This window comes from Xanthomonas arboricola pv. guizotiae, from assembly GCF_002940205.1.
GTDB lineage: Bacteria > Pseudomonadota > Gammaproteobacteria > Xanthomonadales > Xanthomonadaceae > Xanthomonas > Xanthomonas arboricola_C.
In genome coordinates this window covers 1-56,994 of record NZ_MDSK01000020.1, presented here as the reverse complement: position 1 = coordinate 56,994, position 56,994 = coordinate 1, and the positions used below count along the sequence as shown (strand labels likewise).

Genomic DNA, 56,994 nt, shown 5'->3' with positions numbered 1-56,994 from the left:
GCCTTCGTGGTGGACGACAGCTGCGGCTTCATCGGCTCGTTCAATCTGGATCCGCGCTCGATGAACCTCAACACCGAAATGGGCCTGCTGTTCAACGATCGCGCAGTGGCCGCGCAACTGGAGCAGGTCTACAACCGCAAGGTCAGTGCGCCGGTGAGTTACCGCGTGACCCTGGAACAGGGCGCGCTGCGTTGGCACGACGATGCCGCAAAGCCGCCCGAGGTGTGGTCGCAGGAGCCGGCAGCCAGCGTGTGGCGGCGTGGTGCGGCGACGGTGATGGGCTGGTTGCCGCTGGAGTCGCAGCTGTAGCTGTCTGGCAAGCGTGCCCTCATCCGCCCTGCGGGCCCCTTCTCCCGCAGGCGGGAGAAGGGAATGTGGCGGCTCTTCATGGATGGGAGAAATGCGTGCGTCGGTCCTCCGCAGATGCAGTGGTTCTGTCGGGGCAGACACAGTGGGCCTGTCGAGCAGGAGGCGCGGTGGGCCTGTGAGATACGTTCGCGCGTGGCGCGGACGTCCCTGGTGTCATTGCAGCTGTGTCACGATCTCGCGTGCCATCGCGCCCAGCGGCAGGATGCGGTCGGCGCCGCCGCGTTTGATCGCTTCCTTGGGCATGCCGAACACGATGCTGGTGTGCTCGTCCTGCGCCACCGTGCGCGCGCCGGCCTGGCGCATTTCCAGCAGCCCGGCGGCGCCGTCGTCGCCCATGCCGGTCATGATGATGCCCAGCGCATTGCTGCCGGCCGCACGCGCGGCCGAGCGGAACAGCACATCCACCGACGGACGATGCCGGTTGACCGGCGGGCCTTCCATCACTTCGACGAAATACTGCGCGCCACTGCGGCGCAGCAGCAGATGCTTGCCGCCGGGCGCGATCAATGCGCGGCCCGGCATCACCCGGTCGTTGTTGGCCGCTTCCTTCACCGCGATCTGGCACAGGCCGTTGAGGCGCGCGGCGAAGGCAGCGGTGAATTTCTCCGGCATGTGCTGCACGATCACGATGCCGGGGCAGACGCGCGGCAAGGCGGTCAGCACTTCTTCCAGCGCCTGGGTGCCGCCGGTGGAGGTGCCGATGGCGACGATGCGCTCGGTGGTCTGCGCCAGCGCGCGCCCGCTTTGCGCCGGCAGGATCACGTCGGCGGTGTGCTTGACCTCCGCTTCCAGCGGCGCTGCGGCAACCCGCGCGGCCAGCCGTTTGACATTGGCGCGTGCGGCGCTGCGCACGGTATTGACCAGTTCGTCGGCCGAATCGGTGAGGAACTGCTTGAGCCCCAGCCGCGGCTTGGTCACCACTGCCACCGCACCGGCGGCCAGGGCATCCATGGTGACGCGTGCGCCCTTTTCGGTGAGCGTGGAACAGATCACCACCGGGGTGGGGCGCTCGCTCATGATCTTGCGCAGGAAGGTGATGCCGTCCATGCGCGGCATTTCCACATCCAGCACGATCACGTCCGGCCATTGCTTGCGCATCTTCTCGATCGCCAGCAACGGGTCGGCCGCGGTGGCGATGACCTCGATATCGTCCGCGTCGTTGAGCACGCCCACCAGCACCTGGCGCACCACCGCCGAGTCGTCGACGACCATGGCCTTGATGGGATTGGGGCTGGCGGCAGGGCGGTTGAGGGCTGTCGACACGGGGGATCCTTGGCTCAGGCCTTGCGGAAGATCGAGGGTGCCACCTGGACCAGATCGATGTCGAGTTCGCTCAGGCTTTCCGAATGACCGATGCAGAAATAGCCGCCCGACTTGAGGTTGGACAGCACGCGCAGGATGACCTCGCGCTTGGTCTGGCCATTGAAATAGATCATCACATTGCGCAAGAAGATCGCATCGAAGCTGCCCAGCATCGGCAGGGCCGTGTTGAGGTTGGCATGCACGAACTTGACCCGGTCGCGCAGGCGGCGCTCCACCAGCAAGGTGCCGTCGTACTCGCCCTGACCACGCAGGCAATAGCGCTTGAGATACACCTGCGGAATGCCGTCGATGCGTTGCAGGGCGTAGTGCCCGGTGCGCGCCTTGGCCAGCACGCGGGTGCTGATGTCGCTGCCGACCACTTCGAACGGCCGTCCCTGCAAGGCGTCGTCCAGCACCATCGCCATGCTGTAGGCCTCTTCGCCGCTGGAACTGGCCGCGCTCCAGCAGCGGAACGGCAGGCCGCCGCGATGTTCGCCGGCCAGCTTGCGCAGCAGCTCGAAGTGCTTGGGCTCGCGGAAGAAGTAGGTCTCGTTGGTGGTCAGCAGATCGATCGCGGTCTGGATCTCGGCGCGGTCCTGGCGGCTTTCCAGCAATTGCAGGTATTGCGTGTAGTTGCTGAACCGGTGTTCGCGCAGGCGCTTGCCCAGACGGCCGCACAACATGGCTTTCTTGCCGGAGGAAATGCTGATGCCGGCCGCTTCGAAGATGAAGCGCTGGAAGCGGCCGAATTCCTGTTCGGTGATGGCGGTGGCCGTGCTCATGTCAGGCGACATCCGCATCGCTGGGCAGTGCGTTGCCGCACAGGCGTGCGATGCGCACGGCGTGCTCGCGCCACCATTCCGACAGCATCGGCCCGGGCATCGGCGAGCCCATCAGGTAGCCTTGGGCCAGGTCGCAGCCGAGTTCGCGCAATAGCCGCCAATCCTCGGGTGTTTCCACGCCTTCGGCCACGGCGGTGAGGTCGAGCCGGTGCGCCAGTTCCAGCGTGGATTCGAGCACCGTGCGCTGGCTGCGGCTGCGATGGGCGGCATGCACGAAGCTGCGATCCAGCTTGAGTTCGGTGAAGGGAATGCTGGCCAGGCGCTGCAGCGAGGAAAACCCCGTGCCGTAGTCGTCGATCGACAGGCCGAAGCCATGCAGGCGCAGGCGCGCCAGCATGCTCAAGGCGTTGGCCGGCTCGACGATGGCGCTTTCGGTGAGTTCCAGCACCAGATCGGCCGGGCTCAGGCCGTTGTCGCCCAGCTTGCCGCACAGTTGTTCGAGAAAGCCCTGCTCGCCGAGCAGGTTGGGCGACAGGTTCAAGGCCAGGCTCAGCTCGAAGCCTTCTGCGCGCCAGTCCACCAGTTGCGCGACCGCCAGGTCGATCACCTGCTGGGTCAAGGCATGGATCAGGCCTTCGCGTTCGGCCAGCGGAATGAAGCGCTCCGGCCCGATCATGTCGCCTTGCGGGCGGCGCCAGCGCGCGAGGGCTTCCACGCCGCGCAGGCGGCCATCCCTGAGATCGAGCTTGGGCTGGTAGGCCACGCGGATTTCGCCGCGGCGCATGGCCCGGTCCAGCCGCGATGCCGCCGCGCCACCGCTGGACATCAGCGGCGAGATCGCCGGCTGTGCAAACGCAGGCGCGTTCGTGGCCAGCCCCGGTTCGCACTGCAGCACATTGGCCAGGTCCTGCAGATGCATCGGCTTTTCGATGCCGCCGAGCACGCGCACCCCGGCACTACGGCTGAGCTGCATCACTGCATCGATCAGGGCGCCGCCGCGCTGCGAGACCACCACCACCGGCACGCTGTACTTGCCGCGCGCCAGCGCATCGAGCAACTGCACGCCGTCCATGCCCGGCATTTCCAGATCGATCAGCAGCAGCGATGGCGCAATCGCACTGCCCAGCCAGGCCAGCGCGGCGTGGCCGTCCACCGCGCCGTCGACCGCGACGGCGCCGAGCTGGCGGCACAGCGCCATCGCATGTTCGCGCTGGACCACGCTGTCGTCGACGACCAGTACTGGGCCGTCCAGCGCGCAGCTGCAGGAGAGAAGGGTGGGGCGCATGGGAGTCCTTGCGGGCATGCTGGACATGTCAGGCTGCCAGCTCGGCGACAGGCCGCTGGGCGGGTGCGGCGTTGCCCAGCAGCGCGTCGGCGTCGAGCAGGATCACGAAGCGTTCGCCGATCCTGGCCATCGCATGGATGCATTCGCGTGCGATGCCGGCGCCAAAACTGGGCGCGCCGGCGATCGCGTCGGTCGCGATCTCCAGCACTTCGCTCACCGCGTCCACGAGCAGGCCGAGCACCTGATGCACCTGGGCATTGGCGATCTCCACGATCACGATGCAACTGCGCTTGGTGATCGCGCTGGCGTCGCGGCCGAAGCGTTGCTGCAGATCCACCACCGGCACCACCGCGCCGCGCAGGTTGATCACGCCGCGCAGGGCCGGCGGCATCATCGGCACATCGGTGGGCGCGCGGTATTCGATGATTTCCTTGATGCCGAGGATGCCCAGGCCGAACATCTCCGTGCCCAGCAGAAAGGTCAGGTATTGCTGCGGTGCCGTCGATGACGGCGCAACGGTGCGTGTGGCGGTGATGGCTGCGCTGTGCGGTTGCATCGTCGTTTCCTCAGAAGCTGGCGAACTGCGATTCGTCGATCGCATCGGCGGTGGCCGCCACCGCGCCGATCTGGCGCACGTTGCTGCGACGCGGAGGCGTGCTGACCGCGGCGCTGCTGGCATGCGGTGCGATCCGGCGCGGGCCAGGCTTGTTGCTGGTCGATGCCACCGCGCGCGAGCCATTGCCGAGCCGGAAGAAGCCCATCAACTGCTGCAGCTGTTCGGCCTGCGCGCTCATTTCCTCCGAGGTGGCGGCCAGCTCTTCGGCATTGGCCGCGGCCGACTGCGTGGTCTGGTTCAACTGGCCGACGGCGGTGTTGATCTGGCTGACGCCGGCGGTCTGTTCTTCGGAGGCGGCGGCGATTTCCTGCACCAGGTCGGAGGTGCGGCGGATCGAGGGCACCATCTCGCCGAGCACGCGGCCGGCGCTTTCGGCCAGGTCCACGCTGGAGCCGGCCACCTCGCCGATCTCCTGCGCGGCGACCTGGCTGCGCTCGGCCAGCTTGCGCACTTCCGCCGCCACCACCGCAAAGCCCTTGCCGTGTTCGCCGGCGCGCGCGGCCTCGATGGCGGCATTGAGCGCCAGCAGATTGGTCTGGTAGGCGATGTCGTCGATGATGCCGATCTTCTTGGCGATGTCCTTCATCGCCACCACGGTGGCGCGCACGGTGTCGCCGCCGTCGGCCGCTTCGCTGGCGGCCTTGGCGGCCATGCTGTCGGTGACGCGCGCGTTCTCGGTGTTCTGCGCGATGGAGGCGGTCATCTGTTCCAGCGAGGCGCTGGTCTCTTCCACGCCGGCGGCCTGTTCGCTGGCGGCCTGGGCCAGCGCCTGGGCGGTGGCGCTGACCTGTTCGGAGGCGCTGGCCAGGTTCTCGGCGTTGCGGTTGACCTCATCGACGATCTCGGTCAGCCGGCTCATGGTGGTGTTGACGTAGCGCTGCATGTCGGCGAAGGCGCCTTCGTAGCGGCCTTCCACGGTGTGGGTGAGGTCGCCGTCGGCCATCGCGCCCATCACCTGGATCACCTCGGAAATGCTGCGCAGGTTGCCGCGCGCACGCTCCACGGTGTCGTTGATGAAGGCCTTCTTGCCCGGCAGCTGCGCCAGCGGCGCTTCGAAGTTGCCGCGGCCGAACTCGGCCACCACGCCCATCGCCAGTTTCTTGACTGCGATATGCGCGCCCACCATCTGGTTGATGCCGGTGGCCAGGCTGCGGAAATCGCCGTCGAAGCCGCTGCTGTCGATCACCACGTCGATATCGCCGGCCTCGTGCTCGGCCGACATGTGGTTGATCTCGCGGATCAGGCCGGTGAGGTTGCCGCGCACCTGTTCCAGGGTTTCGTTGATGAAGCGCTTCTTACCCGGTAGCAACGGCAGCTGCGCGGTGAAGTTGCCGCGGCCGAATTCGGCCACGCAGGCGATGGCCTGCTTCTTGACCGCGATATGGCTGGCCACCATCGCGTTGATGCCTTCGGCCATGCGGCGGAAATCGCCGGTGAAACGCTGGGTGTCGATGACCACGTCGATATCGCCGGCGTCATGCTCGGCCGACATGCGGTTGACCTCGGCGACCATGCCGGTGAGGTTGCCGCGGATCTGGTCCACCACCTCGTTGATGAAGGCCTTCTTGCCCGGCAGGCGCTCCAGTTCGGCGGAAAAATTGCCGCGACCGAACTCGGCCACGCACGCCATGGCCTGCTTCTTGACCGCGATGTGGCTGGCGACCATGCGGTTGATGCCTTCGCCCATGGTGCGGAAGTCGCCGTCGAAACGCGCCACGTCGATGCGTGCATCGATCTCGCCGGCATCGTGCTCGCGCGAGACGCGGTTGATTTCTTCATTGACGTGACGGATGCCGTTCTGCACCTTGCGCAGCCCGCGCAGGACGTCGCCGGCCTGCTCGTCGCGCACTTGCGGCAGGGTGACATCGAAGTTGCCGCGCGAGAACGCGTCGAGCGTGGTGGTGGCCAACTCCAGCGACGCGCTGGCGACGCGGATCGCCCAGACCAGCAGGGCGCCGCTGATCAATGCGGCCACGAGGCTGATGCCCAGCAAGGCCGCGTGCGACAGCGTCAGCGCAACGCCGGCGACGACCACGACGACGGGCAGGGCGACGGCAAGCGCGGCGGTGAACCACAACTGCGTGGCGATCGGGAGACGGTGTGACATGGCGGTAGCTTCCTGGGGTCAGGGAACGACAAACGACGCGATTTTTGCGGGAGCGATGCTGCGAGCGCTCAGGCCGCCAACGCGTCCTGATTGGGGTGCAACTGCTGAATCAGGCTGGGCACATCCAGAATCAGCGCGACATCGCCGCTGCCCAGGATGCTCGAGCCACTGATGCCTTTGACCTGCGCGAAGACCTTGGACAGCGGCTTGATCACGGTCTGCCATTCGCCCAGCAAGGTGTCCACGACCAGACCGAAGCGCTGGGCGCCCTGGTGGATCACCACGATGCTTTCGCGCGCCGGCGTCCTGCCGCCGAGCGCGAACAGTTCGCGCAGGCGCACATACGGCAGCACGCTGCCACGCAGGTCGATGTAGTCGCTGCTGTAGTCCGGGGTGAATTCCACGCATTCCTCCACCACGTCCAGCGGCACCACGAACACGGATTTGCCCACGCCCACCTGGAAGCCGTTGATGATGGCCAGCGTCAGCGGCAGCCGCACCGAGATGGTGGTGCCCACGCCGGCGCTGCTGTCGATCTCCACGGTGCCGCGCAGCGCGGTGATGTTGCGCTTGACCACATCCATGCCGACGCCGCGCCCGGACAGGTTGGTGACCTTTTCGGCGGTGGAGAATCCCGGCTCGAAGATCATCGCGAACACCTCGCGGTCGCTGAGCTGGCGGCCCGGCTCGATCAGGCCGCGCTCCAGCGCCTTGGCCAGGATGCGGTCGCGGTTCAGGCCGCCGCCGTCGTCGGTGATCTGGATGACGATGCTGCCGGAGTCGTGATACGCATTGAGGCCGACGGTGCCGCGTGCGGGCTTGCCACGCGCCACGCGCACGTCCGCCGGCTCGATGCCGTGGTCCATGGCATTGCGCACCAGATGGGTGAGGGGGTCGCCGATCTTTTCCACCACCGACTTGTCCAGCTCGGTGTCCTCGCCGGCCACCACCAGCGCGATGTCCTTGCCGAGTTCGCGCGCCACATCGTGCACCACGCGCTGGAAGCGGCTGAAGGTGCCGCCGATCTTGACCATGCGCAGTTGCAGGGCGCTTTCGCGTACCTCTTCCACCAGGCCGGCCAGGATCGAGGCCGATTCCAGCAACTGCGCGTCGCCGGTGCGTTGTGCGTTGGCATTGGTGCCGGCCACCGCGATGATGAGTTCGCCGACCAGATCGATCATGCGATCGAGCTTGTCGGCGTCGACGCGGATCGAGCGCGCGTCGGCGTTGCGCGCGCCGGCGTCCTGCGGCGCGCGTGCCGGGGCAGCGGCCGGGACGGCGGCCAGCGCGCCGACGACCGGCGCGCTGGCTGCCACGACCGGCTCGCTCGCCAGCGCGGCGGTGGCGTCCATCGGTGCCGGCACCGAGAGGATCTCCAGGTCGCAGTCCTCGCGCACGAACTCGAACACGTCCTCGATCGCGGCCCGGTCGGCATCGCTGCGCAGCAGGATCTGGAAGCCCAGATAATTGGCTTCCGGATCAAGCGCTTCGAAGCTCGGCAGCTGGCTGACGTCGGTGCTGATCGACTCGACCGAGCCCAGCCCGCGCAGGTTGCGGATCAGCTTGAGCGGCGAGTTGCCGTAGCGCAGCGCGTCGGCGAACAGTTTGAGCGTGATGCGCCAGTAACCGCTCTGTTTTTCCGGAGTGCCGTGCTGGATGGCGGAGGCGGCGACACCGCATGCGCTGGCCTGCAGGTAGGTCTGCAGTTGTGCCAGCAGGGGGGCGGCTTCTGCCGCCAGTGCGTCGGCATCGGCGTGGGCGGGGTCGGCGGCGGTTTCCACCAGGGCATGGATGTGGTCGCAGCACACCAGCAGCAGCGCGATCAGTTCCGAGCTCAGCGTCAGCGCGTCGTCGCGCACCAGGTCCAGCACGCTTTCCACGACATGGGTGAAGCCGACCAGCTGCGGCAGATCGAACAGGCCGCCCGAGCCCTTGATGGTGTGCGCCGCACGGAAGATCGCATTGACCGCATCCGGCGAGGAGGCGCCACGCTCGGCTTCGAGCAGGTGACGTTCCATGTCTTCGAGCAGGTCCCGGCTCTCGGCCAGGAAGGTCTGCATCAGCTGGTTCATATCCATACGCGTGGCCGGTCCGTTAGTGAATGCGTTCGCCGATACCCGCAACCGCGTGCGGGTACAGCGCTTCGAGCAGGCCGAGCAGTTCGATCACATCGACCACCGCGCGGCTGGAATCGGTCAGCGAAAACGGCCGGCCGTCGGCCTGAATCGCCTGCTTGGTCGCCAGCAGCAACTGCAGGCCGGTGGTGTCGATCTCGCTGACCGCGCCCAGGTCCAGGTGCAATCCGCCCGGGTGCAGCAAGGCCGGCTGCAGCAGCGGCTTGAGTTCGGCAGCGCGACGGATGGTCATCTCGCCTTCCAGGGCGAGCGTCAGCGGCGCGGGTAGATCGGACAGTGGCGTGTTCATGGATGCCTCAAGCGATGCGACGGCGCACGGGTGCGTGCCATGACGCGGAAGAAGGTCGCTCCGGCGTGGCTTGCGTGGGCAGCTCTGCACACGCGGACATGCCGGTCCATGCAGGTATCGGCGCGCGACAGGAATATTTAGGCCAAATTCAGTGCAGTGACGGATTTGAGAAATCCATCACTGCCTGGGCATTAATTGCTCAGCTTTGTCGCAAGCAGGCTCAGGGAACCAATGTCCTGGACAGTCCTGCAGGACAGATAGCCGCCTTTCAGCCGACTTCTTCAATGCGTGCGGGATGGATCTGTGCACGGCCACTGCCGCGAAAACGCATGAAACAGGCGGCATGTATCACGCCCGGCATCGCCTGTAGCGGAGAGCGTTAGTGAAAATGCCGCATTGGACCGGATTGACTTCGCGCCGCGATCGCAACGCGCCCGACGCGTGCTTGCGTCCTGCACGGTCGAGAGCGCTGCACAAAGCAGGCGCAACCGACCGCGCAGCTCGCTTATCTCGGTGCCAGCATCGTCAACAAGCCACGCGCGGCATTGAAGCGGTCCGCGCCTTCCGGCAGCGGCAGCTTGACGCGCAATTTGTCCGGGCCGTCCATGCTGTAGATCTTGGGCTGCTTCTGGATCATCTGGATCACCGCGACCGGGTCGATCGACGGTTTGGCTTCGAACACCAGGCGGCCGCCGTTTTCGCCCAGATCCAGTTTGCGGATGCCGAGGGTATTGGCCTGCAGCTTGAGCTCGGCAATCGCGAACAGGTGTTTGACCGGGTCCGGCAGCAGGCCGAAGCGGTCGATCATCTCCACCTGCAATTCGCGCAGCGCATCGGCATCGCGTGCGCTGGAGATGCGCTTGTACAGCGTCAGGCGGGTATGCACGTCGGGCAGGTAATCCTCGGGAATCAGCGCGGCCACATGCAGCTCGACCTCGGCACCGCGGACCTCCTCGCCGGCATCCAGGTCCGGCAGCTTGCCCTGGCGGATGCTGCGCACCGCGCGCTCCAGCAGCTCGGTGTACAGGCTGAAGCCGACCTCGGCCATCTGCCCGCTCTGGTCTTCGCCCAGCAACTCGCCGGCACCGCGGATCTCCAGATCGTGGGTGGCCAGGGTGAAGCCGGCGCCGAGCTCGTCCATGGAGGCGATCGCTTCCAGACGCTTCTCTGCATCGGAGGTCATCGAACGACGATCCGGCACCACCAGATACGCGTAGGCGCGGTGATGCGAGCGACCAACGCGGCCGCGCAACTGATGCAACTGCGCCAGCCCAAACCGGTCGGCACGATTGATGATGATGGTATTGGCGTTGGGGATGTCGATGCCCGATTCGATGATCGTGGTCGACAGCAACACATTGAAGCGCTGCTTCTGGAAATCCAGCATCACCCGTTCCAGCTCGCGCTCGGGCATCTGCCCATGCGCAATGCCGATGCGCGCCTCCGGCACCAGCTCGGACAGGTCGCGCTGCATGCGCACGATGCTTTCCACATCGTTATGCAGGAAATACAGCTGCCCACCACGGCTGAGTTCGCGCTGGAAGGCTTCGCGCAGCAGCGCGTTGTCCCACGCGGTGATGAAGGTCTGCACCGCCAGGCGGTTCGGCGGCGGCGTAGCGATGATCGACAGATCGCGCAGGCCGGCCATGGCCATATTGAGCGTGCGCGGGATCGGTGTGGCAGTGAGCGTGAGCAGATGCACGTTGGCGCGCATCGCCTTGAGCGCCTCTTTCTGCCGCACGCCGAAGCGCTGTTCTTCGTCGACGACGACCAAGCCGAGATCCTTGAACTTCACGTCCGGCTGCAACAGCCGATGCGTGCCGATGATCACGTCGATGTCGCCGCTGGCGACCTTCTCCAGTTCGGCCTTGATTTCCTTGCTGCTCTTGAAGCGCGAGAGCACTTCCACCTTCATCGGGTAATCGGCGAAACGGTCGCGGAAATTGCGGTAATGCTGCTCGGCCAGCAGCGTGGTGGGCACCAGCACGGCGACCTGCTTGCCGGCGCTGGCCGCGGCGAACGCGGCGCGTACCGCGACCTCGGTCTTGCCGAAGCCGACGTCGCCGCAGACCACGCGGTCCATCGGTTGGCTGCTGCCCAGGTCACGTAGCGTGGCATCGATTGCAGCAAGCTGGTCGCCGGTTTCTTCGAACGGAAAGCCAGCCGCAAACGGTTCGTACATCGCACGGTCCACCTGCAGCGCCAGACCTGCACGTGCGCGTCGGCGCGCCTGGATTTCCAGCAGTTCGGCGGCCACATCGCGGACCTTTTCGGCCGCCTTGCGCTTGGCCTTGGTCCATTGCTCGCCACCCAGCGAGTGCAGTGGGGCGGTCTCGGCCGAGGCGCCGGAGTAGCGGCTGATCAGGTGCAGCTGCGCCACCGGCACATACAGCCGGTCGCCCTTGGCGTATTCGATTTCCAGGAACTCGCCGGGCATGCCGCCGGCATCGAGCACGATCAGCCCGCGGTAGCGGCCCACACCGTGGTCCTCGTGCACGATCGGCGCGCCTTCGGACAGTTCGCCCAGGTCGCGGATGATCGCTTCCGGCTCGCGTCCGACCCGACGCGTGCGGCGCGGTTGATTGGCCCGCTCCGGGAACAGCTGGCGCTCGGTGAGCAGCGCAATCTGCGGTTGATCCAGCGCAAAGCCGTCTTCCAGCGGCGCCACCGTGATGCCAAAGCGCAGCGTGCTCGCCAGGAACGCCGGCACATCGGCGACCACCTCGGGCTTCAACTGCGCGGCGCCCAGCACTTCCATCAAGGCTTCACGGCGGCCGGCCGAGTCGGCGGCCACCAACACACGGCCCGGGTAATGGCTCAGGAACGCCGCCAGCGCCTGGCCGGCCGGGGCGTCCTTTGCAGCCACCGGCAGCGGCGGCAACGGTTGGTCGCCGAGCGGGGCAGCTTCCTCGATACGCGCATGATCACTGGCCCACACCTCAATGCGCGCCAGCTTGTTGAGGCGCTCGCGCAGCGCATCGGGCGATTGATACAACTCGTCCGGCGGCAGCAGCGGGCGCTCGACATCGTGGCGGCGCTGTTCGTAGCGGTTCTGCGCTTGCGCCCAGAAGGTATCGGCGGCGTTGGACACGCCAGTGGCGATCACCGGCAGTACGCGCTTGTCCAGATAATCGAACAGCGTTGCGGTCTTGGCGAAGAACATCGGCAGGTAATACTCGATGCCCGACGGTGCCAGCCCGGATTTGAGATCCTGATACAGCGCGCTGCGCCGGGTATCCACGTCGAAACGTTCGCGCAGGCAGGCCAGCACGCGCTCGACGCTGGCATCGTCCATCGGTACTTCGCGGCCAGGCAGCATCTTGACCGCGTCCACCTTGTCCAGGGAGCGCTGCGATTCCGGGTCGAACACGCGGATCGAATCGATATCCTCATCCAGCAACTCGACTCGCAACGGCGTGTCCGCGCCCATCGGGAACACGTCGAGCAGGCCGCCGCGGACGGCAAAATCGCCCGGGTCCATCACCTGCGGGACGTTGCGGTAACCGGCGCTTTCCAGACGGCGCTTTTCCGCCTCCAGATCCAGCCGCTGGCCAACGGTGAGATCGAAGCTGCCGCCGACGATATAGCTCAGTGGCGCCAACTGCTGCAGCAAGGTCTGCACCGGCACGATCACCACGCCGCGGCTCAGGCCGGGCAGGCGATGCAGCGCAGCCAGCCGCTGGCTGATGATCTCCGGGTGCGGGCTGAACTGGTCGTAGGGCAGGGTTTCCCAGTCGGGAAACGGCACCACCGGCAGCGACGAGGATTCACCCAGCAAGGCCTGCAGATCGGACTCGATCTGGTGTGCGCTCTGGTTGTCGCGCGCGATCACCAGCAGCGGCCCGGGATGCGCCTCGGCAGCCCGCGCGATCGACCAGGCCAAAGCAGTGGGAGACGACGGTGCGCGCCAATAGGCGCGGAGCTGGCCAGACTTGGGCAGCGGCGGAGAGGGGTAGGTAAGCGAGGGCATCAGCCCGCGATTTTATCAGAGCCCCCGCAGTGCCCGGTCCATCTGGCGTGAAAGATGGCCTTGGCCCGTCTGTGCGCAAGCGCGCCGCGTAAGCCCTGCCTTACGTGTTGCCAGTGGAAGGCCTTGCCCAAGGAGTGTTTGGAAGCGCCAGCGCGGTTCATAAGCGCTTTGTTGAATGGCCGGCCGCAGGCTTCTTCGAAGCACTGTGCAACGCGGTCCGGCCGAGTAGGACCAGATGCAGGGCATCTCGTCCAGCCGCTCGCCTTCGGCGCGGGCGATGCCGGCGGGCGAAGGCAGTGTCAGCGTGATGGGCAGCGGCAGCTCCACCCGCAGCCCGGCAGGCGCAAGAGACCGCCGATCATGCCTGGGTTCGCACGTGGCCCAATGCTTTCGTGCAGCAGGCGGACACATTCGCATCCCCCGCTATCTTGGGTATCAATCGTCGAATTTACGCCCCGCGGCAGATGTTTTTTAGCAGGAGACAGTCTCATGCAGAAATTGACCGCGCTCTTCCATTCAAGCACGCCCCAGCACGATAGCGCCGATGAAGCGACCACCTCCAGCTCATCGCGTCAAGGAGCGGCGTCCAGCGACAGTGCATCACCTGCCCTGGCTCCCCTGGCTGCCTTGGCAGAAGCAAGTCCGAGACGTCACAGTGGCAAGGCAAGCACTCGCCCCCGGACCAGCCACTTGTCCGCCCACTCGCACCCGCCGCCGCAGCCCTCGGTGTTCAGCAGGATGCGGGGATGGGTGGCGGAAGCGGCGTCGAACAAAATCCTCGAACCCAGCGCCTGGATCGACGCCAACTTCCGGCAGGCACGGGACGCCAGGATAAGCCTGCTCGACACTGCAGCCACAGTGACGCGCTCTTCGGAATTCACCCTGCCCGCACGACAAGGCGGGCACCAGTTCCATATGTACCTTGCAGCCGATGCATCCGGCACAAATACGATAACCCTGGCCCCAGGGCAGGAGCTGATCCCCGAGCTACTGCGGTCCGACAAGATGATCGAGCTTTCGTCGAGCCACCTGGATCAGCTCAACGCACTCGCCACCAAGCATCCAATCGTCAAGACGCAAATGCCGGACACCAAACCATGCTTGCGGGTGATCACACCCGCAGTCGCTGCCAATCTGGCCGCGGCACGCGAGGCCATCGATCTGGTCAAGGCACTTCTTCCCTACGGGGCTGGCAACCAGATCAAGGACATCGCAGCAACCAAGGGGGAGAGTGTGCTCCACTCTTCGTTGGCGTTCACAAATGGAGGACCGGCGTTGTTGGCGGTCACAAATGGAGAACCGGCGTTCCGCGCCTTGGCCGCCCGCGCCTTGGCCGCAATCCGGGCGCAAGGTGGCTACTGCGACTCGCAAGTTCGCCTGACGTACCACCTGCTGTCGCAGAACCCTGCGCTGAGGGACTGCAGGATAGACATGGTGAGCGGAGAAGGCCACTCGTTCGTGGTGATCCGGGGGCAGACGCCGGAACACGATATCGTGGTGGATGCGTGGGCGCCTTTCGCCTCACCCACGCTTGCCCAGGATGCACTTTCCATGCATCGGGCGATCCTGCGCGGAGCAGAGCCTGACTGCACCAAACCTGCCGGCACCGTTCTGCCGGACCTGAACATCGGAGTGGCGCTGAGGCTGCAGGCTATGGACCGCAGTCACTACCCGTCGATACGCCGCAATTTCTACGCTGAAAAATATCTCGATCCCGACAGCGCCATCGCGGAACGACTAGCAACTCCGGTCGATCAATGGGATGTACCCTTCAGTGGCAATCCCAACGTGCGTTATGAGGTGCGTGACGAATCCGGCCGCCAGTTGATCTCCGGCCCGCTCAGGTTCGACATGCAGCGGATCCCATTATCGCCCGGACCCTACCAGACGCAGGAGGCATGACGCCCGCCGACGCACGTGTATGCGCGAGCCCACTCTGTGCGTTGACGCGGGATTTAGTCAAAAGCCCAGTTGGTCGAGGGTGCGGCGTCCTCACCGCTTGCGGGACACGCCGTAAATCCGTTCCTGGAGGCTCGGTGGCGGCATCCATGCCGCCACGCGATCCCGCGAGCGGCGAGGACACCGCACCAGACAGTTGGCTGGTTGTTGCTTAAAAACTTGTCCGTTGATCGCTTGCATTAGGCGGACGCTTCCTTGTCAGAACAGCAGAACGTCAAGCCCGCTCCTACCAGGCACACCGACCATCTCGCCTGGTCCTTGCCCGCCCACCGTCGCGGGACCTTGAGCGGCATGGATGCCGCGCCAGAGCTACACGGACGTACTTGCGGCGTGTCCCGCGATGGTGGGTGGGCAAGGCCCCTGCAACCAAGCAACAGCCCCAAGCCGCTTCACGAATCCCCAATCCCGAATCCCGAATCCCAGCCCCTCAGGCATCCAGCTCCAGCACCATCCGCACCAGCTCCGGCGAATCCGGATGCGGCTGCGGCTTGAAGCCAAGCGACTCGGCCAGCTGCAGCATCGGCACATTGCTTTGCAGCACGTCGCCGAACAGGCAATCCAGGTATTTGCGCCGCGCCCACTTGACCAGCTTGCGCATCAGCTGGCGTCCCAGCCCCTGGCCGGCGACGAAGCTGCTGACCAGGATGGTGTACTCGGCCTGGCGGGTGCCCGGCACCAGTGCCGCGCGTGCCACCGCGCCCACCAGCGCCTCGCCCGGCGGCAGCTGTTCGGCGGCCACCAGTACGATCTCGCTCTTGGGATTGGGATGGGTCAGGCGCTGCACCATCTCCGGCGTAATCTCGGCGGAGGAGCGCACGAAGCGCGCGCGGATTTCCTCCGGTCCCAACAGGCTGAAAGCACCCTGCAGCGGCGGACCGTCCTCGGGACGGATCGGGCGGAGCAGGAGCGTGCGGCCATTGGGCAGGCTGAAGTTTTCATGCCAGGGAGGCATGCGATTGCGAATGGCCATGACCGGTGTTCCTTGAAGATCGGAAGATTCTGGCACCCGCCCAGCGCACAACCGTGAATGAATCCGGTGCGCCGCTTGGGGGTCGTCAGGGGGTGGCAGTGCTTCCCTGATCACTGTACCGAGCGATACCGTGATCCAGTCGTGAGTATGCAGCCGCGTTCGCCAGCGCCAGCAGGCGCCTGATGGCGATGACTCAGGCGTCCTGGCGCAGCCACTCCAGCCGGGTCGAGGCACCTGCTTCGCCCAGGTGTTGCTTCAGCACCGGCAGCGCGGGCGCCAGCACCCGGTCGAACTGCCACGGCGCATTGACGATCAGCAGCCCGCTGCCGGTCAGGCGCAGCGGCGAGTCGTCCGGGCGCACCTGCAGCTCGGCCACCAGCACCGACTTGGCCGGCAGCGTGGCCGCCTTGCGCATGAACGGCTGCAGGCTGCGGCGCAGCTTGATCGGGTACCACACCATGCAGATCGCCTGCGGCCAGCGCGCCAGGGTCTCGCGCACGCTATGGATGACCTGCGGGTACTCGGCCTCCTGCGCCTCGTACGGCGGGTCGATCAGCACCAGCCCGCGGCCGATCCTGGTCTCGCCCGCGCGCGGCGGCACGAAGGCGCGAATCGCCTCGTAGCCATCGCCGGCATGCACGCGCACGCGGCTGTCCCTGGCGAACAGACGCTTGAGCGCCTCGGCCTCTTCCGGCTGCAACTCGCAGAACGCCATGCGGTCCTGTTCGCGCAGCGCCTGCGCTGCCAGCAACGGCGAGCCGGGGTAATGGTTGATCTGGATGCCGGCGGTGGGGCGCGCCGGCTTCTGGCCGGGCGTGGCCGGGCGGGCGACGGTGTGGTTGTCGGCCTGTACCGCGCGCAGATAGCGTTCGACCACCTCGGGCAGGGTCGACTCGGCCATCAGCCGCATCACCCCGGCATCGGCCTCGTTGGTCTTGCGGCTTTCCTCGCCGCCGAGCTGGTAGCGCCCGCGTCCGGCGTGGGTGTCGAGCACGAACAACGGCGTGTCCTTGCGCTTGAGGGTGTCGATCAGCGCCAGCAGGGCGATGTGCTTGAGCACGTCGGCATGGTTGCCGGCATGGAAGGCGTGGCGATAGTTCATCGCGGCAGTGTACGGGCCGCGCCAGCATGCGGCTATGCTGCGCGCCATGTCCGAGTCTCCCGCCCGCGTGCTCGTCGTCGAAGACGAAGCCGCCATTGCCGATACCGTGCTGTACGCGCTGCGCAGCGAAGGCTATGCGCCCGAACACTGCCTGCTGGGCCGCGACGCGCTGGCGCGGCTGCGCGCCGACCCGGCCGATGTGGTGGTGCTGGACGTGGGCCTGCCGGATATCAACGGCTTCGAGGTGTGCCGCACGCTGCGCAGTTTCAGCGAGGTGCCGGTGATCTTCCTGACCGCGCGCAACGACGAGATCGACCGCGTGCTCGGCTTCGAACTGGGCGCCGACGACTACATGGCCAAGCCGTTCTCCCCGCGCGAGCTGGTGGCGCGGGTGCGCGCGCGGCTGCGTCGTCGCACTGTGGCCGCCGTGGCGGAGCCGGGCTGGCAGCCGCACGGCGCGTTTGCGATCGATCGCGAGGGCAGCCGCATCCGCTATGGCGAGACCTTGCTGCCGCTGACCCGTTACGAATACGCGTTGCTGGCGGCATTGTTGCAGCGCCCCGGCGCAATCCTGAGCCGCGCGCAGTTGATGGACCGCGGCTGGGATGCGAGTGCCGACAGTGCCGACCGTACCGTGGACACCCATATCAAGACGCTGCGCGGCAAGCTGCGCCAGGCCGGCGTGCCGGCAGATCCGATCCGCACCCACCGTGGCCTCGGCTACGCGCTGGAGCTATAGCCATGGCCGCATGCAGGCATCGCGTTGTTGTCGGGATGAGGGCCTGAGATGCGGCTCGGTCTCAAGCTGTTCCTGGGCTTCTTCCTGATCGTCGGGCTGGCCGCGTTCTTCGTGATGCGGGTGTTCGTCAACGAGGTCAAGCCGGGCGTGCGCCAGGCGATGGAATCCACGCTGGTGGACGCGGCCAATGTGCTGGCGGAAATGGCCAGCGGCGAGCTGGCTGCCGGCACCATCGCCAGCGGCAGCTTTGCGCGCAACGTGGCGCAGGCGCAGCGGCGCGACCCCAAGGCCTGGGTATGGCGGTTCCGCAAGAACAACGTGGCCTATCGCGTCACCGTGACCGACGCGCGCGGCGTGGTGGTGTTCGACTCGCTGGGCCGCGATGTGGGCCGCGACAACTCGCGCTGGAACGATGTCTATCGCACCTTGCGCGGCGAATACGGCGCGCGGTCCAGCCCCGAGGTCGATGGCGACCCGACCGCCACGGTGATGCATGTGGCCGCACCGATCTACGCACCCAACGACCCGGCCAGGTTGATCGGCGTGCTGACGCTGGCGCAGCCCAATCGCAGCATCGACCCGTTCATCGAGGCCAGCCAGCGCAACATCCTGCAGCGCGGTGCCTGGCTGATCGGCATTTCCGCGCTGATCGGCATCTGGATGACCTGGTGGCTGATGCGCGGCATCGGCCGGCTCAATCGCTATGCACAGGCGGTGAGCGCCGGCATGCCGGTGCCGCCGCCGGAGCCGCGCGGCGATGAAATCGGCGACCTGGGCCAGGCGCTGGAAAGCATGCGGCGCAAGCTGGAAGGCAAGGCCTACGTGGAGCAATACGTACAGTCGCTGACGCACGAAATGAAGAGCCCGCTGGCGGCGATTCGCGGTGCATCGGAGCTGCTGACCGAACCTATGCCCGAAGCCGATCGCCAGCACTTCGTTGCCAGCATCCGCGCGCAGGAACAGCGGCTCACCGAAACCATCGACAAGCTGCTGGCGCTGGCCGAAGTGGAACAGCACGGCTGGCTGCAGACGCGCGAGCGCATCGCGGTGGCTGGCCTGCTGCAGGCGGCCGTGGATGCCGTGCTGCCGCGCGCGGCAGCGGCCGGCGTGCTGCTGGAACGCGATGCCGCATCCGACACCGCGCGCGGGCAGTACGTGCTCGGCGATGGATTCCTGCTGCGCCAGGCGCTGGTCAACCTGCTGGAAAATGCCGTCGCGTTTTCACCGCAGGGCAGCACCATCCAGCTGCGTGCGCAGGTGCTGGAGGAACAGCTGCAGCTGGTGGTCGAGGACTGTGGCAGCGGCGTGCCGGACTACGCGCTGGAACGGGTGTTCGAGCGTTTCTATTCGCTGGCCCGCCCGCAGACCGGACAACGCAGCTCCGGCCTCGGCCTGCCGTTCGTGCGCGAAGTGGCGCGCCTGCATGGTGGCGAGGCCACGCTGGGCAACCGCGAGGGTGGCGGCGCGGTCGCGACCCTGCGCCTTCCCATCGGCTAAGCGCGGCTAACAAACCGTAGTGCGCAGTCGTCAGGTAGGTGAGGACGGCGGGGGGCAACCGGAGTGGACGAGTGGTACGCGCCGATTCCGCGCGCCGTCCGCGCCCGCCTGGCGGCTACGCAGCAGGTGTGTCGGCGGCTCTGAACCGCATTGCGTGCCGTCTGTGCACAGGCCGGCCGCCGACGGCGGCGGCATCGCGGTGGCACGCAAGCGGCGTGTGCCAGGGCACATGCCGCATCCGTGTCAGCCGCGCATCGCTGTGCGCAACCGCTGTGTGTCAGTGCACCACGTCGGCCCCGATGACGTCATTGGCGACCACCGACCAGGACAGCTTGCCAAAGCCCTTGTTGCCCCATTCGGTGCCCCAGCTGTTTTCGACGAGCAGCCCTTCGCTGTCGTAGCCCAGCGCGATCACCGCGTGCCCGCCCAGGATCGGCGTCTTGGTGTCGTAGTCGACCTGGTTTTTTGGCGTGAGGTCTTTGAACCCCTGCCTGACATAGAAGGCGATCGCCACCGGCGTGGACGAGGCCAGCGCAAGTTTGATCTGTTCGATCAGGGCCCGCCCGCCATTGCCGTCGCCCGAATACAGCACGGTGTACTTGCGGTACGGCGTGCGGTTCTTGGCGGCGTTGGCGCGGTCGGCCGCGGTGGGTGGGTTCTTCCAGTTGTAGTTGCCCCACGAATAATGCTGCTCGGTGTCGATGCCTTGGGCCAGCGCGACGTCCAGCGGCGCTTCCAGCGTGGAGCCCTCATCGACGCCACGGTTGACCTGGCTGTAGAGATACATCGGGGCAAAGCGGGTTTGCGCCTGCTTGTTGGCGTTGGCATACCACCCGGTCAGGGTGTGGGCGGTTGCCCATGACGCACACGACTCCACCTGGCCCTGGTCGCCCGGGGTAATTGCCCAGGCAGTCAGGTCGACCGTGGCGGGCAGGGGTTTGGCGGCGCTGGCAATGCCGAACAACGGAGTGACCGGCTGCATCAACGACGAGGGTTTCAGGCCCATCCCGTGCGTTGCCGCCTGTGCGGCGGCGGAGGACAGGCTCAGGGCAGCGAGCAGGCAGAGCGTGAGCGAACGTTGCTTGGTCATGAAGGCAAACTCCAGGCGAGAGAGGAATGCAGTCGTGCGCGTTTGTGGAGCCACGGCCCGCAAGCGGGCATGCGTGTGCAACACCGCCGCTGCGGCGCGCGTGACGTTGAATGCGGATGCCGCGGAACCACGGAACTGGAACGCCGTGATCAACGCAGACTCGAGAAAAGCAATGGCCCCGTGATGCGCAACTGCACTCGCATCGTTGCGCCTGGCGGCGAAGCGCGCGACGGTGATGCGAAACCCTGGCGATGCAACGGAAGCATGTCCTGGGCCCCTGTTGCATTTTTGCAGGGCAAAACCTGCATTTCCTAACGGGATCACAGTGCCGGTCGCCGAGCCTGCCGATCGCCCACTTCACATTCGCTTCAAATTCGCCTCAAACCTGCGACACCGGCGCAACGCACCCTGGCGACCTCCCAGACTGAGGAAGGTCGATGAAATCCCTGAAACTGTTGTTGCGCTTCGCCACCATCGGCGGATTGATCCTGTTGCTGCTGATTCCATTGCTGTTGATCCGCGGCACGGTGCAGGATCGTGCGCGTTACCGCGACGAGGCGGTGGAGCGGGTGGCGCAGAGCAAGGCCGGCGAGCAGCAGTTCATCGCGCCGGTGCGGGTGCTGCCGTTTACCGAGGACGTGCAGGTTACCGAGCCCGATGAGCAGGGCAACCCGCGCAAGGTCTGGCGCAAGCGCGACGGCCAGTTGCTGCAGACCCCGCGCACGCTCGCCCTGAGCGGCGAGCTGACCCCGTCCGAGCGCAAGATCGGCCTGTTCCGCGTGCAGGTGTATTCGTGGAAGGCCAGGCTCAAGGCCGAGTTCGACCCGTTCGACTATCCGGCCGTGGCCGGGCGCCGCTATGGCCGGCCGCATCTGGCGGTGGGCATTTCCGATGTGCGCGGCCTGGTCGGCACGCCGAGCCTGCGGGTGGACGGCCGCAGCTTGCCGCTGGAGAGCGGGGCCGGCGGCCTGGTGGGGCGCTCGGCCGGTATCCATGCCGATCTGCAGCCGCTGGGCGATGCGCTGGCCGGCACGCTGGGCGATGGCAAGCTGGTGAAGATGTCCTTCGTGCTGGACGGCACCCGCAGCCTGGCGATCGCACCGATTGCCGACAACAACGACATCGCGCTGCGCTCGGCCTGGCCGCATCCGCTGTTCGGCGGGCGCTTCCTGCCGAATGCGCCGACGATCGGCGCGCGCGGTTTCGATGCGAGCTGGTCGTTGTCGTCGCTGGCCACCGGCGCACAGACCCAGCTGCAGTCCAGCCAGTCGTCGCTGGATACGCTGGAGGTGCGGCTGGTCGATCCGGTGGACGTGTATACCCAGGCCGACCGCGCCAGCAAGTACGGCATCCTGTTCGTGGTGCTGACCTTCGTGGCGTTCGTGTTGTTCGAGTTGATCAAGCGTCTGCCGATCCATCCCCTGCAGTACCTGCTGGTGGGTCTGGCGCTGGCGATCTTCTTCCTGCTGCTGCTGAGCCTGTCCGAGCACATCGCGTTCTGGCAGGCGTATCTGGTCTCCGCCGCGGCGTGTATCGGCCTGCAGTGCTTCTATCTGTCCGGGGTGTTGCGCAGCTGGGCGCGTGCAGCCGGGTTCTCGGCGATGCTCACGGCGTTGTACGGGGTGCTCTACAGCCTGTTGATCTCCGAAGACAACGCGCTGCTGATGGGATCGCTGCTGCTGTTCGGCATCCTGGCCAGCATCATGTGGGTGACCCGCAAGCTCGATTGGTACGAGCTTGGCAACAGCCTGCGCTGAGGCCGACATGCGCGCGCGCGCACAGCTGCACCGGCGGGCGCAGCGTTTGCTGCCCGCCGGGATCGACACGGTGGCGCTGCTTCCCGCAGCGCCGCCGCAGTATTGCGACGCTTCGCCGTTGTCGGCCTTGCCCTTGCGCCGCGATGGACGCCGCGGGGTGATCGGCCTGCGCCTGCATGCGGGCACCGCGCAGGCGCTGCGCCTGGGCGGCAGCGGCTTCCTGCAGGCGGCGCAGCGGCAGGACGCGGCGGCAGACAACGCGCGTGCGCGGCGCTACGGGCCGTGGCAGCGGTTGAGCAACGGCAGCTACTGGGCGCGCAGCACCGATACACTGCTCGGCGTGCTGCTGGCCAGCGAGGCGGCGGTGTGGTTGCTGTGGCAGCAGCCGGCTGCGGCGGCTCCGGGCAATGGCGGCTGGCTGCGCTGACGTACGGCGGCGCAGTTGCGCCGGGCTGGCTTACCATGGCCGGCATGAGCGGCTCCTCCCTGATCGTTGAAACGGTGCGCGGCACGCAGGTGCTGCCGCATCTGGCTGCGGTGGCGCAACTGCGCATCGCGGTGTTCCGCGCCTGGCCATACCTGTACGAAGGCGACGCCGATTACGAGCGCGGCTATCTGGCCGCCTACGCGGCCTCGCCGGACAGCGTGTTCGTGCTGGCACGCGATGGCGATGCGGTGATCGGCGCCTCCACCGGGCTGCCGCTGCTCGACGACAGCGAAGCCTTCCATGCGCCGTTCCGTGCAGCCGGCATCGCCCCGGCCAGCGTGTTCTATTTCGGCGAATCGGTGCTGCTGCCGGACTATCGCGGGCAGGGAATCGGCCACGCATTTTTCGACCAGCGCGAGGCGCATGCGCGTGCACTGGGCCGCTTCGCGCTCACTGCGTTCTGCTCGGTGGAACGCGCAGAAAACGATCCGCGCAAGCCGGCCGACCATCGCCCCAACGACGTGTTCTGGCGCAAACGTGGCTATGCACCGCAAGCGGACTTGCGCGTGCAATTGGCGTGGGCGGAGTTGCAACACGGCGAGATCGACCACAGTCTGCAGGTATGGACGCGGCCACTGCCGCCGTGACCGAGTCACCTCTTACGCCATCGATCAATCGCAACCAGGCCAGCAGATGAAAATTGCCGTCGCCAAGTATCCGATCGGCAAACCCGCCGATTTCGCCGCCTTTGCCGCACGCCAGTCCGCGCTGGTGGGCGAGGCTGCCGCCGCCGGCGCACGCCTGCTGGTGTTGCCGGAGTATCTGGCGCTGGAGCTGGGCGCAACCTTCGGCACGCAGATTTCCGCCGGGTTGCCAGAGTCGCTGGCGGCGATCCAGGCGTTGCGCGCGCCGTGGCTGGAGCTGTTTGCCGGCCTGGCGCGCCAGCATCGGCTGCATCTGGTGGCCGGCAGCTTTCTGCTGGACCTGGGCCAGGGCCGTTACCGCAACCGCAGCGACTGGTTCACGCCCGATGGCCGGCACGGCTGGCAGGACAAGCTGCAGCTGACCGGCTTCGAAAAGGCCAGCGGGCTGATCGAGCCGGGCGATGCGCTGAAGGTGTTCGACCTGGATGGCGTGCGTGCGGCGATCGCGATCTGCTACGACAGCGAGTTCCCGCTGCCGGTGCGCGCGCAGTACGAGGCCGGTGCGCGGCTGCTGATCGTGCCCAGCTGCACCGACACCGCTGCCGGGGCGATGCGGGTGCGCGTCGGCTGCCTGGCGCGCGCGCTGGAAAACCGCGTGTTCGTCGCGCAATCGGTCACCGCCGGTGAAGCGCCGTGGAGCCCGGCGCTGGACGTCAACACCGGCGAAGCGGCGGTGTTCGCACCGATGGATGTCGGCTTCCCGGCCGATGGTGTGCTGGCGCAGACCCGGGGCACTGCCGTGTGGGCGTATGCGGAGCTGGATTTCGCCGCCTTCGAGGCCAGCCGCGCGCAGGCCCAGGTCGCCAACGATCGCGATTGGGCCGGGCAATTGGGCGCTCACGTTGCGCGTGCCAGGCTGGCCACGTTTGATTGATAAAACGTGGTCCCCAGAGGACGATGCTCATCGTCGGGCGAGCACAGCCGGTGTTCGCGACGGCACCTGCCATGCGTACGCTGCAACGTCCACGCGCGGTGCCTCAATTGGTGACCGCGCGCCACGGTATCTCGGCCACTTTCATCCCTTGCAATAACGCCCACCAGGTTCCCATGGCCAAGAAAACCCTGATTCCGCACAGCGTCCGTCTCGAGTTCGCGCCCGGCGCGCTGGTGCACAGCAATCTGTCCGGCGCGGTCTTCACCGACGACTGGCTGTGGGTGGCCGGCGACGAGGCCTGCGCGGTGGATCGCCTGCGCAGGCTCGACCCCGTGCAGCGCGAGACGCTGCGCTTCGGCCAGGGGCAGAGCTTTGCGCTGGCCGACCTGCTGGACCTGCCCGGCGAAGACGGCGAGGAAGCCGACCTGGAGGGCATGGGGCTGTCGGACGGGTATCTGTGGGTGGTGGGCTCGCATGGGTTGAAGCGCAAGAACGCCAAGCCCGGCCGCGACGATGCCGACAACGCCAAACGCCTGACCAAGCTCAAGCTCGACGCCAACCGCCGCCTGCTGGCCTGCCTGCCGATCGAGCGCGATGCCGACGGCACCCCGCACCTGGTGCGCGAGGCCGCCGACGGCCGTCGCGCGCTACGGCTCAAGGGCGACGCCAGACACAACCAGCTCACCGAGCTGCTGGCCGACGACCCGCACTTCGGCCCGTTCCTGGAGATTCCCGGCAAGGACAACGGCTTCGATATCGAAGGCATCGTGGTGGACGGCGAGCGCCTGCTGCTGGGCCTGCGCGGGCCGGTGCTGCGCGGCTGGTCGGCGCTGCTGGAGATCCGGGTGCAGGTGCATGGCGAGCACCTGCGCCTGGCGCCGCTGGACGAAGACGGCACGCTGCTGCGCAAGCACTTCCTGCAATTGGGCGGGCTGGGCATCCGCGACCTGCATTATTCCGGCGATGACCTGTACCTGCTGGCCGGCCCGACGATGGTGCTGAACGGCGAAATCCGCCTGTTCAAATGGCCGGGCGCGCGTGCGGTGCTGGCCGCCAACCAGGCGCCGGTGCGCTTTCAGCACGCGCTGCTGGAATCGGCAGTGTTGCCGCACGGCACCGACAGCGACCGCGCCGAGGCGATCTGCAACCTGCCGCCGCAGCTGGCCGGCAAAATCCCAACCTGGCTGGTGCTGTACGACGCCCCGGGCACGGCCCGGAGTGGCGGCGATTGCGTGGTGTACGGCGACCTGCTGCGTAACCGCTGAACCGGCAGGCCGGGCAGGGCCACGCTGCGCAAGGTAAAATCGACCGACTCCCGTTTTGCCGAGCGCTCCATGACCTGCCGCACCCGTTTTGCCCCCAGCCCCACCGGTTACCTGCACATCGGCGGCGCCCGCACCGCCCTGTATTGCTGGCTGGAGGCACGCCGCCGCGGCGGGCAGTTCGTGCTGCGCATCGAAGACACCGACCGTGAGCGCAGTACCCAGGAGGCGATCGACGCCATCCTGGAGGCGATGGACTGGCTGGGCCTGGGCTACGACGAAGGCCCGATCTACCAGACCCAGCGCGTCGCCCGCTACCAGGAGGTCGCCGAGCAGCTGCTGGCGCAGGGTAAGGCCTATTACGCCTACGAAACCCGCGAGGAGCTCGACGCCATGCGCGAAGCCGCCATGGCCAGGCAGGAAAAGCCGCGCTACAACGGCGCCGCCCGCGAGCAGAACCTGCCGTACCGCGACGACCCCAACCGGGTCATCCGCTTCAAGAATCCGGTCGGCGGCACGGTGGTGTTCGACGACCTGATCAAGGGCGTCATCGAGATCGCCAACAGCGAGCTCGACGACATGGTGATCTTCCGCCCGGATGGCTTCCCCACCTACAACTTCGCGGTGGTGGTGGACGACTGGGACATGGGCATCACCGAGGTCATCCGCGGCGACGACCACATCAACAACACCCCGCGCCAGATCAACATCTATGAGGCGCTGGGCGCGCCGGTGCCGAAGTTCGCGCACATGCCGATGATCCTGGACGAGCAGGGCGCCAAGCTGTCCAAGCGCACCGGCGCGGCCGACGTGATGCAGTACAAGGACGCCGGCTATCTGCCGCATGCGCTGATCAACTACCTGGCCCGGCTGGGCTGGTCGCATGGCGACCAGGAATTGTTCAGTCGCCAGGAATTGCTCGACCTGTTCGACGTCAAGGACGTCAATTCCAAGGCCGCGCGGCTGGACATGGCCAAGCTGGGCTGGGTCAACCAGCATTACCTGAAGACCGACGATGCGGCCAGCATCGCCCCGCAGCTGGAATACCAGCTCGCCAGGCTGGGCATCGATGTCGCCGCCGGCCCGGCCGCCGCCGATGTGGTGGTGGCGCTGCGCGAGCGCGTGCAGACCTTGAAGGAAATGGCCGAAAAAGCCGTGGTCTGGTACCAGCCGCTGGACACCTACGACGAGGCGGCAGTGATGAAGCACCTCAAGCTGGGCGCAGAAGTGCCGCTGGGCAAGGCGCGCGAACTGCTGGCGGCACAGAGCGAATGGAGCGTGGAGACCGTCTCGGCCGCGCTGCACGCCGCCGCCGCCGCGCTGGAGCTGGGCATGGGCAAGGTGGCCCAGCCGCTGCGCGTGGCCATCACCGGCACCCAGGTCAGCCCGGACATTTCGCAGACGGTGTACCTGGCCGGACGCGAGGGCGCCTTGAAACGCATCGATGCGGCACTCATCAAGATAGGGGCGGGCTGACCGCCGGAGCCTGTGATGAAAACCAACGAACACGCCTGCACTGCACCGCATCACCACGTCGACGACGCCAACGGCTTCGTGCGTGCGGTGGAGCGCGCCTGCAGCGAGCGCGGCCTGCGGCTGACGCCGATCCGCGCCAATGTGCTGCGGCTGATCGCCGACGCCGGCAAGCCGGTCAAGGCCTACGAACTGCTGGACTGGGTGCGCGAAGGCAAGGGCGTTGGCGCCGACGCCCCGCCCACGGTGTACCGCGCGCTGGATTTCCTGATGGCCAACGGCTTCGTGCACAAGCTCGAATCGGTCAACGCCTTCGTCGCCTGCCACCACCCCAACAGCGCCCAGCACTCGGTGCCGTTCCTGATCTGCGACCGCTGCCACAGCGCGGTGGAACTGGAAGACCGCGAGGTGGTGGCGCAACTGGAAGCGCGGGCCAAGGCGCTGGGCTTCCAGCCGCAGGCGCAGACGCTGGAAGTGCACGGCCTGTGCGCCAAGTGCGCGTAGGAGCGCGCTCGCGCGCGACGGGGCGTTATCGATAAGGCCCCATCGCGCGCAGGCACGCTCCTACGCGAGCGTGTCAGCGCCGGATCGCGCCGCAATACATCGACCACCCCCTTCCAACCGCCCGCCAACCGACGCTGCCGTAGGAGCGCGCTCGCGCGCGATGGGGCGTGACCGATAAGGCTTGGTCGCGCGCAGGCACGCTCCTACGCGAGCGTGTCAGCGTGCCGGGCAGATGCCTGTCGCGGCGATGATAGAGCGCTCACGTGCGGGCCGTATCATGGTCGTCTCGCCAGTGCCTGCAGCGCCCAATGCCCGCCAAATACTCGATCCTGCCGACGCCGACCAGCCCCGCCGAGTGGAAGGCGCTTGAAGCCGCCGCCACCGTAGAGCTCGCCCGACGCACCGAGCAGGCACATCGGCAGATTGTCGGATTGTTGAGCACGCACGGCCACCTGCTGAGCGATGCGCAGCGCCGCAGTTTGCACAAGCGGCTGCGACGCGCGGGTCGTTGACGGTTGCGCGTGCAAGGCCAGCGCGTATGCCCGCGATCCTGGACACCGGCGCTGAGCCTGGTCGTAGTTTTAACCCGATGGGCGAGGCGATGTCATCGCCATCGGCTCTGCTCCGGCTGCAGTAGGCTCTCGGCTTGCGCCCTGTCGGTCTGCTGCAGGCCACACAGCGCCAGGCCTGCGTTCGCAGTCGCGGGGGGTGGGTCAAAAGTGCTTGCGCAGGCTGACGAAGACTTGACGCGGCGCGCCGACCTGCAGGGTGGTGTAGCTGCCTGAGGGGTCGCTCGTCACGAAGCCGCTGGTGCCCAGGGAGGCGATATAGCGTTTGTCCAGCAGATTGGTCACGTTGAGATCCACATCGGTGCCGTCCAGCCAAGCCGCGTACCCATGCGCGGCACGGAACCGGTAGCCGCAGCCGGCGTTCACCACCGTGGCGCCAGCGATCGGCTGGTCGTTCAAATAGCTGTAATAACGCTTGCCGGTGAAGTGAGCCGAGATCTGGGTCCAGGCAGCGCCATCGTCGTAGCCGAGCTGGATGTTGGCGAGCACACGTGCCGAGCCCACCACCTGCTTGTCGCGCGTGGCCACCACGGCGCTGCCGGGCAGCACGACATCGTCGTCGTAGTGCGCGTCGTTGTAGGAGCTGCTGCCATAGAGCGACCAGCGTGGCAGGAAATTCCAGGTGGCTGCCGTTTCCAGGCCCTGCGAGGTGACAGCGCCGACGTTCTGCAGCACGTTCTGGTTGCCAACCACCGCCGCACTGATCGACGAGGCCAGCAGGCGATTCTGAAACCTCACGTGATACCCGGTGATCGAGGTCTGCACCGCCGTACCGGTGTGGCGGAAGCCTAGCTCCACGGTATCGGTCTTTTCGGGTTTCAGGCTGTCGCGGATGTAGTCGAACCCTGCCTTGGTGGTGGAGAACGGACCACTGGCTGCGGAGGCGACGAACGTGGACATGTTGCGCGTGTAGTCGATGAACGCCTCGTTGCGTTCGTCGAATCGGTACAGCGCACTGGCGCTGGGCAGGAAATGGTCGGAGGCCTTGATGCGGCCATCGATCGGTTGGCTGCTGGTGATGGTGCTGGCGGTGCTGGTGGCCTGCAGGGATTTCAGGCCCAGATCCACGCGCAGCGCATCACTGACCTCCCAGCTGTCGCCGACATGCAGTTGGTAGACGTCGGTGTCGAACAGGTAGTGCCAGCGGGTGCGGAACGGGTTGTCGTAGAAGCGCTGGAAATTGCGTGGCGCACTCCCGGCCTGCAGCCCGTACAGCCTGGCGATCTGATCGAAGCGGGTCGTCTCGTACCAGAGGCCAGCCCGTAGGGTGTGCCGATCCAGCCGCAGTTCCAGCTGCGACAGAATGCCCTTGCGCTGGATGTCGTAACCGACCGTGGAGACCGAGATCGGAGATCCGCCAAACGCAGCCGGCGTGGGATCGTAGGGGCTGGCAAAGGTGCCGATGCCATGATTGCGATGCCAGTACGCGGTAGTCTGGCCGCTCAGCTGCGCGCTCAGGTCGTAATCGAATTTCTGATAGGCAAACAGGTCCTTGCGTACGCCGCCGCCGTTGTAATACACATCGTCGCCGTTGCGGTACGGCGCCGGCGCCGGGGTGCCGTTCTGCACGGCCAGCGCCAGACGTTCGGCCAGTGCGAAATCGTTGGAGATGTTGTCGACCCGATAGCCGAGGCGGCGGATCAGATCCAGCGAGACGTCGAGGTAATCATCTTCGCGGCGGTCCACACCGTCGATGAAGGTGGTTGCGGTGATGCTGTCGGACAGCGGTTGCACGTATTTGAGGTTGAACTGCTTCTGTTGCTGGCTGCCGCTGCCTTTCCATTTATCCGCCTGCTGATGGCTGGCCGACAGGTACAGGCGCCCGCCGCCGGGCAGGGTGCCGCTGTTGAGCCGGGCAAAGCTGCGCAGGTTGTTCGAACTGCCGACAGTCTGTGCCAGGTCGACGCCAAAGCGTTCGCTGGGATCGATCGAGGTGAAGTCGATGGTGCCGCCGATGTTGCTGGTCGATGCGGTGCCCACGGCGGCGCTGCCCTGCGACAGCGTCACCGGCCCGTTGTTTTCGGCCTGCAGCGCCCGCCCGATGCTCAGACCGTTGTTGTTGCGGTACTGCATGTTGCCCAGCGGCACGCCGTCCAGGGTGTAGCCCATCTGGTCGGTGCTGAATCCGCGGATGGTGATCTGCTGGGCCCATTCGTAGCCGCCCAGCGGATCGGACGACTGGAAATTCACTCCTGGAAGTTTGGACAGGCTGGCCAGCGGCGAGGTGCCCGGCGCAGCCTTGGTCAGCTCGGCCGGCTTGATTGTCTGCACCTGCCGCGATTGCCCGGCGCCCAGCACGATGATGGCGTCCAGCGTGGTCTTCGTCGTGTCCGTTGCGCCAGTAGCGGTGTCCGGCGGCTCGACCGCGGCGGCGTGGAGGGTAGGCAACAGCAGCAGCGGCAGGCCGCAGCCGAGGCGGCATGCAAGCGTCATGGGCATGGGTCGATTCCGTCGGGGGAGATGCTGGAAAGGTGTGGCCGTGTCCTGTGGCACGCGGCCCGATCGTCCATGCGCTGTTGCAACGGCCGAAGCACGTCACGCCTGCGGATCGCCGATCACGACGTCATGACGCTGGACGGGTTGGAAATCGAGGCGTTGGTAGTGGCTGGTCACGTTGTCGCCGTCGACATCGATGCGCATGTAACCCTCTTCGGTACCGAGAAAGCGTCCTTCCCACCAGTTGCCGCTGACGGCACCGCCGGTGACGAAGGTGATGCCGTTAAGCACAACGGTTTCGGCGACATGGCTATGCCCTTGCAGCACCGCCAGTACGTGGTGGCCGCGCAGCAACGCCAGCACTTCTCCGGCATTGCTGACGAAGGTCCAGTTATGCGGTGCTCGGGTCCATGAGGGCGGCTCGTAGCAGCCGAGCGCGGTGATCAGCGGGATATGCGTGGTGATGATGATGCGTGTGCCGGGTGCCAGTGCGGCCAGGTCATCGCGCAGCCAGCGCAGCTGCACCGGATCCAGCCGCCCTTCGTAACTGCGGTCGGGTGTCAGGCCGATCGAGTCGAGCACGATGAAGTGCACGCCCTTGTGGTCGAAGGCGTAGTACAGCGGGCCGAAACGTTCGGTGTAATACGCCTTGCCGTAGCCGGCACTGCCGGGCTCCACACCGCTGCTGGGAAATACGCCGAAGCAATCGTGATTGCCGATCGTGTGATAGACCGGCTTGCCGATCTCCGTTTCCACCTCGCAGTACAGATCGCGCAGCATGTAGGCACGTTTTCGGTCGACTTCCAGTGCATCGAAGACGTGGTCTCCGCCATGGATGACGAAGTCGGCCGACTCTGTGGCAATGCGGCGAAAACAGCCCAGGCAGCCCGATCGCGCATCGAGCTCAGGCTGGATGTGGGTATCTGTCATGAACACGAAGGAGAACCGGTCCTTCGCAGATGCGGAAGGTATTGCGCTGGTTACCTGGCCAGTGACCAGCACGGCAGAAGCCGCCGCTGCACCGGTTAGCAGACGCCGCCGGCTGATGGACGAAAATGTCATGTAGTCAGTGGTATTTGCGACACACTGCGCAGTCTGGGCAGTGCATGTTGCAAACTGATGTGTTCGCTATTTAGCGGATGTGACCGTTTGCACGACGGCACGGACGCGCCGAAGCGAGACGCGTGGCGGCAGTGGTGCAGGGCAGGCGGATGCAGGCATGGCGTCGATGGGGCATGGACGCAGCGCATCCGCGTTTGCCATGCCTGCCTCGCAGCGGGCCACGGCCCGGCTGCAGCGGGTGTCGGCGGGTGTCGCTTGCGCGGTGGCGACAGCGCAAGACACTGACGGCAGCGTTTGCGGGCAAATCGCAGCCGGCGCTAGGTCGTCACGTCCCAGGGTGGTTGCTCGCCCAGCCGCTCCAGCAGGAACTCCACAAACGCGCGCACACGCGGCGGCTGCAGCTGGCGCGCCGGCATCACCGCGCTGATCTGCGAGGTGGGCGGCGGGTAGTCGGTCATCACCTCGACCAACCGGCCATTGCGCAGCTGCTCGGCGATATGCCAGTACGAATGCAGGGCGATGCCCTGGCCGGCGACGGCCGCATCGCGGATCAACTCACCGAAATTGCTTTCGAAACGGCTCTGCATGCGCACGCGCACCAGGCCGCCCTGGGGCGTTTGCAGCGTCCACACATCCTGGCGGCCGTCGCGGCCCATCAGCAGCACACCGGCGTGCTGGGCGAGTTCGTCCGGCGTGCGCGGGGTGCCGTGGCGCTGCAGGTAATCGGGCGAGGCGGCGAGGGTGCGGCGGTTGTCGGCGATGCGCCGCGCCACCAGCCCGGAGTCGTCCAGCGGGCCGATGCGGATCGCCAGGTCGAAGCCTTGCCTGACCAGGTCCACCAGGTCGTCGCTCAGATGCGCACTGATGTGCACGCGCGGATGACGGGCCTGGAATGCCGGCAGCAAGGGCGAGACGTACTGCCGCCCGAAGGAGGCCGACATGGTCATGCGCAGGATGCCGCCGACCGCGTGTGCGCTCTCGCGCAGATCGTCGGCCAGCGCATCCAGATCCTGCACCAGCACGCGGCCGCGCTCGGCCAGGCGCTGGCCTTCGGGGGTCGGGTGCAGCCGGCGCGTGGTCCGGTGCAGCAGGCGCACGCCCAGGTCGCGCTCCAGCCGCTTCAGGCGCTGGCTGGCGACCGCCACTGACAGGTCCAGGCTGCGCGCACCGGCGGTGATCGAACCGGAATCGAGCACGCGCAGGAACAGCGCGATATCGCCGAGGCGGTCCATGCGATTCTCAATGATTGCTTGATAGTGAATCAGGATAACAGGGGTTTTTGCTTAGGACGCCGGAGCGCAGGCTGTGGGTTGTCTTCACTGGTCCGTGCCCATGTCCGCTTCTGCGTGTTCCTCCCGTTTTCCGCCAGCGCTGCTGGCGCTGACCATCGGTGCCTTCGGCATCGGTACCACCGAGTTCGTGATCATGGGCCTGCTGCAACAGGTGGCCACCGACCTGGGCGTGTCGCTCAGCGCCGCCGGCCTGCTGATCAGCGGCTATGCGCTGGGCGTGTTCGTCGGCGCGCCGGTGCTGACCCTGGCCAGTGCGCGGCTGCCGCGCAAGGCGGTGCTGGTCGGCTTGATGGCGATCTTCACCCTGGGCAACGTGGCCTGCGCGCTGGCGCCGGACTACACCAGCCTGATGGTCGCGCGCGTGCTGACCTCGCTGGCGCACGGCACCTTCTTCGGCGTGGGTGCGGTGGTGGCGACCTCGCTGGTCCCGGCCGAGCGCCGGGCGTCGGCGATCTCGCTGATGTTTGCCGGGCTGACCGTGGCCACCCTGCTGGGCGTGCCGGCCGGCGCCTGGCTGGGCCTGCAGCTGGGCTGGCGGGCGACGTTCTGGGCGGTTGCGGTCGTCGGCGTGCTGGCCACGGCCGCGGTGGCGCTGTGGGTGCCGGCGAACGCGGGCGTGGCCGCTGCGGTGTCATGGCGCCAGGAAGTGGCGGTGCTGGGGCGCGGGCAGGTGCTGCTGGCCCTGGCGATGACGGTGGTGGGCTATGCCGGTGTGTTCGCGGTGTTCACCTATATCCAGCCGTTGCTGGTGGACGTGAGCGGTTTCGCGCAGACCGCGGTGTCGCCGGTGTTGCTGGTCTTCGGTGTCGGCATGATCGTGGGCAATCTGCTGGGCGGGCGTCTGGCCGACCGGCGGCCCACTGCCGCCTTGTTGGGCAGCCTGGCGGCATTGGTGGTGGTGCTCGCCGCGATGGGCCTGGTCCTGCACAACAAGACCGCGATGGTGATGTTCGTCGGGCTGCTGGGCGTGGCCGCCTTCGCCACCGTGGCGCCGCTGCAGTTGCGCGTGCTCGAGCATGCACGCGGTGCCGGCCAGAACCTGGCCTCCAGTCTCAATATCGCCGCGTTCAATCTGGGCAATGCGCTGGGCGCCTGGCTGGGCGGCGTGGTGATCGCCACGCATGCCGGCCTGGTCGCCACGCCGTGGCTTGCCGCGCTGTTGAGCGCGCTTGGCCTGGGCATCGCGTTGTGGAGCGTGCAACTGCAACGCCGGCGTGGCGTTGTGCCGGGCATGTGTGCCCAGGCGGGTTGATTCGTTTTTTTTGCATGAGCACAGTGACCGCGCAACCGGCAGCCCTGGGCGATCGCGCAGGTGGTCGGCGAGCGGGGCGTGGCGCCTGGCATCGCGCGTGGCCGGATCGACCGGCAGCGCACGGATTTTCCTTCGGGTTCAAGGAGCATTGTGATGGAGACACGTTTTCTCGGCCGTTCCGGTTTCAAGGTGCCGGTGCTCGGTCTGGGCGCCGGCACCTTTGGCGGCAAGGGGCCGCTGTTTTCTGCATGGGGCGATACCGATGTGGCGCAGGCGCAGCGCATGATCGACCTGTGCCTGGAGGCAGGCCTGAACCTGTTCGACACCGCCGATGTGTATTCGGACGGCGCCTCTGAAGAGATCCTCGGCCAGGCGCTGCAGGGCCGCCGCGATCAGGTGATCCTGTCGACCAAGACCGGCCTGCGCCTGGGCGATGGGCCCAACGATGCCGGTGCCTCGCGCTTCCGCCTGTTGCGTGCGGTGGATGCCTCGTTGCGACGCCTGCGCACCGACTATATCGATCTGCTGCAGCTGCATGCCTTCGACGCGATGACGCCGATGGAAGAAACCCTGTCCACGCTCGATGGGCTGGTCCGCGCCGGCAAGCTGCGCTACCTGGGCGCGTCCAATTACGCCGGCTGGCAGCTGATGAAGTCGTTGGCGGTGGCCGATGCGCGGGGCTGGAGCCGCTTCGTCGCCAACCAGACCTATTACTCGCTGGCCGGGCGCGATTACGAATGGGAGCTGATGCCGCTGGGCATCGACCAGGGCGTGGGCGCGGTGGTGTGGAGTCCGCTGGGCTGGGGGCGCCTGACCGGCAAGCTGCGTCGCGGCCAGGCACTGCCCGAACACAGTCGCCTGCATGTCACTGCGGCCGCCGGCCCGGCGATCAGCGACGAGCGCCTGTTCGACATCGTCGATGTGCTCGACGCGATTGCCGAAGAGACCGGCCGCAGCGTGCCGCAGATCGCCATCAACTGGCTGCTGCAACGGCCCAGCGTGAGCACGGTGCTGATCGGCGCACGCGACGAGGCGCAGTTGCGCCAGAACCTGGGTGCGGTGGGCTGGTCGCTGACGGACGCGCAACGCGCGCGCCTGGATGCGGTGAGCGCGGTGGAGCCGCCGTATCCGTACTACCCGTACTGGCGCGGGCACTTTGCCGAACGCAGCCCGCTGCCGGTGTGACGCGGGCTGCGCCATCGCGCCACGCTGCCGTCGGTTGGCGGCAGCGTGGCATCCCTCACCGTTGCCGCCTCACAACGGCCGTGCCGCGCGCGGAATGACCTCGGGCATGATCGCTCCCACGCCCTTGCTGCCTTGCAGCTGTTTGCAGTTGTCCAGTGCGGTGGCCACCGAGTCGTAGCCGATCATCGCGCTGCCATCGATGGCCGAGGCATACACCAGTGTGCCACCGGTACGTGAGGCCAACCCACCGGCGATTGCTGGCGTGGTATTGAACAGCTTGATCGAGGCGCCCAGCAGGATCAGTTGGCCGCTGCGCGTTTCGAGCGCTGCGGCCACGCGCGGGGCTTGCCCGGCCGGAACCACGGCGGCCGTGCGTGCGGCCGTGCCGGCATCGAGATAGATCGCGTAGCGGTCGAAGCGTGCAACCGGGGCGTCTGTGGCGGTTTGCGACGCCGGCACCGCGCGTGCGGCGGTCGTTGCAGGCGCGCCGTCGGCCAGCCTGACCACTGCGCCGGGAATCAGCCGGAAGCTGCTACGTCCTGCAGCGATGGTCGGCCCGGTCGCCGCAGCGTGCAGGCGTTTGCTGTCGACCAGCTGCGCCGACGCGGGAGCGCAGACGCCGGCTGCAACGACAACGAGCAGCATCAGTAAGGATGTCTTCATGTCAGTGACCCACCACGCGCATTTCGAATTCCTCCAGTTGCTCCTTGCCCTGGTCGGCGAGCATGTCGTCGACCTCCAGGGTCCAGCGCCCGGCCGAGGGTTCGTCCAGGAAGGCGTTGCTCGATGTCAGCCAGACCACGGTGCCGTCGGGGGCCTGATCGAGTGTGGAGAACGGCGTCATCACCGTGCTGCGCGTGCCGCTGGGCGACACCAGCACCACGCGCAGGTGACTTGGGTCCTTATGGGTGGCCGAGAAATACAGTTGCACGCCTTCCACCTTGAAGGATTGGGTGATGTTCAATGACAACCTGGCCGGTGCCGCGACACCCCCGATGGTGCTGCTGTTGCCTTCATACACTTTCCAGCTCGTGTCCTGCAGGGCGGGCAGCGAGGTGAAGTGCATTGCACGTTCCACAGCCGCGGCGGCGTCGACCAGCCCGAAGCCATACCAGTTGCTGAAACGATGGCCCGCCGCATTGGTGACCCAACCCGGGTCGATCACGGTGCCGTTGTAGAGGGCCTTGGGTTGAGTTGGGTCGACCTGGGTCGCGGTGGTTGCCAGGATGTATTTGACATCTCGCAGGGTCAGCTGCGGATTGGCGCCCAGCATCAAGGCCGCCACGCCCGCCACGGTAGGCGATGCCGCCGAGGTGCCGTTCATGCGCGCGGTGTAGTTGCACGATGCATCGATCTTGGAGCGGCTGCTGTCGAGCGCGTTCTGCATCTGGAGGGTGCGATCACGGTTGTTGCCCGCTGCACAGCCGCTGAGGTCGGTGGTGACGATTGCGGCTTTATAGAAGCGCCGCAGCGGCAGAAGGTTGGTGAGCCCATAAGAGGGCTGGGCCGTTTCCGGGTGCGGATCGAAGGCGCGCTGAAACCCATACTCGCCCCCCAGCCCGGAGACCCACAGTGCAGAGCCTGGAGATGAGTACGACGCCCGCACGCCATCGGCGTTGACGGCACCGGCCACGATCGTGGTGATCAGGTTGTTGAACTGGTCGGTGTTGGCCAGTGCGCAGCCGACACCGAGCTTGCGGGTCTGGTCTGCGCAGCGATCCACCGGATTGCCTTGTGCATCGTTCTCGATAAGGGCAAAGAAGTCATTGCCGGCAGCTTTGACATACACCCCGCCTTTCCCGCCGCGCTGCGCCTGCATCAGTCTTTCGAGCGACTGTTGTTCGTCGACTTCGGTGTACGGATACACGCGCGACGAACCATCCCAACTGTTGTTGAACACCTCCATGGCGCGCCCTTCCGGCCCGTCGCCCCAGGCGTAGCGAATGTCGACGTACTGCTTGCTGCCATCCGGCTCTGCAATTGCATTGAAGCCAGCCAGCCTGGCCTCCGGTGCAACGCCACGTCCGCCGATCCCGTTCCATCCGCGCTCGGCGATGATGCCCGCAACTGCGGTGCCGTGGTCGCTATCGATCTCGCTCGCTGGTGGCGTCGGGTCGTTGGAGCCGGTCAGGAAATTGCGCGAGCCGTTGGCGACGATATTGTCGACCAGGTCCGGGTGTGCGATCTCCAGGCCGTCATCGATCACCGCAACCTTGACGCCTGCGCCGCGGATGCCCAGCGCGTGCAGGATGTCCACGTCCAGGTCCACGCCGGGCAGCGGGCGTTCATCGCCGAACACTGGCTGGCCCTGATTGAGCAGATGCCATTGGTAGCGGAACAGTGGGTCGTCGCCTTGCTGTGTTGCGGCGTTGGCCGCTGCGCTGAACACCTGGGCATCCCAGTGCTGGCTGGCATACGCCAGGCCGCATGCGGCGAAGCAGGCAAGTGACGCCGAAGTAAGCATCATGTATTTCATGTCAGTGCCCCAGGATGCGAAGCTTGAAGTCTTGCAGCGTCGCAGTAATCGCCGGCTCGGTCATGTCGGTCACTTCCAGCGTCCACACGCCTTGCGCCTTTTCGTCCAGGAAGGCATTGCTGGACGTCAGGTCGATATAGAAGCCGGTTTTTGCGTACGCCGAAGCATCGAGCGCTGAAAAGGGCGTGAGCACATAGCTGCGTGTGCCGCTGGGAGATTCCAGGACCACGCGCAGATCGGTCGGGTTGCGATGCGATGTGGCAAGCGACAGTTGCACGCCTTCCACCTTCATTGCTTGCGTGATGCGAATGCGCTGCTTGGCCGGCCGCGCCGGTCCGCCAATCTGGCTTGGGGCGGCAGTGGACGCAATCCAACGAGAGTCTCGCACTGGAGGAAGCGGCGTGAAGTCGCTGGCTTGGTAGACCGCCTCGGCACCATCGACCAGGCCGAATCCATACCAGTTGCTGAAGCGATGTCCGGCCGCATTGGTGATCCAGCCCGGATCGATCACGCTGCCCTGATATGTGGCGCGCGGTTGTTGTGGGTCGACCTGGCGCGCGGTGGTGGCCAGGATGTATTTCACGTCCCGGGCACTGAGGCTGGGATTGACGCCCAGCATGAGGGCGGCGACACCGGACACGGTTGGCGCGGCGGCGGAGGTACCGTTGAAGCGGGCCGTGTAGTTGCAGCGGGGGTCGATCTTCGAACTGCTGGTATCCAGCGCATTGGCCGGATCAAGACCGCGATCCTGGTTGTAGCCTGCCGAACAACTGCTCAGGTCGGTCGTCACCAGCGCGGGGCCATATGCAAAGGGCACTACATCAGGGGGCAGGCGTTCGCCCGGGTCAGGGACGAAGGCGCGTTGCATTCCTATCAGCCCGCCAAGACCAGACACCCATAGCGCGGAACCGGGTGAAGAATACGCTGCGCGTTTGCCGCTGGCATCGACGCTTGCGACGGTAATGGTGTCAAACAGGTTGTTGAGTGGGTCCAGATTGGCCAGACCGCAGCCAACCCCTGCCGCGCGGGCGCGTGGGCCACAGAGATCGCGCATGTTCCCGTCCTGATCCGGCATCTGCAGACTGAGGAAATCGTTACCCCCGATCTTGACGTAAACCGCTCCCAGTCCACCGCGGGTCGAGCGCATCAATGCCGCCCATGACGCTTGGTCCTGTTGTGGAAAATCCAGGTAGAACGAGGCCGGCTGGGCCCAGCTGTTGTTGAAGATATCGATGTTTCGACCTTCCGGCCCATCGCCCCAGGCATAGCGCACGCTGGCCAGGTTCCTGGACGAGTCGCGGGCGTCGAAATCGAACCCCGCAAGCCTGGCTTCGGGCGCCACGCCGCGGCCACCACGCCCGTTCCAGCCAACGGCCGCGACAATGCCCGCGACCGCAGTGCCATGAGACAGGAAAGGGTCGATGGGCGTCACGTCATGGGAGCCGGTCTCGAAGTTGTACGAGCCGTTCGGAATGATGTTGTCAGCCAGATCTTCATGACCCAGTTCCAAGCCGTCATCCACCACGCCGACGCGGATGCCTTTGCCACGAATCCCAAGGGAATGCAGGACATCCACATCCATATCCACGCCCGCAACCGGGCGGATGTCGCCGATGACCTGCTGTCCCTGATTGGAGATGTGCCACTGATACCGCACCAGCGGATCGTCGGCGGCCGTACGCAACGTGGTGGCCGGAGCGGCGGCCATCGCCGTGTACAGTGGGGCGCCGATCAGCAGCGCGCCAACCATGGCGCTGCGGTGATGCTTGCGAACACGGCTCATGCTGTTCTCCGATCTATGGTCGAATGTGTGGGAGCGAGCAAGGCAGCGATGGCAAGTACGCCTTCGCTCGATTGCGCGCTGTAGATGGATGCGTCCGGGGAGCGGCCCGCCGCGCGCGCGCTCGACGGTCGCCCGGAGGTCTGCTACATCGGCTGCATGACCGACTGTTGCACGACCAGCGCCGCCTGCGTACCAGGCGTGCTGGCGCGCAGACGGGTCAAGGCCTGCTGCGTCTGTTCGATCGACGGATAGGCGATCACTGCGCTGTTGTCGATCGTCGAGGCGTAGACGACGCGCCCGCCGGAGCTGCGTGCCAGTGCACTGACAGCGCTTGGCGTGGTGTCGGTCAGCTTCAGCTGCGGCTGGACCAGTACGACGCGTCCATTGCGTTCGTTCACCGCTGCGGCGATGGCGCTTTCTGCCGAGCCCGTAGATGTGGACGCAAGCCTGGACGCGCCACGTGCAGCGCTGGTTGACGGAAGTACGATGGCATAGGGGCCGATGCGTGCGGCAAGCTTGCCATCGATTGCTGCTGCGCTGCTTGCGCGCGCCTTGGCGGCAGATGCGGGAGCGGCGTTCAAGCGGTCGTTCGGCAGTGGTTCGGAGACCACCACGCCGGGCAGCATGCGATAGGTATCGTTTCCGGATTTGAATCGCTCGCCGGTGGCCGCTGCGCTGAGCGCCTGGGCGTCCATGTACTGGCCGGCATGCGCGAACCCGCACGCGGTCAAGGAAGCAACAAGGACCGAAGTAAGGAGGATGCTTTTCATGTCAGTGCCCCAGGATGCGAAGTTTGAAATTCTGCAGCGCCGCGGTGGTTCGCGGCTCGGTCATGTCGGTGACTTCCAGCGTCCACACGCCTTGCGCCCGCTCATCGAGAAAAGCGTTGGTGGAGGTGAGATCGATGTAGAACCCGGTCTTCGCGTACTCGGCCGGATCCAGTACCGAGAACGGGGTGACGACGTAGCTACGCGTTCCGCTGGGCGACTCCAGCACCACGCGCAGATTGGCCGGATTGCGGTGCGAGGTGGCCAATGATAGCTGCACGCCTTCCACCTTCATTGCCTGGGTGATGCGAATGCGTTGTTTGGCTGGTCGTGCAGGTCCACCGATCTGACTTGCAGCAGCGGTGGATGCAACCCATTGCGTGTCGCGTACCGGAGGCAGGGGCTTGAAATAGGTCGCCTCGTAGACGGCTGCGGCGCCGTCAGCCAGGCCGAAGCCATACCAGTTGCTGAAGCGATGTCCGGCCGCATTGGTGATCCAGCCCGGGTCGATCACGCTGCCCTGGTAGATCGCGCGCGGCTGCCACGGATCGATCTGGCGCGCGGTCTTGGCCAGGATGTACTTGACATCGCGCGCGGTCAGGCCGGGGTTGGAGCTTAGAATCAGCGCTGCGACACCTGAGACGGTGGGCGCTGCGGCAGATGTGCCGTTCATCAACGCGCTGTAGTTGCAGGATGCGTCGATCCTGGAGGTGCTGCCGGCAAGCGCGTTTTCAACCGTCGCGCCATCCACATTGTCGCCAGCGCTGCAGCCGCTGAGATCGGTGGTGACGATGGCCGGATCGTAGACGAACGGTGCGCTCTCGGGGGAGGCGGTCTGTGCCGCGTAGGGAGAGAACCTGCGTTGGTATCCAAACTCTCCGCCCAGGCCGGAGATCCACAACGCCGAACCGGACGACGAGTAGGAGGCGCGCTTGCCGGTGGCGTCCACGCTGGCGACCACGATGGTGGCGGGAACATTGTTGAGTGGATCGACATTGGCGAGCACGCATCCGACATTCAAGGTGCGCGACAGTTCGCTGCAAGCATTGACGATGTTGCCCTCTGCATCGCGGATGCGAAAACGCCTGAAGTAGTTGCCGGCTGACTTGATGTAGATGCCACCCAGCCCGCCGCGTGTCGAACGCATCAACGCTTCCCAGGACTGACGCTCTTCCAGCGGAAAGTCGGGGTAGCTGGCCTGGATCGAACTCCAGCTGTTGTTGAAGATATCGATGGTGCGTGCTTCGGGACCATTGCCCCAGGAATAACTGACTTCTGCGTCGCTGCCGGCCGAGTCGCTCCCCAGAAAATCGAAGCCGGCAAGCAAGGCCTCGGGCGCAACGCCGCGACCGCCACGGCCATTCCATCCAACCGCAGCGATGATGCCCGCGACCGAGGTGCCATGACCAAAATCCGGGTCGGTCGGGGTGGGATCGTGCGACCCGTTGCCGAAATTGTGCGAGCCATTCGGGAGGATGTTGTCGCGCAGATCTTCGTGGCCGATCTCCAGGCCGTTGTCCACCACGCCGACGCGGACGCCACGGCCGCGAATGCCCAAGGCATGCAGCAGATCCACATCCATATCGACCCCGGGCACCGGACGGCTGTCGCCGATCACGGCCTGTCCCTGGTTGGACATGTGCCATTGGTAGCGCAGCAATGGGTCGCTGCCCTCTGCGCTGGCCTTGGAGCTGGCGGTGGCGGTGGGAGCGGTCACTGGCGTGTCGGCCAGTGCCGAGAGTGGCGCGCTTGTGATCAGTAGGGCACCGGTCAACAGCGCGAGAGGGCACTTGCGATAAGGGTTCATTCCGTTTGAATCCAGTCAAGGGTAGGCACGATCGATATGACGCAGTTCCCCGTCCGATCAGGCGATCGGCCAGCGCAACTGCTTCAACAGAGTCAGGCCGTGCCTATCGAGCCCGAATCAGATGCGTCAGCAAGCGTAGAGAGTGAATCCATGCGGCAGCGGCCGCGGCGAGCAAAACCGATCAGGCAGCGCCGAACAACCTCAGGTGGAATTGAATCGTGCGTGCAGGAGAACCACGCGAAGAAGCAGCAACAGGGTGCATGTCCGTGTATCCCGAAAGAGCCAGTGATACGCATCGGTCCCAAACGCTGGACGGATGCGGCCGGGTCATCAGTCGGCTCCCCCGTGCGCGTCCGCGCAGCCGACGCTGGCAATGCGAACGCCTTGCCAGCGATCCGATTAGAGATCGCGCAATCCGCGCTGGCAACCCGAGCGCCAGATGACCGGCGCGTGATCCGTTGCGCACTTCGTGCAGGACATGCCGATTCACGCTCGCGATGCGATGTATTTTTGCACAGGATTGGCCGCGATCTGTTGCGAGCTATCAATCTTTCATTGACAGAAAGCATCGCGATGCGCGGATTTGCTTCGCATCTGGCACGGGGCAGCACGCGAATTGCGACGGTGCTGCGCCGGGGGCGCAGTCATGCGATGCCATTCGATGTTGACGCCGCGGCCGTCGGCCAGATCGCGGCGGATGGTCTGTCCATCCGGCCCGACCAGCAGGTCGACATTGCGGAAGTCGCGGCCGAGCAGGGTGCCGGTCTGCGCATTCAAACCGGGGAAGCTGGACAGGTCGTTGCCGTTGTTGCGCGACAGTAGCGGAATGGCGGTATAGAAGGCATTGTTGTCGTCGGTATGCCGCGCGTAGAACGCCAGCTCGCCACTGTCCCAGCGCTTGCTCAAGGTGGCGCTGAACTGGCCACCCTTGTCGGCGGAAAACTGCGGGTCGCGCACACCGTCGGTGTCGCGAAAGAAACCGCCCACGCTGTAGTACCAGCCATTGCCCATCGGCCCGCTGTTGAACACATCGATGCGGCGCAGCGCGTTGTTGCCGCCGGTCAGGCGTACGCTGCCTTCGGGCTCGTCCTGGCCTTTTTTCTGGATGAAGTTGACCGTCAGACCCGGCTGGCCGTTGGAGAAGATCGGGCTGGAGCCGCCACGCAACACCTCCATGCGCTCGACCGTGTCGTCGACGCGAAACAGCGTGGAATTTTCCAGGAACGACAGGGTCGGCGGCGGAAACAGCGGCGCGCCATCCAGTTGCATGGTCACGAATGGCGCATCGCCTTCGGATGGCATGCCGCGCACGAAGATATTGGCACCGGTGCCGCCGCCGCTGGGCTCGGCCCATACGCCGGGTACGATCTTCAGCAGGTCCGCAGTGCTCTGCGGCACGGCCTGCTGGATCTGCTCCGGGCTGGCGGTGGTGATCGAGAAGCTGGCATCGCGCTTGGCCAGGCCCTTGAAGCGCGCGGTGCCGCTGACGATCACTGCATCCAGCGTGGTGGCCTCGCTGCGCGGCTCGGCGGTCGACGTCTGCGCATGCGCGGCAGGCGCAAGCAGGGCGCCGATGGCAAGGGACAGGGCATAGCAGGGCATCGATGCGGTCATGAAAGCTCTCCTGGGATGACGTCGCAGCTGGCGGCAATGCGCGCACGCGTGCACGCGCCGCCAAAGGGTGACCGGCAGCACGTCACAGTGGCCGGTCGCGCAACGCAGCGACATACGTCGCGCAGTTGTTCTAACGGAGTTGCCGGCAAAAGCTGTTGTGCGCTGCGGCACTCGGCGCAGGCGAGGTGCTCGCCATCGATCACTGCGGCAAGGCGCCAGACAGCGCGTGCGCAGTGCACCTGTGTCGCTATCGGACCGCGTATGGGTCGTTTCAACGCGCACCGCAGCGGCAGCCAATGCGATCCATCGCGGCGGCACGATGACCCTTGCGCATGCGCTGCCAGGCACCGTGCAATGGCGCAGCGATCTCGCTGCACGCAGGCCGATAGGCAGGTGCGGGCTTGCGCCTGCTTTACGCTGCTGCGCGTACCGGCGCCGCTTCGCGGATCGGCAGGTTGATCAGTGCTGCGATCACTGCCAGCAGCATGTCGGCGTACCACATCCAGCTGTAATCGCCGAAGCGCTCCAGCGCCAGCCCGCCCAGCCACGCCCCGAAGAAGCCGCCGATCTGGTGCGACAACAAGGTCAGGCCGAACAAGGTGCCCAGGTAACGCGGGCCGAACAGTTTGCCGATCAAGCCTGCCGTCGGCGGCACCGTGCCCAGCCAGGTAAAGCCCAGCGCCGCGGCGAACAGGTAGAAGGTCAGCGGCGTCGGCGGCGCGATCAGGTACAAGCCGATCAGCACCGTGCGGCTGGCATACAAGGCGCACAGCAGCCACTTCATGCGGATGCGTTCGCCGAGCTTGCCGGCGACCAGGCTGCCGGCCACGTTGAACAGGCCGATCAACGCGATCGACACCGCCGACACGCTGGCGGGCAGGCCGCACAGCGCGATCTCGCCGGGCAGGTGCGTGACCAGAAACGCGATATGCACCCCGCAAGTGAAAAAGCCAAGATGCAGGCACCAGTAACTGCGGTCGCGCACGGCCACCTGCAGTTGCGCACGCAGGCCGATGCCGTCGCCTGCGATCGAGCGCTGTGTGCCCGGCGGCGGCGATCTGCGTCGCAGCGGCCAGGCCAGCGGCAAGGTCAGCAGGGAGATCATCGCCAGCCCGGTCATCGCCTTGGCCCAGCCGGCTGCGCCGATCATCAGTTGCACCAGCGGCGCAAACACGAACTGCCCGAGCGAGCCGCCGGCATTGATCAGCCCGGCCGCGAACGAACGTCGCTCCGGTGCGAGCCGGCCGGCAGTGGCACCGATCAGCACCGAAAAACTGCCGGCGCCCGCACCGGCGGCAGCCAGGATGCCCAGCGAGACGATCAGGCCCCACTCATTGGCCAGCCACGGGCTCAGCCCCAGGCCCAGCGACAACAGCACGCCACCAAACAGCAGCACCGGCAATGGCCCGCGCGCATCGGCGATCGCGCCGAACACCGGCTGCACCGCGCCCCAGACCAGTTGTCCCACCGCCAGCGCGAAGCTGATCGCGGCGATGCCGATCCCGGTCTGGCGATGGATCGGTTCCACGAACAGGCCGGTGGTCTGGCGCGCGCCCATCGTCAGCATCAGCATGGCCGAGGCGGTGAGCAGCAATCCCCACTGCGCACTTGCGCGCGCGCTCGCCGGCGCGCTCATGCGGCGGCATCCAGCACGGCGTCCAGGCGGTCCAGCGTGGCATGCAGTTGCGCGGTCGCTGCCGCACCGAACAGCGCCTCGATGCGTTGCTGTGCGGCGAGCCAGTGCGGCTGTGCGCGCCGCAGCAGCCCACGGCCGCTGCGGCTGAGGATCAACCACGTTTGCCGGGCATCGTCGCCGCGCTGGGTGGCGATCCATCCGGCCGCAAGCAAGGGTTTGAGGTTGCGGGTGAGGGTGGTGCGCTCCATGCCCAAGGCCTGTGCCAGCGCGCCCAGCGACTTCGTCGTCTCGAGCCGGCGCAGGATCGAATACGCGTTGAGGCTCAGCCCCACCGGTGCCAGCGCGTGGTCGTACAGCTGCGACATCCGACGCGCCGCGCGGCGCAAATGAAAGCAGGTGCAGCTGGAAGTGCCGGACATGGACGCGCTCCACAGGGTCGCCGCATATTGCGTGTAGATGCACCTATCTGCAAGTGGCCAGCCGTGCTGTCGCTTCCCAAGCGAAGGGCGCTTGCCGTCGATGCCGTAATCCCCAACCAACCACGTAGGAGCGCACCCGGGCGCGACCACGCATGACCGTGACGGGTTATCGCGCAGTAGAGCGTGCACGGCCGTCTCCACTTCCGGGGTCATTCCACCAGGATTGGGTACAGCCCATGCCGCTGCATCGACGCTGCCGCCCCGCGATCAAGTCGTTGCGTAGAGCCCGCGTTGTGTTGGGCGATGCCGTCCGCACGATTCGGAATGCCACAGGCGACATCCCAAACGCGGCGATCCGATCGGCAACCCATCGGAAATCTCAAACAAAAAAGGCCGCCCGAAGGCGGCCTCGCTTATGACGACGGGAGAGAGGGACCGTCAGAAGAACAGGCGCACGCCGAACGAGGCGCTGCGGCCGGGAAGCATCACATCGTCCTTGAGGAAGGAGGTGTGCACGCGTGCGTCCTGGTCGGTCAGGTTGTTGCCGTCCAGGAACACTTCCCACGCGTTGCTGCCGCGGTCCACGTGGTAGGCCAGATGCGCATCGACGAAGGTATAGCCGTCGGTCGGGGTTTCGTTCACCGCCACCTTGTCCTGCTTCATGGTGCGGGTGGCGCCGAGCGAGGCGCGCCATGCATTGGCGTTCCAGCGCATCTGCGCGCCGACCCGGCCCGGTGCGATGCGCGGCAGGTTGCCGCCATCGGTCAGGCGCGCACGCACGGTGTCGCCGAACACGCGCAGATCCCACGCGCCGGTGTCGTTGTCGGCCAGATGGAAGGTGGCCTCGCCCTCGAAACCGTGGAACACCGCATCGTTCTGCGTCCACTGGCGGATCGGCAGGAAGTCGTTGTCTTCTTCGTTGAACCATTGGCCGCCGGTATCGACGATGTAGACGAAGTCGTTGTAGCGGTTGTAGTACGCGGCGACCTTGGCATCCACCCATGCGTTCTGGAAGTTCAGGCCCAGCTCGGCCTGGTTGGCCTTTTCGGTCTTCAGATCCGCATCGCCGATCTCGTAGGCGAGGGTGGCGATATGCGGGCCGTCGGCGAACAGCTCTTCCTCGGCCGGTGCGCGTTCGGCGTGGTCGAGGTTGGCGGTCAGGCGCCACTGTTCGTTGAAGCGGAAGCCGCCGCTGGCCGAGAAGCTGGTCGGGGTGAAGTCGCGGTCCACGCCGATGTCGGTGCGGTACTTGACCTTGTCCACGCGCGCGCCGACTTCGGCGGTGACGCGCTCCCAGCTGTTGCGCGCAACGCCGAACACGCCGAGCGAGCGGGTGTCGGTCTTGGGCACGAAGGATTCCTCGCCGATCGCCTGGAAGGTGGTGTCGCTGCCCTGCAGGCCGAACGCGGTCTGCCAGCCGCCGCCGAAGGTGAAGGAGGCTTCCACGCGGCCTTCGTTGGCGCGCTTGGTGAACACCGTGCCGACTTCGGCGCCTTCGAATTCGGTGTGCGCGTAATCGGTGTGGCCGAAGCTGTAGCGCAGCGCGCTGCCTTCGCCCCAGGGATCGGTCAGCCCGCCCTTGAGGTCGTAGCGGTCCTGCTGCAGCTTCAACGACACCCCGCGCTCGCCGATCGTCGGGTCGCCCGGCTCGCCCGGGTTGCCGTAGTTGTCGCGAAAGCGCGAGGCCGACAGGCCGACGAAACCCCAGTCGCCGGACAGCGAGGCGCCAACCGAGCCGACCTTGGAGTCGATCCAGCTGTTGAGCTGGCGCCCCTGCGGGGTGTCGTAATCGTTCTGGTTGCGGTACACGCCGTCGGCGTGGATCGACAGGCCGCTGCCATTGCCGGCATCGACCCGGAACATGTCGGTGTTGCCGTCCTTGTCGCCGCCATCGAAGCGCACTTCGGCGCGGCCGCTGAAACCGTCCACCGGGGTTTCGGCAATGCGCCCGTCGACCACGTTGACCACGCCGCCGATCGCGCCGGAGCCGTACAGCAGCGTGGACGGGCCCTTGAGCACCTCGATCTGGTTGGCCAGGAACGGCTCGATCGCCGGGGAATGGTCCTGGCTGACCGTGGACACGTCCTGGGTGGACAGGCCATCGCGCAGCACCGCCACGCGCGGGCCGTCCAGGCCGCGGATGATCGGCCGGCCGACGCCCGGGCCGAAGTTGGAACTCTGCACGCCGGGCAGGCTGGCAACGGTCTCGCCCAGGCTGGAGCTGCGCACCTCGTCCAGACGCTCGCCGGCCAGCACCTCGACCGGGCGGCTCAACGCGCCGGCCGCATCGCGCAGCGGGCTGGCGGTGACCACGACCTTGTCCAGGTCCTTGATATGGCGGCCACTGGACGCGGTGGCGTCGTGGCGCGTGTCCGAACTGGGCGGGGTCTGCGGGTCGGCAGCTGCCGGTGCGTCCTCGGCCAGGGCCAGGGCGGGCGTCAGCAGGCTGGTCAGCGCCAGCGAGAGCGTGGAGCGGCGGAACGAGGAAGCGAGGCGAGGGTGCATGGCGGGCCGGACTCTGTGATTGTTACTTTATATCAATGATGGGGCGCAGCTTGGCTGCTGTGCCGACGGCTGGACCCGCTCGCGTGGGCGATGCAGCGGTGCGGGTCTGGAACAAGGAAGATGTTATATTATTCCACTTCGCCGCGAGCCCCTGCTGGAAGTCATGCCTCTACCGTCCCTTCGCCATGTGCTCGACCGCTTCGGTGCGACCGGTTCGCTGCTGTGCGCCGTGCACTGCGCGGTGCTGCCGCTGGTCCTTGCGCTGGCTCCGTCGTTGGGGCTGTCGTTCTGGCTGGGCGACGGGGTCGAGCTGGCCATCGTGGTGTTCGTGACGCTGCTGGGGCTGTTCAGCCTGGTGCTGGGCTATCGCCGCCACAAGGCGCTGCATGCGCTGGCGCTGTTGCTGCCGGGCTTGTTGCTGCTGTGGGCGGGCCTGCTCTACGACCCCTTGCACCACGCGGTGGTGCCGCATGCGGTGGTGATGACGCTCGGTGGCGCGCTGGTCGGCATCGCCCACCTGGTCAATTTGCGTCTGAACCACGGGCACGCCCACGTCCACGACGCCAGCTGCGCCCACTAGCCGGGCTGCGCGGGCCCGGGCCTACGTGGTAGGCTTGCCGGCCTTGTGCGAGGGCGCCGCCGGCGTAAACCTCGCCAGACCCGTTTTCAGCGCGGGGATTTTGTATTCAGTATTCACATTACAGGAGTCGACGAGATGGGTAAGGGTGACCGCAAGACCGCCAAGGGCAAGCGCTACAATTCCAGCTACGGCAATTCGCGTTCGCACGCGGTGAGCAAGGTCGTCGTGGGTGCAGCTGCCCCGGTTGCCAAGAAGGGCGTGGTCAAGGCGCCGGCCAAGAAGGCTGTCGCCAAGAAGACCGTTGCCAAGGCCGGCTGATCCTTCAGTCCGCTTCGCGACACCGGAACGCGGCGCTTGCGCCGCGTTTTTTTATGTCCGGCATCGGCGCAGGCGCGCGCTGGAGCGCTCGCCCGAGCAACCGTGCCGCTACCGGCTCGCGTCGAAGCGGCAAGGCGCGTGTGCCGCTGGCGTCGGTTCGTGCACGGCACAACAGCGCCGTCCGCAGTACGCGGCGGTCATGGCCGGTATCTGCACACTGCGGTCGGTCGACCCTGCGCCGCTCTCCCGCGTGCGGTGTTCAGTGCGTCGTTGCCGTAGCCGGCGAGGTGCGGGACGGCGCCAGCAACTGTTCGGCCAGGCCGCGGTAGATCGGCGTCTTGCACACCAGCGCGGACATCGCGCGCGCGATCAGCACGGTGGCCAGGATCGGCAGCAGCATCTGGCTGGTGTCGGTCAGTTCCAGCGAGATCACCGCCGAGGTCAACGGCGCCTGGGTCACGCCGGTCAGGTATGCGCACATGCCCAGCAGCACGAAGGTGCGCGGGTCCACGCCCGGCATCAGCACCGACAGGTTGTGGCCGATGCCGGCGCCCACCGCCAGCGCCGGCGAGAACAGCCCGCCTGGAATGCCGGCCAGGTAGGAGACCAGGTTGGCCAGCAGCTTCATCAGCCCGAATTCGTGGCCGACCACCGCATGGCCCTGCACCAGGCTGCGCGCCTGCTCGTAGCCGGTGCCGAATGCGCCTTGCCCGAACACCAGTGCCAGCCCGACCAAGGCCACCCCGCATAGCGCGGCCAGCAGCACCGGATGGCGCTGGCGCAGCGTTGCCAGCCAGCGCGGCTTGCCGCCGACGCTGGCCAGCACCAGGCGCGCGAAGATGCCGCCGAGCAGGCCGGCCACGCTGCCGCATAGCGCGATCGCCAGCCAGGCCTGGCCCAGCGGCAGGGCCACCGCCACCTTGCCGAAGTAGGTGTAGTTGCCCAACAGGCCCAGCGACACCACGCCACCGACGATCACCGCGGTCAGCAAGGTGCCGGAGAAGCGGTGCTCGAAGCGCCCGCTCAATTCCTCGATCGCAAACACCACCCCGGCCAGCGGCGTGTTGAACGCCGCGGCGATACCGGCCGCGCCGCCGGCGAGCAGGAAATGCGAGAGCTCGCGCGGATCGCGAAACCCGAACCAGCGCCCGAACACATGCATCAGGCTGGCGCCGACATGCACGGTGGGGCCTTCGCGTCCGACCGAGGCGCCACCGAGCAGCGACAGGGTGGTCAGGGCAAGCTTGCCGATCGACACGCGCAGCGACAGATTGGTCTGGCGAAATGCCGCGTCGTCATGTTCCAGCGCCGCGATGACCTGCGGGATGCCGCTGCCACGCGTGGGCCGCATCGCGCCGGAGGTGAGCCAGGCCAGCAGGGCGAAGATGCCCGGCGTCAGCAGCAGCGCCCACCAGATCGAATGCGCGGTGATGCGTTGGAACAGCTGGAAGGCGGCGTCGCTGGCCTTGGCGAACACGATCGCCACCAGTGCCACCGCAATTGCGCCACCCCACAGTGCGGCGCGGCGACGCCAGCCCTGGCTGGACAACAACGGCCGCAGCCGAAGCCGGGGCGGCGAGGGATCAGGAGCAGACATGGCGCCATTGTCGCATCCGCACAGCGCGGCCGCGACGCGTCACTCAGCGTGGGGCGGCCGGCGGCACGCGCAGGGCCGGCAGCAGCGTGGCGGCATTTCCATCATTGGGCGCGGCAGGAATGCCCAGCAGCCGGGTCATCAGCGCATACACATCGACGTTGTCGAACCCCGGCAAGCTCCTGCCCTGCGCCAGATCCGGGCCCTGCGCCAGGAACACCGTGCGCATCGACGGCAGCGCCGGATCGAAGCCGTGCGAGCCGCGCACCTGATCGCGCGGGCGCTTGGCCAGCTTGTCCGGGAACAGCGCATCCCAGCCTTCGTGCATCTGGCACACGATCGGCGGAATGCGCGGGTGGGTGCCGTAGTGCCAGCGTGCCGGCAGCTCCGTCTTGCGCCAGCAGTCGTACTGCGCATGCGCACCGAGCAGGCCGACTTCGGCGCGGGCCTGCTGTCCCGGCAATGGCGCAAAGCCGATCACCTGCCCGTCGGTCACGGCAGTGGCGATGTCCGGGCGCGCCATGTCTTGCACGCTGATCGCATGCCCGGGCGCCACTTCGGCCATGCCGTGGTCGGAGACCACGACGATATTGGTGCGCTCGCGCGTGCCGTCGCGCTGCATGCCGGCCAGCAGCCGGCCGATCGCGCCATCCACCGCACGCACGTTGTCGGCGTATTCGCGCGATTCCGGGCCGTGGTCGTGGCCGGCTTCGTCCACGTGTTCGAAATACAGCGTGACCAGGCGGTTGCGGTCGGCGCCGGAGGCGGCCAGCCAGCCCCGCACTTCGTCCACGCGCGTGTCCAGGCTGGTGCCTTCTTCGTAATGGCGCCAACGCGTGGGGCGCACGCCGCCGATCGCCGCCTCGCTGCCCGGCCACGACCAGGTTGCGGCATGCAGGCCATGGGTTTCCGCACCCACCCACAGCGGCTCGCCACCCCACCAGCGCGCATCGCCGACGGCATCCTGCTTGCTCAGCCAGAAGCCGCCCAGCGTCGCATCGCGCATGCTGTTGTGCACGATGCCGTGGTGGTCCGGGCGCAGGCCGGTAACCAGCGTGTAGTGATTGGGAAAGGTCAGCGACGGGTACGACGGCGTCATCCAGCGCGCGCGTACGCCGTCGTGCGCCAGCTGCGACAGATTCGGTGTGAGGCCGCGATCGAGCATGTCCGCGCGCAGCCCGTCGATGGAGATCAGCAGCACGCTGTGCGCTGAATCGCTGTGCGGTGCGTTTGCCGACGCGGGTGCCGCCGGGGCAGGCGCTGGCGTACTGCGCGAAGGGGCGTGAGAACTGCAGGCCGCGAGCAGTGCGAGCGCGGCAAACACAAGACGTCGATCGATCATCGCGCCAGTTTACGGCCTGGCAGTGACGTCGCGAAGTCAGCGCGTGCCGGCGGCGGGTGCGGCGAACAGGTCGTCGGCCGCTGCGCCCTGGCGCGGCGACCAGCCTTCCAGCTGCAACAGGGCCTGCTTGGTCGGCAGGCCGCCGCCGAAGCCGGTCAGCGCACCATTGGCGCCGATCACGCGGTGGCAGGGCAGCACGATCGGCAAGGGGTTGCGTCCATTGGCAGCGCCGACCGCGCGGCTGGCGGCCGGGCGACCCAGCGCATGCGCCAGTTGCGCATAGCTCCAGGTCTGCCCGAACGGAATCTGCGCCAGCGTATGCCAGACCTGCAGCTGGAACGGCGTGCCGGTCGGCGCCAGTGGCAGGTCGAAGCTGCGCCGCCCGCCATGCAGATAGTCGAGCAACTGCTCGCGCGCCGCGCGCACCAGCGGCGCATCGGGGGCGTGCTGCCAGCGCGCGCGGCCGACCGCGTCGTAGCGGTTCTGCGCGAACAGGATGTGGTGCACGCCGGCAGCATCGGCGGCCACGCTGAGCGCGCCGATCGGCGAGGGAAAGGTGTCGTAATACAACGTACTCATGGGCGGGTGTCCTTGCGATCGACAGCGAGATGCCACAGGTGCAATACGGCGTAGGCGCGCCACGGCCGCCAGGCCTGCGAGCGCGCTTCGGTGGCACGCTCGCTCAGGCGCTCGGGCGTGCCGAGCACCTGCTGCAGGATCAGGTCGCCGGCCGGAAACGCGTCCGGATGCGACAGCGCACGCATGGCGACGTAATGCGCGGTCCACGGCCCGATGCCGGGCAGCGCAGTGCAGGCGGCGACGAACTCGGACAGGCGCTGGCCGGCGCCGAAATGCAGCTGCCCTTGCGCGCAGGCCGAGGCCAGCGCCCGCAGCGTGGCGGCGCGCGCCCGCGGCAGGCCGAGCTGTTCCAGCGGCGCCTCGGCCAGCTGGGCCGGGGTCGGAAAGATGCGGTCCAGGCCGGGCGGCATCTCCACATGATGGCCGCCGTGCCGATCGACCAGCCGCGCCGCCAGCGTCGCCGCGCCGGCCACGCTGATCTGCTGGCCCAGCACGGCGCGCACGGCCACCTCGAAGCCGTCCCAGCCGCCCGGCACGCGCAGGCCGGGGCGGCGCGCGATCGCCTCGGCCAGCAGCGGCTCGGCCGCCAGCGTGGCGTGCACCGCCTGCAGGTCCGCATCCAGATCGAACAGGCGGCGCACCCGCCGCACGATCTGCGGAATCTGCCGCGGGTCGGTCGCGCCGATGCGCAGCAACAACTCCGCACGTTGCGTCGCCGCGCTGACCTCGATCAGCGTCGCGTTGCCCGGTGTGCCGATCACGCGCCGGTAGCCGCTGGCGTCGACCTGCTCGATGCCGGGAATCGCGCGCCGCTGCAGAAATGCCAGCATCGCCGGCAGATCCAGCGGCGGGCGGTAGCCAAGGCGCAGGGTCAGCTCGCCGCCGGGCACCTCGGCACGCTGCTTGCGCAGCGCCGACGGCGGCATCCCGCAGCCTTCCAGGAACGCGGCGTTGAAACGACGCAGGCTGTTGAAGCCGGCTGCCAGCGCGACCTCGGTGACCGGCAATGCGGTCTCGGTCAGCAGCTGCTTGGCCAGCAGCAGCCGGCGCGTGCCATGCACCTGGATCGGGGTGGCACCGAGCTGCTGCACGAACTGCCGCTGCAGCTGGCGTGCGCTCAGGCCCAGCGCGTCGGCCAGGGTCTGCACCGGCTGCTCCTGCAGCGCGCCGTCGGCAATCATCGCCAGTGCGCGTTGCACGCTTTCTTCGCCCAGATGCTGCTGCGCCTGCGGCGACAGCTCGGGGCGGCAGCGCAGGCAGGGGCGGTAGCCGGCGGCACTGGCCGCCGCCGCGCTGGGGTAATAGCTGACGTTGTCCGGCTTGGGCGGCGGCGCCGGGCACACCGGGCGGCAGTAGATACCGGTGCTGCGCACCGCGGTGAAGAACAGCCCGTCGAAGCGTGCATCGCGCGCCAGGCGGGCGCGGTCGCATTGGAGTCGGTCGGGGGCGGCGGTCTGCATGGCGCCAGTCTATGCGCTCGCCCCGGCCCTGGCTGGCCGTTTTCGGACAGGGTTGCGCCGGGCCGCTGCGTTCATGGCAGGGTCAAACGGTGAGTCCATTCAGCCATAGACTGAGGGTGATCTCCGTTGCGGTCCGTTGCCTAACATCATGCTGAAACTGCTCTGCCTGTCCCTTTCGTGCGTGCTGGCGCTGGCGGCCTGCGACCGCACCGGTACCTCGGCCGCTGCCGCCGCGACGCAGCAGAGCGGCGCGGGGCAGGGCGATGGCGACCATATGGTGTCGGTGGATACGCCCGAGCCGGTGGCGCCGCCGCGGCCGCGTGCACAGGCCGGCGACGCCGGCTGGCCGCAGGCGGAACTGGACGCGGGCAAGGCCTGGATCAGTTGCGCCACCGATTACAGCAGCGAAGCCGGCGATGGCACGCTGCTGCCGGCGCTGGACCGGGCCAGCGTGGAGGCGGCGCTGGCGCCGTGTCGCGACACCGGCCTGCTGCGGGTGCGCTACGCCGGCAAGATCAACGCCGGCTTCGCTGCGTTGGTGTGGCGGCTGGCCGCGGTGGCCGAGCAACTGCGGCTGCCGCATCGCATCCTGGACCTGGATTCCAGCGGCGGGCAGGTGGAAGCGGCGATTCGCGCCGGCGATGTCATCGGCGAATCCAACTGGACCATCTGGGTGCGCGAAGGCTCGATCTGCCACAGCGCCTGCGTGTTCGTGCTGGCCGCCGGCGACAACCGCCTGGTGGCCGGCAAGGTCGGTATCCACCGCATGATGCGGATCAGTTCCAAGGCCACCTCGCGCGCGGAACTCAATCGCGAATTGCGCGAGGTCTATGGCAACGTCAAGGATTATCTGGAGCGCAACGGCGTGGCGGTGGCGGTGGCCGACCTGATGATGACCGTGCCCAACCGCAGCCTGCGCCTGCTGACGATGGACGAGTTGCGCGAGTACGGGCTCGATGGCACCAACGCGGTGCAGGACGATCTGGAGCGCATCCGCCAGATGCGCAAGTGCGGCGATGCCTTCGTGCGCCGCAAGGACGCGTTCCTGGTCGCCTTCGACCAGACGTGCAAGGGCGAGGGCGCCGATCTGGAGGCGGTCAACGCCTGCGGCCTGGCCTTGAAGCAGCGCTTCGGCTTCCCGGATGCGGCCTGCCCGGAGGAAAGCCCGCTGGCCGAAACCGATGCCGCCGCGCTGCCGGTCAGCGCCGCCCCGCAGGCCGCGGCGGCGGCCGATCCGGTGCCGGAAATCTCCAGCGCAGCGCCAGCCGCGGCACCGGCCGCGGAGTCGGCTGCCGCGCCCGCGCCGGAGCCGGAGCCTGCCCAGGGCGAGGGCTGAACTTCACGCCCACCGCACTGCCGGCTGCCTATGGTCGCGGCATACCACGGAGCCGGGGGGCGACATGCTTGGGAAGACGAAGGGCGTTGCGCTGGCGTACCTGCCATCGGCGCTGCTGGTGCTGGCCGGATTTGGCGTGGCCGAACTGCTGCAGATGATCGCGGCGGCCAGCCAAGTGCAGTGGCCGGCGACGCTGGCGGTGTGGCTGAGTCTGGCGGCGCTGATCGCGGCCATCGCCCGTGCGCTGTGGGTCAGCTGGCGGCTGTGGCGGCCGCGCGGTGTCGCGGCGGTTCCGCCCGGCGGCGACGTCTGACGTGTCGGGGGCCGGCGCGCGTTTGCGGCATCCGGCTTCCGGGTCGCTTGCGCGCTTACCGCGACATGCGGTGCAGGTCTTAGACTGCCGCACCCGCCGCGAACCCTGCGGCGGTTCCCATCCGCTTGCCACGCACAAGGTCATCTGCCGCATGTTCCGTCCCCGTCTGCTTGCCGCGCTGCTGTTGGTCCCCCCGTTGGTCCTGGCACAACAGCCGCAGACCGCTGCACGTGCGGCGGCCGCTCCCCAGGCGGCGCCCGCGCCCAGCCCGGCGCAGCAGGCGCAGCTGACCAAGCAGAACACCGAGATGACCCAGGCGGCACTGCGGGTGGCGCAAATGGTCGATGCCAACCAGGTGGCCTCGCTGTGGGATGGGGCATCCAGGGTCGCCAAGACCGCGGTCAAGCGCGATGTCTTCGTGAGCCAGATCGGCGCCGAACGTGCGCGCCTGGGGCCGGTAGTCGGACGCGGGCAGGGCTCGGTGACACGGGTCAACTACGCTGCCGGCGCGCAGGTGCCCGAAGGCCTGTACGTCAACGTCAGCTTCCCGACCCGGTTTGCCAAGGCCCAGCAGCCGGTGCGCGAGCTGGTGTCGTTCCGCCTGGACGAGGACAAGACCTGGCGGCTGGCCGGTTACAGCCTGCGCGCATCGGTCAAGTGATGCGGCAACTCATCGGGCATCTGGCGTGGAACTGACCATCGAACTGCGGATGCTGGGCTGGGCCATGGTGCTCGGTCTGGTGCAACTGCTGGCCGCTTCCTTCAGCATGACCGCCCAGCGCGGGACCAGCTGGAACGCCAGCGCCCGCGATGGCGATGCCAAGCCCTTGACCGGCGTCGCGGCGCGGCTGGATCGCGCCTTCCGCAACTATCAGGAGACGTTCCCGATCTTCGCTGCTGCGGTACTGGCGGTGAGCGTTGCCGGGCGTACCAATGCAGACACCGCACTGGGCGTGCAGCTGTACCTTTGGGCGCGCGTGGCTTACGTGCCTGTGTATGCGGCAGGCATTCCCTATCTGCGCAGCGCAATCTGGGTGGTGTCGTTCTGGGGCATCGTCAAGCTGGTGCGGGCGTTGCTGGGCTGGTGACGCAGGCTGGGCTTCGTGCGCGTAGCCGGTGGGACAGTGACCGAGAAAGCGCAGCGATCAAGTCGCGCGCCCGCAACTGCGGTAGGCCGCCTGATTCAATCGCTGCTTGATCCTGATCAAGGCCGGCCAGCACCACTGCCGTTAAACTCGCAGTCGCTATCGAGACTGCTGCGCTCGGCACCAGGCGGGCGTGCCCGGTGCGGGATGTAGCACGCGGACATGCCTGTTTCTCCGCGCCGACCGCATCCAGCTGACCACGGCACGCGAGGTCTTGTTAGGGCCTGTTAACGCTAGTGGTTGGGGAGGTTAAACTATTGGACATGGAGATCACGCCAGCACAATTTGCCCTCATCGAACATTGCTTACCT

At 66.9% G+C, this 56,994-nt stretch carries 46 protein-coding genes, 1 other RNA gene and 2 pseudogenes (1 of these 49 only partly in view); 21 read left to right on the top strand and 28 right to left on the bottom strand.

What is annotated here, in order from left to right; all coding sequences use genetic code 11:
• On the top strand, window positions 1–309 hold the end of the coding sequence (locus XarbCFBP7408_RS13310; RefSeq protein ID WP_104563354.1) for a phospholipase D family protein. Its footprint begins 1,254 nt before the window's first position; the window shows 309 of its 1,563 coding nt (coding positions 1,255–1,563); the start codon falls outside the window, past its left edge; the stop codon is at window positions 307–309.
• Between the two features lie 213 nt (window positions 310–522).
• Here the strand turns inward: XarbCFBP7408_RS13310 and XarbCFBP7408_RS13305 are convergent, their stop codons facing one another.
• The 8 genes from XarbCFBP7408_RS13305 to mfd form a co-directional block, all read right to left on the bottom strand.
• Window positions 523–1,650: a protein-glutamate methylesterase/protein-glutamine glutaminase gene (locus XarbCFBP7408_RS13305; protein WP_181106763.1), complete on the bottom strand. Its 1,128-nt coding sequence runs from the start codon at window positions 1,648–1,650 to the stop codon at window positions 523–525.
• A complete protein-coding gene (locus XarbCFBP7408_RS13300) occupies window positions 1,647–2,453 on the bottom strand; it encodes a CheR family methyltransferase (RefSeq protein WP_104563352.1) in 807 nt (268 codons plus the stop codon). The genes XarbCFBP7408_RS13305 and XarbCFBP7408_RS13300 overlap by 4 nt, the downstream gene beginning before the upstream one ends.
• A gap of 1 nt (window position 2,454) precedes the next feature.
• Window positions 2,455–3,738 carry an EAL domain-containing response regulator gene (locus XarbCFBP7408_RS13295; protein WP_104563351.1) on the bottom strand — a complete coding sequence of 428 codons (1,284 nt, stop codon included), beginning with the start codon at window positions 3,736–3,738 and terminating at the stop codon, window positions 2,455–2,457.
• A 28-nt stretch (window positions 3,739–3,766) separates the two neighbouring features.
• On the bottom strand, window positions 3,767–4,294 hold the full coding sequence (locus XarbCFBP7408_RS13290; RefSeq protein WP_104563350.1) for a chemotaxis protein CheW: 528 nt from the start codon (window positions 4,292–4,294) through the stop codon (window positions 3,767–3,769).
• 10 nt (window positions 4,295–4,304) lie between these two features.
• Window positions 4,305–6,461, bottom strand: coding sequence for a methyl-accepting chemotaxis protein (locus tag XarbCFBP7408_RS13285; RefSeq protein ID WP_181106757.1), 2,157 nt, complete (start codon window positions 6,459–6,461; stop codon window positions 4,305–4,307).
• 68 nt (window positions 6,462–6,529) lie between these two features.
• Window positions 6,530–8,539 carry a chemotaxis protein CheA gene (locus XarbCFBP7408_RS13275; RefSeq protein ID WP_104563349.1) on the bottom strand — a complete coding sequence of 670 codons (2,010 nt, stop codon included), beginning with the start codon at window positions 8,537–8,539 and terminating at the stop codon, window positions 6,530–6,532.
• Window positions 8,540–8,555: 16 nt separating this feature from the next.
• Window positions 8,556–8,885 carry an STAS domain-containing protein gene (locus XarbCFBP7408_RS13270; protein ID WP_016905011.1) on the bottom strand — a complete coding sequence of 110 codons (330 nt, stop codon included), beginning with the start codon at window positions 8,883–8,885 and terminating at the stop codon, window positions 8,556–8,558.
• A gap of 505 nt (window positions 8,886–9,390) precedes the next feature.
• A complete protein-coding gene (gene mfd, locus XarbCFBP7408_RS13265) occupies window positions 9,391–12,855 on the bottom strand; it encodes a transcription-repair coupling factor (RefSeq protein WP_104563348.1) in 3,465 nt (1,154 codons plus the stop codon).
• 102 nt (window positions 12,856–12,957) lie between these two features.
• On the opposite strand from mfd, the pseudogene XarbCFBP7408_RS13260 reads away from it, so the two are divergent.
• A pseudogene (locus XarbCFBP7408_RS13260) lies at window positions 12,958–13,070 on the top strand (transposase); the annotation flags it as partial.
• A gap of 274 nt (window positions 13,071–13,344) precedes the next feature.
• Complete coding sequence (locus XarbCFBP7408_RS13250) at window positions 13,345–14,757, top strand: Hrp-dependent type III effector protein (protein ID WP_258072121.1); 1,413 nt, start codon at window positions 13,345–13,347, stop codon at window positions 14,755–14,757.
• 484 nt (window positions 14,758–15,241) lie between these two features.
• Here the strand turns inward: XarbCFBP7408_RS13250 and XarbCFBP7408_RS13240 are convergent, their stop codons facing one another.
• Window positions 15,242–15,784 carry a GNAT family N-acetyltransferase gene (locus XarbCFBP7408_RS13240; RefSeq protein ID WP_024939889.1) on the bottom strand — a complete coding sequence of 181 codons (543 nt, stop codon included), beginning with the start codon at window positions 15,782–15,784 and terminating at the stop codon, window positions 15,242–15,244.
• A 193-nt stretch (window positions 15,785–15,977) separates the two neighbouring features.
• The gene (locus tag XarbCFBP7408_RS13235) at window positions 15,978–16,886 is read right to left on the bottom strand and encodes a 23S rRNA (adenine(2030)-N(6))-methyltransferase RlmJ (RefSeq protein WP_104563381.1); all 909 of its coding nucleotides are present in this window, start codon (window positions 16,884–16,886) and stop codon (window positions 15,978–15,980) included.
• Window positions 16,887–16,920: 34 nt separating this feature from the next.
• Here XarbCFBP7408_RS13235 and creB point away from each other — a divergent pair, with 34 nt between their 5' ends.
• Window positions 16,921–17,625, top strand: coding sequence for a two-component system response regulator CreB (gene creB / locus XarbCFBP7408_RS13230; protein ID WP_181106759.1), 705 nt, complete (start codon window positions 16,921–16,923; stop codon window positions 17,623–17,625).
• 48 nt (window positions 17,626–17,673) lie between these two features.
• Window positions 17,674–19,122, top strand: a complete 1,449-nt coding sequence (creC, locus tag XarbCFBP7408_RS13225) for a two-component system sensor histidine kinase CreC (protein ID WP_104563346.1) — start codon at window positions 17,674–17,676, stop codon at window positions 19,120–19,122.
• A 4-nt stretch (window positions 19,123–19,126) separates the two neighbouring features.
• Here creC and XarbCFBP7408_RS13220 read toward each other — a convergent pair.
• Window positions 19,127–19,202, bottom strand: a non-coding RNA gene (locus tag XarbCFBP7408_RS13220) — sX9 sRNA.
• A 197-nt stretch (window positions 19,203–19,399) separates the two neighbouring features.
• Complete coding sequence (locus XarbCFBP7408_RS13215) at window positions 19,400–20,212, bottom strand: C1 family peptidase (protein WP_104563379.1); 813 nt, start codon at window positions 20,210–20,212, stop codon at window positions 19,400–19,402.
• 437 nt (window positions 20,213–20,649) lie between these two features.
• Between XarbCFBP7408_RS13215 and creD the strand changes: the two genes are divergently transcribed.
• From creD to XarbCFBP7408_RS13175, 8 genes are all read left to right on the top strand, one after another.
• A complete protein-coding gene (creD, locus tag XarbCFBP7408_RS13210; protein ID WP_104563345.1) occupies window positions 20,650–21,969 on the top strand; it encodes a cell envelope integrity protein CreD in 1,320 nt (439 codons plus the stop codon).
• Between the two features lie 7 nt (window positions 21,970–21,976).
• A complete protein-coding gene (locus tag XarbCFBP7408_RS13205; RefSeq protein WP_104563344.1) occupies window positions 21,977–22,396 on the top strand; it encodes a hypothetical protein in 420 nt (139 codons plus the stop codon).
• A 35-nt stretch (window positions 22,397–22,431) separates the two neighbouring features.
• Window positions 22,432–23,043, top strand: a complete 612-nt coding sequence (locus tag XarbCFBP7408_RS13200) for a GNAT family N-acetyltransferase (RefSeq protein ID WP_104563378.1) — start codon at window positions 22,432–22,434, stop codon at window positions 23,041–23,043.
• A 46-nt stretch (window positions 23,044–23,089) separates the two neighbouring features.
• A complete protein-coding gene (locus tag XarbCFBP7408_RS13195; RefSeq protein ID WP_104563343.1) occupies window positions 23,090–23,974 on the top strand; it encodes a carbon-nitrogen hydrolase family protein in 885 nt (294 codons plus the stop codon).
• 173 nt (window positions 23,975–24,147) lie between these two features.
• Complete coding sequence (locus XarbCFBP7408_RS13190; RefSeq protein ID WP_104563342.1) at window positions 24,148–25,239, top strand: DUF3616 domain-containing protein; 1,092 nt, start codon at window positions 24,148–24,150, stop codon at window positions 25,237–25,239.
• 69 nt (window positions 25,240–25,308) lie between these two features.
• Entirely contained in the window at window positions 25,309–26,712 is a 1,404-nt protein-coding gene (gene gltX, locus XarbCFBP7408_RS13185; protein ID WP_104563341.1) for a glutamate--tRNA ligase, read from the top strand.
• A 15-nt stretch (window positions 26,713–26,727) separates the two neighbouring features.
• Complete coding sequence (locus XarbCFBP7408_RS13180) at window positions 26,728–27,213, top strand: transcriptional repressor (RefSeq protein ID WP_104563340.1); 486 nt, start codon at window positions 26,728–26,730, stop codon at window positions 27,211–27,213.
• Window positions 27,214–27,521: 308 nt separating this feature from the next.
• Window positions 27,522–27,725, top strand: a complete 204-nt coding sequence (locus tag XarbCFBP7408_RS13175; RefSeq protein WP_104563339.1) for a hypothetical protein — start codon at window positions 27,522–27,524, stop codon at window positions 27,723–27,725.
• A gap of 201 nt (window positions 27,726–27,926) precedes the next feature.
• Here XarbCFBP7408_RS13175 and XarbCFBP7408_RS13170 read toward each other — a convergent pair whose 3' ends face one another.
• The 3 genes from XarbCFBP7408_RS13170 to XarbCFBP7408_RS13160 all read right to left on the bottom strand — a co-directional run bounded on the left by XarbCFBP7408_RS13170 (window position 27,927) and on the right by XarbCFBP7408_RS13160 (window position 32,512).
• Window positions 27,927–30,221: a TonB-dependent receptor gene (locus XarbCFBP7408_RS13170; RefSeq protein ID WP_104563338.1), complete on the bottom strand. Its 2,295-nt coding sequence runs from the start codon at window positions 30,219–30,221 to the stop codon at window positions 27,927–27,929.
• Between the two features lie 96 nt (window positions 30,222–30,317).
• Window positions 30,318–31,148: a metallophosphoesterase gene (locus XarbCFBP7408_RS13165; protein ID WP_181106761.1), complete on the bottom strand. Its 831-nt coding sequence runs from the start codon at window positions 31,146–31,148 to the stop codon at window positions 30,318–30,320.
• A 449-nt stretch (window positions 31,149–31,597) separates the two neighbouring features.
• Window positions 31,598–32,512 (bottom strand): LysR family transcriptional regulator, encoded by a 915-nt coding sequence (locus XarbCFBP7408_RS13160; protein WP_104563336.1) that lies wholly within the window; start codon window positions 32,510–32,512, stop codon window positions 31,598–31,600.
• Window positions 32,513–32,612: 100 nt separating this feature from the next.
• Between XarbCFBP7408_RS13160 and XarbCFBP7408_RS13155 the strand changes: the two genes are divergently transcribed.
• Both XarbCFBP7408_RS13155 and XarbCFBP7408_RS13150 read left to right on the top strand, forming a co-directional pair.
• The gene (locus XarbCFBP7408_RS13155) at window positions 32,613–33,824 is read left to right on the top strand and encodes an MFS transporter (RefSeq protein WP_104563335.1); all 1,212 of its coding nucleotides are present in this window, start codon (window positions 32,613–32,615) and stop codon (window positions 33,822–33,824) included.
• Window positions 33,825–33,977: 153 nt separating this feature from the next.
• Window positions 33,978–35,009 (top strand): aldo/keto reductase, encoded by a 1,032-nt coding sequence (locus XarbCFBP7408_RS13150; protein WP_104563334.1) that lies wholly within the window; start codon window positions 33,978–33,980, stop codon window positions 35,007–35,009.
• 69 nt (window positions 35,010–35,078) lie between these two features.
• Here the strand turns inward: XarbCFBP7408_RS13150 and XarbCFBP7408_RS13145 are convergent, their stop codons facing one another.
• The 9 genes and pseudogenes from XarbCFBP7408_RS13145 to XarbCFBP7408_RS13105 all read right to left on the bottom strand — a co-directional run bounded on the left by XarbCFBP7408_RS13145 (window position 35,079) and on the right by XarbCFBP7408_RS13105 (window position 48,016).
• Window positions 35,079–35,672, bottom strand: coding sequence for a hypothetical protein (locus XarbCFBP7408_RS13145; protein ID WP_104563333.1), 594 nt, complete (start codon window positions 35,670–35,672; stop codon window positions 35,079–35,081).
• A 1-nt stretch (window position 35,673) separates the two neighbouring features.
• Window positions 35,674–37,398 (bottom strand): S8 family serine peptidase, encoded by a 1,725-nt coding sequence (locus tag XarbCFBP7408_RS13140; protein ID WP_429001404.1) that lies wholly within the window; start codon window positions 37,396–37,398, stop codon window positions 35,674–35,676.
• A gap of 88 nt (window positions 37,399–37,486) precedes the next feature.
• Window positions 37,487–39,235 (bottom strand): S8 family peptidase, encoded by a 1,749-nt coding sequence (locus tag XarbCFBP7408_RS13135; protein WP_104563376.1) that lies wholly within the window; start codon window positions 39,233–39,235, stop codon window positions 37,487–37,489.
• Window positions 39,236–39,411: 176 nt separating this feature from the next.
• A complete protein-coding gene (locus XarbCFBP7408_RS13130; protein ID WP_104563332.1) occupies window positions 39,412–40,038 on the bottom strand; it encodes a hypothetical protein in 627 nt (208 codons plus the stop codon).
• Between the two features lies 1 nt (window position 40,039).
• Entirely contained in the window at window positions 40,040–41,842 is a 1,803-nt protein-coding gene (locus XarbCFBP7408_RS13125; protein ID WP_104563331.1) for a S8 family peptidase, read from the bottom strand.
• A 657-nt stretch (window positions 41,843–42,499) separates the two neighbouring features.
• Window positions 42,500–43,456, bottom strand: a pseudogene (locus XarbCFBP7408_RS13120) (TonB-dependent receptor plug domain-containing protein); the annotation flags it as partial.
• 412 nt (window positions 43,457–43,868) lie between these two features.
• Window positions 43,869–45,092 carry an MFS transporter gene (locus XarbCFBP7408_RS13115; protein ID WP_104563330.1) on the bottom strand — a complete coding sequence of 408 codons (1,224 nt, stop codon included), beginning with the start codon at window positions 45,090–45,092 and terminating at the stop codon, window positions 43,869–43,871.
• A complete protein-coding gene (locus XarbCFBP7408_RS13110; protein ID WP_104563329.1) occupies window positions 45,089–45,511 on the bottom strand; it encodes a MarR family winged helix-turn-helix transcriptional regulator in 423 nt (140 codons plus the stop codon). The genes XarbCFBP7408_RS13115 and XarbCFBP7408_RS13110 overlap by 4 nt, the downstream gene beginning before the upstream one ends.
• A 438-nt stretch (window positions 45,512–45,949) precedes the next feature.
• Window positions 45,950–48,016, bottom strand: a complete 2,067-nt coding sequence (locus tag XarbCFBP7408_RS13105; protein ID WP_104563328.1) for a TonB-dependent receptor — start codon at window positions 48,014–48,016, stop codon at window positions 45,950–45,952.
• A 163-nt stretch (window positions 48,017–48,179) separates the two neighbouring features.
• On the opposite strand from XarbCFBP7408_RS13105, the gene XarbCFBP7408_RS13100 reads away from it, so the two are divergent.
• Both XarbCFBP7408_RS13100 and XarbCFBP7408_RS13095 read left to right on the top strand, forming a co-directional pair.
• Window positions 48,180–48,596, top strand: a complete 417-nt coding sequence (locus XarbCFBP7408_RS13100; RefSeq protein WP_024939915.1) for a MerC domain-containing protein — start codon at window positions 48,180–48,182, stop codon at window positions 48,594–48,596.
• A 135-nt stretch (window positions 48,597–48,731) separates the two neighbouring features.
• The gene (locus XarbCFBP7408_RS13095) at window positions 48,732–48,914 is read left to right on the top strand and encodes a 30S ribosomal protein THX (RefSeq protein WP_016904806.1); all 183 of its coding nucleotides are present in this window, start codon (window positions 48,732–48,734) and stop codon (window positions 48,912–48,914) included.
• Window positions 48,915–49,173: 259 nt separating this feature from the next.
• On the opposite strand, the gene XarbCFBP7408_RS13090 is transcribed toward XarbCFBP7408_RS13095, so the two are convergent.
• From XarbCFBP7408_RS13090 to XarbCFBP7408_RS13075, 4 genes are read right to left on the bottom strand one after another with little or no spacing between them, the layout of a single operon-like run.
• The gene (locus tag XarbCFBP7408_RS13090) at window positions 49,174–50,511 is read right to left on the bottom strand and encodes a chloride channel protein (RefSeq protein WP_104563327.1); all 1,338 of its coding nucleotides are present in this window, start codon (window positions 50,509–50,511) and stop codon (window positions 49,174–49,176) included.
• Window positions 50,512–50,554: 43 nt separating this feature from the next.
• Window positions 50,555–51,850 (bottom strand): ectonucleotide pyrophosphatase/phosphodiesterase, encoded by a 1,296-nt coding sequence (locus XarbCFBP7408_RS13085; protein WP_104563326.1) that lies wholly within the window; start codon window positions 51,848–51,850, stop codon window positions 50,555–50,557.
• A gap of 36 nt (window positions 51,851–51,886) precedes the next feature.
• On the bottom strand, window positions 51,887–52,429 hold the full coding sequence (locus tag XarbCFBP7408_RS13080) for a methylated-DNA--[protein]-cysteine S-methyltransferase (RefSeq protein WP_104563325.1): 543 nt from the start codon (window positions 52,427–52,429) through the stop codon (window positions 51,887–51,889).
• Window positions 52,426–53,889, bottom strand: a complete 1,464-nt coding sequence (locus XarbCFBP7408_RS13075; protein ID WP_104563324.1) for an AlkA N-terminal domain-containing protein — start codon at window positions 53,887–53,889, stop codon at window positions 52,426–52,428. The genes XarbCFBP7408_RS13080 and XarbCFBP7408_RS13075 overlap by 4 nt, the downstream gene beginning before the upstream one ends.
• A 148-nt stretch (window positions 53,890–54,037) precedes the next feature.
• Here XarbCFBP7408_RS13075 and XarbCFBP7408_RS13070 point away from each other — a divergent pair, with 148 nt between their 5' ends.
• From XarbCFBP7408_RS13070 to XarbCFBP7408_RS13055, 4 genes are all read left to right on the top strand, one after another.
• Window positions 54,038–55,225: a hypothetical protein gene (locus tag XarbCFBP7408_RS13070; protein ID WP_104563323.1), complete on the top strand. Its 1,188-nt coding sequence runs from the start codon at window positions 54,038–54,040 to the stop codon at window positions 55,223–55,225.
• A gap of 64 nt (window positions 55,226–55,289) precedes the next feature.
• Window positions 55,290–55,538: a hypothetical protein gene (locus tag XarbCFBP7408_RS13065; protein ID WP_104563322.1), complete on the top strand. Its 249-nt coding sequence runs from the start codon at window positions 55,290–55,292 to the stop codon at window positions 55,536–55,538.
• A gap of 151 nt (window positions 55,539–55,689) precedes the next feature.
• The gene (locus tag XarbCFBP7408_RS13060) at window positions 55,690–56,199 is read left to right on the top strand and encodes a DUF4019 domain-containing protein (protein WP_104563375.1); all 510 of its coding nucleotides are present in this window, start codon (window positions 55,690–55,692) and stop codon (window positions 56,197–56,199) included.
• A gap of 25 nt (window positions 56,200–56,224) precedes the next feature.
• Window positions 56,225–56,626, top strand: a complete 402-nt coding sequence (locus tag XarbCFBP7408_RS13055; protein WP_104563321.1) for an MAPEG family protein — start codon at window positions 56,225–56,227, stop codon at window positions 56,624–56,626.
• Window positions 56,627–56,994 lie beyond the last annotated feature (368 nt).

Coding starts and splice junctions, on each gene's coding strand:
- XarbCFBP7408_RS13300 (WP_104563352.1), bottom strand. CDS start 2,453: ATGAGCACGGCCACCGCCATCACCGAACAGGAATTCGGCCGCTTCCAG.
- XarbCFBP7408_RS13295 (WP_104563351.1), bottom strand. CDS start 3,738: ATGCGCCCCACCCTTCTCTCCTGCAGCTGCGCGCTGGACGGCCCAGTA.
- XarbCFBP7408_RS13290 (WP_104563350.1), bottom strand. CDS start 4,294: ATGCAACCGCACAGCGCAGCCATCACCGCCACACGCACCGTTGCGCCG.
- XarbCFBP7408_RS13285 (WP_181106757.1), bottom strand. CDS start 6,461: ATGTCACACCGTCTCCCGATCGCCACGCAGTTGTGGTTCACCGCCGCG.
- XarbCFBP7408_RS13275 (WP_104563349.1), bottom strand. CDS start 8,539: ATGGATATGAACCAGCTGATGCAGACCTTCCTGGCCGAGAGCCGGGAC.
- XarbCFBP7408_RS13270 (WP_016905011.1), bottom strand. CDS start 8,885: ATGAACACGCCACTGTCCGATCTACCCGCGCCGCTGACGCTCGCCCTG.
- mfd (WP_104563348.1), bottom strand. CDS start 12,855: ATGCCCTCGCTTACCTACCCCTCTCCGCCGCTGCCCAAGTCTGGCCAG.
- XarbCFBP7408_RS13250 (WP_258072121.1), top strand. CDS start 13,345: ATGCAGAAATTGACCGCGCTCTTCCATTCAAGCACGCCCCAGCACGAT.
- XarbCFBP7408_RS13240 (WP_024939889.1), bottom strand. CDS start 15,784: ATGGCCATTCGCAATCGCATGCCTCCCTGGCATGAAAACTTCAGCCTG.
- XarbCFBP7408_RS13235 (WP_104563381.1), bottom strand. CDS start 16,886: ATGAACTATCGCCACGCCTTCCATGCCGGCAACCATGCCGACGTGCTC.
- creB (WP_181106759.1), top strand. CDS start 16,921: ATGCTGCGCGCCATGTCCGAGTCTCCCGCCCGCGTGCTCGTCGTCGAA.
- creC (WP_104563346.1), top strand. CDS start 17,674: ATGCGGCTCGGTCTCAAGCTGTTCCTGGGCTTCTTCCTGATCGTCGGG.
- XarbCFBP7408_RS13215 (WP_104563379.1), bottom strand. CDS start 20,212: ATGACCAAGCAACGTTCGCTCACGCTCTGCCTGCTCGCTGCCCTGAGC.
- creD (WP_104563345.1), top strand. CDS start 20,650: ATGAAATCCCTGAAACTGTTGTTGCGCTTCGCCACCATCGGCGGATTG.
- XarbCFBP7408_RS13205 (WP_104563344.1), top strand. CDS start 21,977: ATGCGCGCGCGCGCACAGCTGCACCGGCGGGCGCAGCGTTTGCTGCCC.
- XarbCFBP7408_RS13200 (WP_104563378.1), top strand. CDS start 22,432: ATGGCCGGCATGAGCGGCTCCTCCCTGATCGTTGAAACGGTGCGCGGC.
- XarbCFBP7408_RS13195 (WP_104563343.1), top strand. CDS start 23,090: ATGAAAATTGCCGTCGCCAAGTATCCGATCGGCAAACCCGCCGATTTC.
- XarbCFBP7408_RS13190 (WP_104563342.1), top strand. CDS start 24,148: ATGGCCAAGAAAACCCTGATTCCGCACAGCGTCCGTCTCGAGTTCGCG.
- gltX (WP_104563341.1), top strand. CDS start 25,309: ATGACCTGCCGCACCCGTTTTGCCCCCAGCCCCACCGGTTACCTGCAC.
- XarbCFBP7408_RS13180 (WP_104563340.1), top strand. CDS start 26,728: ATGAAAACCAACGAACACGCCTGCACTGCACCGCATCACCACGTCGAC.
- XarbCFBP7408_RS13175 (WP_104563339.1), top strand. CDS start 27,522: ATGCCCGCCAAATACTCGATCCTGCCGACGCCGACCAGCCCCGCCGAG.
- XarbCFBP7408_RS13170 (WP_104563338.1), bottom strand. CDS start 30,221: ATGCCCATGACGCTTGCATGCCGCCTCGGCTGCGGCCTGCCGCTGCTG.
- XarbCFBP7408_RS13165 (WP_181106761.1), bottom strand. CDS start 31,148: ATGACAGATACCCACATCCAGCCTGAGCTCGATGCGCGATCGGGCTGC.
- XarbCFBP7408_RS13160 (WP_104563336.1), bottom strand. CDS start 32,512: ATGGACCGCCTCGGCGATATCGCGCTGTTCCTGCGCGTGCTCGATTCC.
- XarbCFBP7408_RS13155 (WP_104563335.1), top strand. CDS start 32,613: ATGTCCGCTTCTGCGTGTTCCTCCCGTTTTCCGCCAGCGCTGCTGGCG.
- XarbCFBP7408_RS13150 (WP_104563334.1), top strand. CDS start 33,978: ATGGAGACACGTTTTCTCGGCCGTTCCGGTTTCAAGGTGCCGGTGCTC.
- XarbCFBP7408_RS13145 (WP_104563333.1), bottom strand. CDS start 35,672: ATGAAGACATCCTTACTGATGCTGCTCGTTGTCGTTGCAGCCGGCGTC.
- XarbCFBP7408_RS13135 (WP_104563376.1), bottom strand. CDS start 39,235: ATGGTTGGCGCGCTGCTGATCGGCGCCCCACTGTACACGGCGATGGCC.
- XarbCFBP7408_RS13130 (WP_104563332.1), bottom strand. CDS start 40,038: ATGAAAAGCATCCTCCTTACTTCGGTCCTTGTTGCTTCCTTGACCGCG.
- XarbCFBP7408_RS13125 (WP_104563331.1), bottom strand. CDS start 41,842: ATGAACCCTTATCGCAAGTGCCCTCTCGCGCTGTTGACCGGTGCCCTA.
- XarbCFBP7408_RS13115 (WP_104563330.1), bottom strand. CDS start 45,092: ATGAGCGCGCCGGCGAGCGCGCGCGCAAGTGCGCAGTGGGGATTGCTG.
- XarbCFBP7408_RS13110 (WP_104563329.1), bottom strand. CDS start 45,511: ATGTCCGGCACTTCCAGCTGCACCTGCTTTCATTTGCGCCGCGCGGCG.
- XarbCFBP7408_RS13105 (WP_104563328.1), bottom strand. CDS start 48,016: ATGCACCCTCGCCTCGCTTCCTCGTTCCGCCGCTCCACGCTCTCGCTG.
- XarbCFBP7408_RS13100 (WP_024939915.1), top strand. CDS start 48,180: ATGCCTCTACCGTCCCTTCGCCATGTGCTCGACCGCTTCGGTGCGACC.
- XarbCFBP7408_RS13095 (WP_016904806.1), top strand. CDS start 48,732: ATGGGTAAGGGTGACCGCAAGACCGCCAAGGGCAAGCGCTACAATTCC.
- XarbCFBP7408_RS13090 (WP_104563327.1), bottom strand. CDS start 50,511: ATGTCTGCTCCTGATCCCTCGCCGCCCCGGCTTCGGCTGCGGCCGTTG.
- XarbCFBP7408_RS13085 (WP_104563326.1), bottom strand. CDS start 51,850: ATGATCGATCGACGTCTTGTGTTTGCCGCGCTCGCACTGCTCGCGGCC.
- XarbCFBP7408_RS13080 (WP_104563325.1), bottom strand. CDS start 52,429: ATGAGTACGTTGTATTACGACACCTTTCCCTCGCCGATCGGCGCGCTC.
- XarbCFBP7408_RS13075 (WP_104563324.1), bottom strand. CDS start 53,889: ATGCAGACCGCCGCCCCCGACCGACTCCAATGCGACCGCGCCCGCCTG.
- XarbCFBP7408_RS13070 (WP_104563323.1), top strand. CDS start 54,038: ATGCTGAAACTGCTCTGCCTGTCCCTTTCGTGCGTGCTGGCGCTGGCG.
- XarbCFBP7408_RS13065 (WP_104563322.1), top strand. CDS start 55,290: ATGCTTGGGAAGACGAAGGGCGTTGCGCTGGCGTACCTGCCATCGGCG.
- XarbCFBP7408_RS13060 (WP_104563375.1), top strand. CDS start 55,690: ATGTTCCGTCCCCGTCTGCTTGCCGCGCTGCTGTTGGTCCCCCCGTTG.